The sequence below is a fragment of the Hymenobacter cheonanensis genome, assembly GCF_030581075.1.
GTDB lineage: Bacteria > Bacteroidota > Bacteroidia > Cytophagales > Hymenobacteraceae > Hymenobacter.
In genome coordinates this window covers 1-57,671 of record NZ_JAUQSW010000003.1, presented here as the reverse complement: position 1 = coordinate 57,671, position 57,671 = coordinate 1, and the positions used below count along the sequence as shown (strand labels likewise).

Genomic DNA, 57,671 nt, shown 5'->3' with positions numbered 1-57,671 from the left:
ACCAGCCTCGATGACAACATGGGGCTAGCTAATTCGTTACACCTTTCAGAGGAGTCGGCCGACGATGTGCTGGGTCGCGAAGAAAGCCACGCGCACCTACGCCAACTCATTCAGGAACTACCCGCTGCCCAGAAAGAAGTATTGCTGATGCGCCACTACGGCGACATGAGCTTTCAGGAAATAGCCGATGCCACGGGCGTGAGCATCAATACCGCGCTGGGCCGCATGCGTTATGCTCTCATCAACCTGCGGAAAAAAATGGCCGCCTATTCGCTCCTTTATGATTCAAACCTTACCCCACCCGACGTTGCTTCGCTACGTGTACAACGAATTGCCAGCTGATGAGCAGCACGAGGTCGAGGATGCCTTGCTGCACGACCCCGAGCTAGCAGCTACCTGCGCCGACCTGCTGCTGGCCCAGCGCACCCTCGACCACCTGGCCCGCGCCCCGCGCCCCGCTACCACGGCGGCCATTTTGCAGTACTCGCGCACGTTTATGCGCTAGGCTGCCTCGTCGGCTTTACAAATAAAAGCCGTCATGCTGAGCTTGTCGAAGCATCTTGCTCGTATCGTTGGGTTAGCAACCCTAGCGGCACTGGCAAGATGCTTCGACAAGCTCAGCATGACGGCTTTTTCGCTTAAATTTGTTTGACAGCCTCTTGGAGCTGGTTTCTATTTTGCCATGACTCGCCCCGAACGGTTTCGCCGCTTTCTCGACTACTTCACGTCTAATTTTCCGGAGCCGAAAACCGAGCTGGCCTACCGCAACCCCTACGAGCTGATAGTGGCCGTGGTGCTGAGCGCCCAGTGTACCGACAAGCGCGTGAACCAAGTGATGCCCGCGCTGCTGGCGCAGTTTCCGACGGCCGCCGAGCTGGGTGCGGCCACGGCCGACGATATTTTCCCGTTTATCCGCAGCGTATCGTACCCCAACAACAAGGCCAAGCACCTGGCCGGGCTAGGCCGCCTGCTGACGGAGGAGTTTGGCGGCGAGGTGCCCAGCACCATTGAGGAGCTGCAGCGCCTGCCCGGCGTGGGCCGCAAAACGGCCAATGTGGTGGTATCAGTGATTTATAACCAACCCGCAATGGCCGTGGACACGCACGTGTTCCGGGTGTCGCACCGGCTGGGGCTGGTGCCCAAAACGGCCACCACGCCCCTGGCCGTGGAGAAGGGGCTGGTGAAATACATTCCGCAGGAAGTCATTCCGAAGGCCCACCACTGGCTGATTTTGCACGGGCGCTACATCTGCGTGGCGCGCTCGCCCAAGTGCAGCGCCTGCCCGCTCACCGATTTTTGCGCCTACTACCCCAAAGTGGTGGCCGAGGGGCTAGCGGCGGTGGGTAAATCTGCAAAAAGCCAGCGGTAGGCAGCCGCAAACTCGCGCTGCCAAAACCACTCGGCGTGCTGGCCATCGGCCAGCACCTGGCAGCTTAGGTTGGTGCCAGGTACCCCGGCGGCCCCTAAGGCATCGTGCACGGCCGTCATCAGCGGGGCCATGGAGGGGCCTTCTTGGGCGCCGCACACAAAGTACCAGCGGGTATCGGGCCGGGGCTTTTGCTGCTTGAGGTAGCCTAGCAGCGCTGGCCCGGCAAACCAGTAGGCCGGTGAAAACACGCCCACCCGCCCAAACACCGCCGGGTAGCGCAGCGCCGCGTAGGTGGCCAGCAGCCCGCCCATGCTGGAGCCCAGAATGCCGGTAGTCTCCCGCCCGGGCCGGGTGCGGTAGTGGTGGTCGATGTAAGGCTTGAGCGTATCGACTAGGAAATCAACGTATTGGCCGCCCTCGCCGCCGCGGCCGGTGCGCGGGTTACGCCAGGGCGAGTACTCAGCGAGGCGGTGCTGGCTGCTGTTGTCTACGGCCACCACGAGGCAGCCGCCCAGGTCCTGGCCGCGGGCGGCCAGGGCGTCCAGCGTCTCATCTACGCCCCACTCGCCGGCGAACGACGTGTATTGGTCAAACACATTCTGACCATCTTGCAGATAGAGTACCGGGTAGCGGCTAGCCCCTTCGGCGTAGCCGGGCGGCAGGTACACCCACACCCGGCGCGTGCGCCGCAGCTGCGGCATGGCAAACTCGGGGCTGAGGATGTGCACATTAGGCGAAGCCGAATGCTGGCGGGGCGGAATGATGCCGCCCTGGTCCTCCCAATTCAGCACCTGCTGCGCCACCACGCGCGGGCCCTGGCCGTAGAGGTAGCGGCGGTTGGGCACGGCGCGGTTTTCGGCATCGGTTTCGATGGTGGCCCAGCTGCCCCGGCAAAATTTATAGTCGAGCGTGCCCCGGCCGGGCGGCAGCGTGAGGAAGTAGCTGCCCGTGCCAGGGTCGAAAGAGAACGCGCAGGCCGGGTCGTCGGTGGTCCAGCCATTAACTGAGCCCGTGAGGTAAATAGTGGCCCCGGCCGGCGTATTGGCTGGCACGCTGGTGAGCTGCAACGTGACCGGCGCGCGGGCAGCTCTTCGCCCCAACCGGGTAAGCAGGCGGGAGAAGAGTCTTTTCATAAGCGTGGGGGCGGGCTAGCCGCAAAGGTCGGGGCGGCGCCCCGTTTGCTGGCCCGGCAATACAACTACATACTCAGCGTAGTAGCTTTGGTTTTCTGAGTTCTTTATGAAAATCGCAGCTTTTCTTGGCCTGCTGCTCGTTTGGCTAGCCCTTCCCCAGCGCACCCAGGCCCAGACCCTGGCGGCCGATAGCAGCCAGCTACGGCTGGCCATGCAGATGGCCACCCAACGCTACGCCGCTGCCACCGCCACCGAGTCGCGCCTGCTCAGCGGCACCGACTATATCAACCGCACGAAGCCCTACGTGCAGGGCAACCCGTTTTTTCCTTCTCCGGAGGTTAAAATGGGCAGCCTGCACTACGATGGCTTTTACTTTGAGGCGGTGCCCATGCGCTACGACTGCCAGCACGACCAAGTGGTGGTGCAGCCCCCAAGCCGGGCCATTGCCCTGCAGCTGGTACCCGAAAAAGTGGCCGCCTTCACGCTAGACGGGCACCATTTTGTGCGGCTCGTTACCGACTCGCTCACCAACCCACAGGTGCGCACCGGCTTCTACGACCTGCTGGCCGACGGCCCGGCCCGGCTGCTGGCCCGCCACACCAAGCGCAGCTACGAGCAGCCCACCCAGCAGGGCATGGAAGGCAGCTTCGTCGAAACCGTCCGGTTTTTTGTGCAGCAGCACGATACCTACCAGGAAGTAGCTAAGCTCAAAGACGTTACCGCGCTCTTCCCGGCGCACAAAGCCGACTTGCAGCGGTTTGCGCGCAGCCAGCATCTTTCCTTCAAGGAAGGCTACCGGGAGCGCGCCCTTACCACCCTGCTCACGCACTACAATAGCCTGGCTTACTGACAAGTAGCCTAGCAGCAGTTTTCTATGTCCCTGGCATTCACGCACGCCTATGCGCTTTTATTACCGGCTGTTTTTCTTACTATTACTGGTGGCCCACAGCTTGCGCGGCTACGGGCAGCAGGCCGAGCCGCTCGTCAGCGGGCGCTTCGAGCACCTGCGCTTCGAGCAGTTTGTGCGGCAAATAGAAGCTACTACGCCCTATCGCTTTTACTTTGACCCGGCCAAGGTTGATAGCCTGACGGTGACGCTGGCCGTGACAGAGCAGCCCCTAGCACAAGTGCTGAAGCAGGCGCTGGCCGGCAGCCAGCTGGTAGCCAGCGTCGATGCCGCAAACCACGTATTTGTGACGGCCGCGCCCGGCCTCGAAACGCGCCTGAGCAGCATCTTTTTTGACGTGCCGCCGGCCGATGTTCCCGACCCCGACGTCGACCTACTGGCTAGCCCCGGTAGCGCGGCGCGGCCCGGCAGCACCTCGGCCACCAAGGTTTACGAGGTGGGGGCGGGCCAGCCGGCCCCGGCTAGCGGCAAGGCCACGCTGGTGGGCCGCGTGCGCGATGCCAAATCGGGCGAGCCGCTCGTGGGCGTGTCGGTGTATGTAGAGTCGCCCACAGTGGGCGCCTCCACCGACCAGTTTGGGGCGTTTGCCCTCACGCTGCCGGTGGGGCGCTACACGCTGCACATTCGGGGCCTGGGCATTAAGAATGCCCGGCGGCAGCTGGTGCTGCGGGCCAGCGGCAAGCTGGACATTGACGCCGAGGAAGAGGTAGCGCGCTTGAAGGAAGTAGTGATAGAAGCCGAAAAAGACAAGAACGTAACCAGTACCCAGATGGGGGTGGAAAAGCTGGACATCAAAACGATACGCCAGGTGCCCACCGCGTTTGGCGAGGCCGATATTTTGCGGGTAGTACTCACGCTGCCGGGTGTGAAATCGGTGGGCGAAGGCAGCACCGGCATGAGCGTGCGCGGCGGCAACACCGACCAGAACCTGATTCTGTTCAACGACGCCACCATTTACAACCCGTCGCACTTGTTCGGCTTCTTCTCGGCCTTTAACCCCGACGTGCTGAAGTCGGTAGAGCTGTACAAGAGCGCCATTCCGGCGCGCTACGGCGGGCGGCTAGCCTCGGTGCTCGACATCGTGACGCGCGAAGGCAACCGGAAAAAGTTTGGGGGTGCGGGCGGCATTGGTCCGCTCACGAGCCGCTTATCCTTTGAAGGGCCACTGGTGAAGGACAAGGGCTCGTTTTTGGTGAGTGGCCGCACCTCGTATTCCGACTGGCTGCTGCACCTCGTGCCCGACGCCAGCCTCAAGAACAGCGCCGCCTCATTTTATGACCTGAGCGCCCAGCTCAGCTACGACCTCGACGAGAAGAACTCGCTTTATGCCAGCGCCTACCTCAGCCACGACCGCTTTCGGCTAGCTAGCGACACGGTCTTTACCTACCGCAACGTGGCTGGCAGCCTCAAGTGGAAGCACAGCCTCAGCAACCGGCTCTACGGGGTGCTCACCGGCACGTTCAGCCAGTACCAGTTTAGTAATTCGAGCGAGCGCAACCCCGTGAATGCCTCGCTTTTCGCCTACGCGCTCAACCAGGGCGGCTTGCAGGCCGATTTCAGCTATTTCCACGATGCGCGGCACACGGTCACGTTTGGCGGCAGCTCCATTTTGTATCATATCTCGCCGGGCGGGCTCACGCCGGTGGGCACGGCCTCGCTGGTGGCCCCCGATGTGCTGCCCCGCGAGCAAGCGCTGGAAAGCGCCCTCTACGTGGCCGACCGCTTCGACGTGACGCCCCGCTTTTCGGTGGAGGCCGGCCTGCGCTACTCGCTCTACAACGCGCTGGGGCCGCGCGCCATAAACGACTACTTGCCCGGCGTGTCGCGGGCCGAAAGCACGGTGAGCGGCGTTACCAGCTACAGCGCGGGCAAGGTTATCCAAACGTACCAGGGGCCCGAGTGGCGGCTGTCGGCCCGCTACTCGCTTTCCGAAAACGCCTCGGTGAAGGCCAGCCTGAACCGCATGCGCCAGTACATTCACCAGTTGTCGAACACGGCCGCCATGTCGCCCACCGATACCTGGAAGCTGAGCGACCCCTACATCCGCCCGCAGGTGGGCGACCAGGTTTCGCTCGGCTACTACCACAATTTCAAGCACAACGTGGTGGAAACTTCGGTGGAAGTGTACTACAAATCGACCCGCGACTTTGTGGATTACAAAAGCGGCGCGGTGCTCATTCTCAACCACCACCTCGAAACCGACGTGGTGAATGCCACCGGCCGGGCCTACGGCGTGGAGGCCACCATCCGCAAGTCGGCGGGCAAGGTAAATGGCTGGCTGAGCTACACCTATTCGCGCACCCTGGTGCAGGTGAACACCGCTACCGACCAAGTAAACGGCGGCAACTGGTACCCTAGCAACTACGACAAGCCCCACGATGTGACGTTGGTAGGCAACTACCGCTTCAGCCGCCGCTTCAGCACCTCGCTCAACTTCAACTACAGCACCGGCCGGCCCATCACGCTGCCCATTGCGAAGTACTACCTGAACAACACGCTGCGCATCTTTTACTCGGACCGCAATGCCTACCGCGTGCCCGATTACTTCCGCCTCGACCTGGCCCTCAATATCGAGGGCAGCCACAAGGTGCACCGGCCCTTCCACAGCTCCTGGACGGTGGGCGTGTACAACCTGACCGGCCGCAAGAATCCCTATTCGGTGTATTACAAGTCGGAGAACGGCAACATAAACGGCTATCAGCTAGCCATTTTTGGCGCTCCCATCCCGACGGTTACCTACAATTTCCGCTTCTAAGCCATGCGCGTCCTTCGTACCCTTTTGCGGGCCCGCCTCTGGGGCGTAGCCCTGCTGCTGCTCGGCGGCTGCGTGCAGCCCTACGAGCCCAAAGTGGCCGAATCGGCTAAAACGTACCTGGTGGTCGATGGCTTCATCAATACCCAGGGCAGCACCTCTATTAAGCTGTCGCGCACGCTGGGGCTAGCCGCCGGCACCACGCCCAACCCCGAAACCAAGGCCAGCGCCTACCTCGGCGACGACGCCGGCAACCGCTACGCCCTCACCGAAAGCCCGGCCGGCACCTACAACTCGGCCAGCCTCACGCTTGATGCGAGCCGCAAGTACCAGCTCCACCTCACCACGGCCACGGGCAAAACCTACCTCTCCGATTTTGTAGCCGCCAAGACTACGCCACCCATCGATTCTGTCACCTGGAAGTACGGCCCGGGCGGCGTGCAGCTCTACGTATCGGCCCACGACGATAAAAACCAGACCACCTATTACCGCTGGAGCTACGGCGAAACCTGGCTTTTCACGTCCGCTTTCTACTCCCACGTTTCGTTCGACAAAGCCAGCGGTACCTACGCAAAGCGCACCGACGACATTTATAACTGCTGGACCACCGTCAACTCTACGCTTATTAACCTGGGCAATACGGCCAAGCTTACCCGCGATGTGCTAGACAAGCAGCCGTTGCTGTTCATCGCCGACAACTCGCCCAAGCTGCGCTACCGCTACAGCATCTTGGTGCAGCAGCACGCCCAAAGCGCTGAGGAATACCACTATTGGGAGGCGCTGAAGAAGAACACCGAGAGTATCGGCTCGCTCTACGACCCCTTGCCCACGCAGCTCACCGGCAACGTGCACGCCACCGACGATGCCACCGAGCCCGTGCTAGGCTTCGTTGGGGCGCATTCCGTCACCGAAACGCGCATCTTCATTGACCGCAGTCAGATTCCGCTGCCCCCCGGCTGGGTATATGACACTGGCTACCAAAGCTGCGGCGTAATACCCATGGACTTTGACTTATTTGATGCCAAGGCCAATTTCAGCACGCCCAACTACATGCCCATTGACCCCATCTATAATCCCCTTGGCGTGGTAATGGGCTACACGGGCGCCTCGCCGGCCTGCGTCGATTGCCGCCTGCGGGGCACCAACGTCAAGCCCAGCTTCTGGAAATAGCCTTGCTTATCGGTCCACTCTTGAGCAGCTTTTTGCGCTTTTTATGGTGAATATTTATCCTGTCGCCTTCCGGTGCCTAACGACTTGCCTGCTGGGCGCCGGCCTGGGGCTAGGGGCGCTGCCCGCTGGCCACGCCCAGTCCTTGGACCCCGGCGCACTCCTGGCGCAGTACAACCAGACAGTTTTACACGAGAAGCTGTTCGTGCACCTCGACCGGCCGGCCTACCTGGCCGGCGAAACGATGTGGCTGAAGGTGTACGCCACCGATGCCACCCAGCACAAGCCGCTAGCCCTGAGCAAGGTGGCGTATGTGGAAGTGCTCAACCAGGCCCGGCAGCCCGTGCTGCAAGCCAAGCTGGCGCTGCAAAATGCCACTGGGCAGGGCTCGTTCGTGCTGCCGGCGGGGCTACCCTCGGGCAGCTACGTGGTGCGGGCCTACACCAGCTGGATGAAGAACTTCGACCCGGCCTATTACTTCCACGGCCAGGTTTCCATCATCAATACGGCGCGCGCCTCGGGTGCCCGCGCCAGCCAGGGCCCGGCCTACGAGGTGCAGTTTTTTCCGGAAGGCGGCCAGCTTGTGCGCGGGCTGCGCAGCAAAGTAGGCCTGCGCGTGGTAGATGCCGCCGGCCACGGCGTGGCGGCCACCGGCCAGGTGCTGGATGCGCAAGGCACCCCCGTGAGCACCTTCGAAACCCTGAAATTTGGGCTCGGTAGCTTTGTATTCACGCCGGGCACGGCGGGCGCGGGCTACTCGGCTACCGTGCGGCTGGCTAATAACCAAGTGCTCACCGCCAGGCTGCCCGCTGTGCAGGCAGCCGGCTACGTGCTAACCCTGGCCGAAGCCGGGCCCGGGCAGCTGCAACTAACCGCCCAAACGCAGGGCGAGGGGCTAGCCAGCGGTGAGGTCTTTTTGCTGGGCCACGCTGGGCAGCGCGTAGCGGTGGCCCAGCGTGGCCAGCTGGTGGCGGGGCTAGCCACTTTCACCATTGATAAGCGGCAGCTGGCCGGGGGCATCACGCACTTCACCTTGTTTGATGCCGCGCAAAAGCCGCGCTGCGAGCGCCTGTATTTCCGGCGGCCCGGGCCTGGGCTGGCGCTCACGGCTAGCCCCGGCCGCCCGGCCTACGCCACCCGCCAGCGGGTGGCGGTGCAGCTGGCGGCCCCCGCGGCGGCTAGCCTGTCGGTGGCCGTGTACCAGCTCGATTCGCTGAGCGCGAGCCAGCCGGCCGACATCCGCACCTTTCTGGCCCTTACCTCCGACCTGAAAGGCGCCATCGAAAACCCGAATTACTACCTGCGCGACTCCAGCGCCGCTGGCCAGCAGGCGGCCGACAACCTCATGTTGACCCAGGGATGGAGCCGGTTTCGCTGGGAGGAGGTGCTGGCCGGCCAGCCGCCGCGCCTGCCCTACGCCCCCGAGCTGAACGGCCACTTTGTGTATGGGCGCGTGACGGACGCCAGCGGCAAGCCGGCCGCGGGCGTTACGACCTACCTGGCTAGCCCGAGCCGGGCCGTTCGCTTATATAATTCTGTCAGCCGGCCCGATGGCACGGTGCAGTTCGAAACGAGTCCTTTTTACGGGCCTAGCAAGCTGGTGCTGCAAACCAACTCGCAGCAGGACAGCACCCACCGGCTCGAAATGCTGAGCCCGTTCTCTACCCGCTACGCCCCGGGCCCGGCAACCACCCTGGCCCTGCCGCTAGCCCTCACGGCCGACCTGACCCAGCGCCACGTGCAGCTGCAGGCGCAGCAAGCCTTTCAGGCGCGGTTCGAGCACCCATATACCCAGCCGGCGCACGATACGGTGGCCTTTTACGGCCGGCCCCAGGAGCAGTACCTGCTTGATGACTACACGCGGTTTCCGACCCTGGAAGACGTGCTGCGCGAGTACGTGCCCGGCGTGCAGGTGCGCCTGCGCCGCGACGGCTTTCACTTTATGGTAATTGACCGGCCTAACCAGACCATCTTCCACGACAACCCCCTGACGATGCTCGACGGCGTGCCCATCTTCAACCTCAACCAGCTTATGCGCCTCGACCCCCTTAAGGTGCGCAAGCTGGATGTGGTGACGGGGCGCTACTACCACGGCCCGCTGACCTACGACGGCGTGGTGAGCTTCACCACCTACCAGGGCGATTTGGGCGGCTACCAGCTGCCGACCCAGGCCCTGCTCGAAGAGTACGAGGGCCTGCAAGGCCAGCGCGAGTTTTACGCGCCGCGCTACGAAACGGTGCCGCAGCAGCAAAGCCGCCTGCCCGATTTTCGCAACCTGCTCTACTGGAACCCTGGCGTGCAGCTGCGGGCCGGCCAGCCCCGCACCCTCGACTTCTACACCTCCGACCAAGCCGGCCGCTACCTGGTGGTGGTGCAGGGCCTCGCGCCAACCGGCCTGGCGGGCAGCGCCAGCTTCTCGCTTGAGGTGAAGCCGGCCTTGTAGCCAGGCGGGCGCCGGCCTACCACCGGGCTGCCGGGGCCTTTTCGTGCCGGGCCAGCGAGTCGAGCAGTTCCAGCAGGGCTGCATTGATGCGCGCGCTGTTTTGCGGCCATGTTTTGGCCAGGGTACCGTTGCTGCGGTAGTCGTCGCTATTGTTGGTAGTGCCCGGCCCCATTAGTAGTTGCTGCGGACTGCTGGCCAGGGTGGCCGTGCCGGTAGTTTGCAGCAGGTACTGGCCAAGGGCTAGCTGCGTGGCGTCGCGGATATTAGAGTCGTTACTGGTCCCATTAAGCAAGCCCACCCCGGTGCGGGTGCCGAGGTCGCGCAACTCGTAGCGGTAGCGGCCCTCGCGAAAATCGAAACGAAACGTGAAGCTGACCAGCCGCGCCTCGCCCCTCCCCAGGCTATTGACATTAACAAGCACCCGCTTGTACCCGCGCCCAATGAGCACGCCCCGCGCCGCGTCATCGAGCTGCGTCACCTGGTGCGCATCCTGAAAAGTGAGGGCTACCCACTCGCGGGCCCGGCCGTGTAGCTCGGCGGCCGACATGCCCGGCACTGCTACCGTGCCGTGGTAGTTAGGCTCGTGCGTAAGGCTGTCGAAGGGCAGGCCCGGCAGCGGCGGCGGCAAAGTTTGCGCCCGGGTAGTGTGGTATAGTAAGCTGAGTGCGAGCAGGCATAAGAAGATTTTCATGCGCTAAATATGCACCAGCCGGGTTCCTTCTATTGGCGGCTAAGCGGCGGCTAGCACCTCCGCATCATTGTGGGCCGGCGAGTTTACGCGGGTGGTGATGGCATATTCCTTCATCAGCCCCGTGTTGTAAGGCACCAGCAGCTGTTGGTGCGCGGCGGGCGCCAGGTCGTCGGCCAGCCAGGTGTGCTCGGCCTCGGGGCCGGGCAAGATGACGGGCATCCGATTGTGTAACCTGGCCATCAGCTCATTAGGCTCGGTGGTAATGATGGTGAAGGTGGGATGCAGCTCGCCGGTAGCGCGGTCGAGCCACTCATCCCAGAGGCCGGCGAAGGCAAACGGCTCCTCGCTTTTCAGCAGAATGCGGTGCGGAATCTTGCCCCGCTCGGTGGCCTGCCACTCGTAAAACGAATCGGCCAGCACCAGGCAGCGCTTACGCGCCAGCAGCTGCCGGAAGCTGGGCTTCTCGCCCAGCGTTTCGGCGCGGGCGTTTATGGGCTTGGGCCCGCTGGCCGGGTCGCGGCTCCAGGAGGGCACCAGGCCCCAGCTCACCAGTTGAATCTGGCCGGGCGCGGCATTAGTGATGATGGGCAGCGCCTGCGAGGGCGCGGCATTGAAGTTGGGCGCCGGGCTAGCAGCCTCCTTGGCACCAAAGCGCCTGGCTAGCCCCGGCGCTGGGGTAATAACAGTATAACGACCACACATAAAATCACGGATTACGCGGATTTAAACGGATTGCACGGATTTTGTGGACGATTATGCCCACCTTCTCCTCTTCCGCGCTCGCGCACTTCATACGAAAAAGGCCGCCCATAAGGCGGCCTTTTTTAAGTACGCAGCACCCTTTTTAACGTCCACAAAATCCGTGCAATCCGCTAAAATCCGCGTAATCCGTGATTATTGCTTGTAGAGCTGCTCGTAGTATTCCTTGGCCATGCGGCCGCTTTCGAACTCGGGCTCCACGTCCTTCATGGCGGCTTTCACCACTTTGAGGAACTGCTTGGGCTGGTCGTAGTACATAGGCACCACGGTGTTTTCGAGCACGGTGAGCAGGTTGTCGGCCTCGTGGTCATCTTTCTGATTGTCAGGCAAGGCCACGTCGGCGTGCTTGATAATGAAGCAGTTCTCGCCGTCCTTGGCAAACTCCGGAATCCAGCCGTCGGCGATGCTCAGGCTCACGCTGGCGTTCATGGCGGCGGTCATGCCGCTGGTGCCGCTGGCCTCGCGCGGGTAGCGCGGCGTGTTCAGCCAGATGTCGGAGCCCTTCTTCATCTCGGCGCTCAGCGCCAGCTCGTAGCCCGTGAGTACGGCGCAGCGCTTGAGATTCTTGGTTTTGCGAATGATGTTGTTGAAGATGTCGATGGCGCCGTAGTCCTTGGGGTAGGGCTTACCGGCCCAAATTACCTGCACGGGGCGCGTGTCGTCGCTCACTAGCTTCACAAAGCGCTCAAAATCACGCAAAATGAGGTCAGCGCGCTTGTAGGCGGCAAAGCGGCGGGCCCACACAATGGTCAGCACCTCAGGGTCGAGGAGCGTGCCCGTCTGGTCGGCCACAATTTTGAAGAATTCCTTCTTCATCTCCTTCTTACGGGCTAGCAAGGCGTTATCATCCTTGGCCTTGAGAGCAGCAGCTAGCTCCTTATCGCGCCAGTAGGTGCCGTTCTGGGCGTTGGTGATGGAGATGATGGGGCAGATGCCCTCGTAATGGCCCCACATTTCGTTGGCTACTTCGCCGTGCACCTTGCTCACGCCGTTGGCCTTGCGGGCAAAGCGCAACGCGGTGAGCGTGTAGTTGAGCGCGTCGCCGTCGAGGCGGGCCACGCGGCGAATCTCATCGAGCGGCACCCCGGCAAAGAAGCTCATATCCTGCAGCAGCTTGATGGGGCGCTCCTCGTTGCCAGCCAGCTCGGGCGTGTGGGTGGTGAACACCAGGCGCTTCTGCACCTCGGCCAGGTCGTGGTTGTGCTTGGCGTAGAGGAAGAAGGCTAGCGGCAGGCCGTGGCCCTCGTTGAGGTGGTAGATGTCGGTCTGGCGACCGAGGATGTCGAGCAGCTGGCCACCGCCCGCGCCCAGCACAATGCTCTGGGCCACGCGGGTAGCCGCGTCCGGGTCGTAGAGGTGGTGCGAGATGGTGCGCGACAGGTAGTCGTTCTCCTCAATATCGGTGGTGAGGAAGAACATGGGCGCGGTGCCAAACGTCTCGGGCGCCAGGTAAAGCGCCTTCACGTGCACCTGCGCATCGTGGATGGTGACGGGGAACACGATGCCCGTGTCTTCCAAGAACGAATACTGCTTGTGCAAAAACTCAGCCTTCATGGTCTGGTCGGGGTTGCGCACCTGGTCGTAGTAGCCGTAGGTCCACAGCATGCCGATGCCGATGAGGTTTTGCTTCAGCTCGTAGGCCGAGCGCATGTGCGAGCCGGCGAGGAAGCCCAGGCCGCCCGAATAAATTTTCAAGCTCTGGTCGAGGGCAAACTCCATGGAGAAGTAGGCCGCGGCGGTCTTGTATTTCGCGGCCGGAGCCGGTGCTTTGAAGGTAAAAGCCATGAAAAAAAAGTCAGTAGGTAGTTGTGTCTAAGGGGTTTTGGCAAGGCAAAGGAAGCGCCCACACGCCAAAGCTAGCGGAGCGGAGCGGCATGTCGGCGTATTTTGTCGCGGGCTTCAGCGGGGCCGCTCCGCAATGGTTTGCGGGCCAAAACAGGGCTTTCTGTGCCTGGCTAGCCCGTTTTGGTTACTCGTAGCTTTTTCTAATTTTCCCCACCCTTCCAGCTCATTATCTGCCTTATGCGTTTTTTTCGCTCGTTCCTGCCCGCCGCGGCGGCCACGCTGCTGCTCGCCGCTAGCCCCGCGCTAGCCGCTCCCCCCGCTAAAACGGCCGCCCGCATCGACCCCACCTACTGGTTTGTGGGCATGAAAAACCCCAAGCTGCAGCTGCTGGTGAATGCGCCCGGCATTGCCGCCGACCAGGTGACCCTAGCCCCCTACCCCGGCGTAGCGCTCGACGGCTTCCAGAAGCTGGAAAGCAGCAACTACCTCATTGTCAACCTCACGGTGAGCCCGCAGGCCCAGCCCGGCAAGCTCCAGCTGAAGTTTGCCGGCGCCAAGCCCCTCACCTACAGCTACGAGCTGCGCCCGCGCAACACCGACCCGGCCCGCACGCAGGGCCTCACGCAGGCCGACTTCATCTACATGCTGATGCCGGACCGCTTCTCGAACGGCGACCCGAAAAATGACGTGGTGAAGGGCACCCGCGTGAGCCACATTGCCCGCGACTCGATGTATGCCCGCCACGGCGGTGACCTCAAGGGCATTCAGAACCACTTCGATTACCTCAAAAAGCTGGGTGCCACGGCCGTGTGGCCCACGCCGATTGTCGAAAACGACATGCCCAAGGCGAGCTACCACGGCTACGCCGTGACCGACTGCTACAAGATAGACCCGCGCTACGGCACCAACGCCGAGTACGTGCAGTTTGTGAAAGCCGCTCATGGCCAAGGCCTTAAAGTAGTGCAGGACATTGTGCTCAACCACTGGGGCAGCTACCACCACTTGTTCCTCGACAAGCCGGCGGCCGACTGGTTCCACGCCTTCCCCAAGTTTACGCGCTCGAACTACAACGCCTTCGTGCTAAACGACCCCTACGCCTCGCAGCGCGACCGGATGCTGGAAAACGACGGCTGGTTTGACACCACCATGCCCGACGTAAACCAAAGCAACCCGCTGGTTTCGACGTATCTGATTCAGAATTTCCTGTGGTGGGTGGAGAGCACCGGCCTGGATGGCTACCGCATTGATACCTACCCGTATTCGGAGCCTAAGTTCCTCATGGACTGGGGCAAGGCCATCGGCGAGGAATACCCCAAGCTAGCCCTGTTTGGCGAGGCCTGGGAGGGTACCGAGGCCGAGCAGGCGTTCTTTGCCCAGAACATTTTTCCGCCCGTCAACGGCTTTAAGTCGAACCTGCCGGGCGTGCTCGATTTCCAGATTTGCTTCGGCATCAGCGACGTGCTGAAGGGCGATGGCGGCGACCTCAACAAGCTCTACCGTGCCTTGCAGGGCGACTGGATGTATACCGACGCCACGCGCAACGTGCCCTTCCTCGATAACCACGACATGAGCCGCTTCTACTCGGTTATTGGGGAGGACTTTGCCAAGTACAAGATGGGCATTGCCTGGCTGCTGACGCTGCGCGGCACACCGCAGCTTTACTACGGCACCGAGGTGCTGATGAAGAATTTCTCGGACCCCGACGGCAAGGTGCGCGAGGACTTCCCCGGCGGCTGGGCCGGCGACAAAACCAACTATTTCACTGCTCGCCCGGGCCAGGCCGGCGAGGCTTTCGACTACGTGAGCAAGCTAGCCAACTACCGCAAGGCGCACCCCGTGCTTTCGTCGGGCAAGCTTATGCAGTTTATCCCGCAGGACGGCGTATACACCTATTTCCGGTATAATGAAAATGGTGAGTGCGTGATGGTTATTGCCAACAACACCAAGGAAACCAAGCAGGTCGACGGCACCCGCTTTGCCGAGCGCACCACCGGCTTCGCGTCGGGCGTGGAGGTGGTGAGCGGGGCTAGCATCGCCGACCTCAAGACCCTGACGGTGCCCGCGCACACGGCCTGGGTGGTAGAATTGCGGAAATAATTTTGGTTTCCCGCAGGGTTGCGGGGAGTTAGGCGCAGGGTTTCGCAGGGTTTTTATGCATGAAAATGATATTTCCAGGGCGGTAATGCTGGCCGCCTTCCGCGTGCATACTGCCCTGGGCCCGGGCCTGTTGGAATCGGTATACGAGGCAGCGCTGGCGCACGAGCTGCGCAAAGACGGGCTGTTGGTAGCCACGCAGGTGCCCCTGCCGGTGACGTATGATGGCGTGCGGCTGGAGCTGGGCTTCCGGCTAGACCTGCTGGTAGAGCACAAGATGGTAATCGAAATAAAATCGGTGGAGACTTTGCTCGACGTTCATCACAAGCAATTGCTCTCTTATCTCAAGCTCTCGGGCTTTAAACTGGGCCAGCTCATTAACTTCAACGTCCCTTCCCTGCGCGACCATATCATTCGTAAAGTCAACGGCCTTTAGCAAACCCTGCGAAACCCTGCGCTTAACCCCGCGAAACCCTGCGGGAAACCTCTCCCCATGAAAGCCCTCCTGCTGGCCCTAGCTCTTCCCTTCGTGACCCTAGCCCAAGACCCCAACACCACATCTGAAACTCCGCAGGATAACAAGCTCGTTATCTACCAGTTGCTGCCGCGCTTATTCGGCAACAAGGTGGCCCTGAACAAGCCCTACGGCACGGTGCTGGAAAACGGCTGCGGTAAGTTCAACGACATCAACGACCTGGCCCTGACCAAAATAAAGGAGATGGGCGTGTCGCACATGTGGTACACCGGCGTGCTCGAACACGCCACCATGACCAGCTACGTGGGCCTGCCCGCCGACGATGCCGACGTGGTAAAAGGCCGCGCCGGCTCGCCCTACGCCGTGAAGGACTACTACGACGTGGCCCCCGACCTGGCCGTGGACAAAAAAGCCCGCATGGCCGAGTTCGAGGCCCTCGTAAAGCGCACGCACGCCCACGGGCTGAAGGTGCTGATGGACTTCATTCCCAACCACGTAGCCCGCTCGTATCATTCTGATGCCAAGCCGGCCGGCGTGGTAGACCTGGGCGCGCAGGACGATAAAACCAAGGCTTTCGCGCCCAATAACAATTTCTACTACCTGCCCGGCGAGCACTTCGTGGTGCCCGCCGGCTACAACCCGCTCGGGCCGCTGAAGGGGCCTGGCGAGGATGGCAAGTACAACGAGTTTCCGGCCAAGGCCACCGGCAACGACGTGTTTTCGGCGACCCCTAGCGTAAACGACTGGTTTGAAACCATCAAGCTCAACTACGGCGTCGATTATAATCATTTGCGCCAGACGCACTTCGAACCTATTCCTGATACCTGGAAGAAGATGCGCGACATCCTCGTTTTCTGGACCAGGAAGGATGTGGACGGCTTCCGTTGCGACATGGCCGAAATGGTGCCCGTCGAATTCTGGGCCTGGGTCATTCCGGAACTGAAAAAAGTGAAGCCCAGCCTCATCTTCATTGGCGAAGCCTACAATCCGAAGGAGTACGCCACGTATTTCAACAAGGGCCACTTCGACTTTCTGTACGATAAAGTGGGCCTCTACGACGGCCTGCGCCGCCTCATGCGCCAGGAGGGCAACATGGACGACATCACCCACGTGTGGAAGGTGGAAAGCAACGGCTTCAGCTCGCGTATGCTGCGCTTTCTGGAAAACCACGACGAGCAGCGCATTGCCTCCAAGGAGTTTGCCGGCAACCCGCGCCGCGCCATTCCGGCCATGACGGTGAGCGCCACCCTGGGCAGCGGCCCCGTGATGCTGTACATGGGCCAGGAGGTGGGCGAGCCCGCGCTGGGCAGCGAAGGCTTTTCGGGCGAGGACGGCCGCACCACTATTTTCGACTACTGGGGCGTGCCCGAGCACCAGAAGTGGCTGAACCAGGGTAAGATGGACGGTGCCAAGCTCAGTGCCGAGCAGAAGCAGCTGCGCGACTTTTACAAGCGCCTGCTAACCCTGGCCGGCAGCAGCGAGGCTATCCGCAAGGGCCAGTTCTATGAGCTGCAGGATGCCAACAACCTCAGCAAGGAGTACGACCAGCGCCAGCTTTACAGCTTTTTGCGCTACACCAAGGGCCAGCAAGTACTTGTGGTCGTTAACTTTAGCGACACCAAAACCTACCACCCTAACCTGCTGCTGCCCGCCGAGGTAGTGCAGCGGCTAGGCCTGCCCGCTAACCGCACCCTCTCCTACCGCGACCTGCTAAATGGCGGCGAGGCCCGCTCCTCGCTCAACCTGACGCTGGAGCCTCTTAGTGCGCTGGTGCTCGAAATAAAGCCGCAATAGCCTAGGTCTAAACCACTGGCCTAGCGTAACTTTCCACTACTTCTCCCACCCTATTTTCGCTTCGTTGCTATGGCCGCTGGTGCTATCATCGACAATCCTTCCGCGCTGCGCGTCAAGCCCCGCCTAACTTTCTGGCAAATCTGGAACATGAGCTTCGGCTTCTTGGGTATCCAGTTTGGCTTTGCCCTCCAGAACGGCAACATGAGCCGCATTTTTGAAACCATGGGGGCCAAGGAAGACGAGCTAGCCTTTTTGTGGCTAGCCGCGCCGGCTACTGGCTTGCTGGTGCAGCCCATCATCGGCTACCTCTCCGACCGTACCTGGAGCCCGCGTTGGGGGCGGCGGCGGCCGTTTTTTCTGGTAGGCGCCATCTGCGCTTCGCTAGCCCTGCTGGTAATGCCCCACGTGTCGGCCCTCTGGATGGCGGCCGGTATGCTCTGGATTATGGATTCGAGCATCAACATCTCGATGGAGCCGTTTCGGGCCTTGGTGGGCGATATGCTGCCTAGCAACCAGCGCACCACAGGGTTCGGCGCCCAAACGTTTTTCATTGGCATTGGGGCAGTGGTGGGGTCGCTGCTACCCTATATTTTTACCAAGTGGCTGCATTTCAATAACGTAGCTCCGGCCGGTCAAATTTCTCCTTCGCTGAAATATGCCTTTTACACCGGCGGTATTATCTACTTTCTGGCCGTGTTCTGGACGGTTATTCGCACCCGCGAGTATCCGCCCGAAAACCTAGCCGAGTTTGAGGCCGAGAAAGCGCGCACGGCGGGTTTTTGGCACGGCGTGCAAGAGTCATTCGCGGGTATTTCCCACATGCCGCGCACCATGCGGCAGCTGGCCGTGGTGCAGTTTTTCAGCTGGCTAGCCCTGTTTTCGCTCTGGATTTATGCTACTCCGGCCATCACGAGCCACGTTTACCACACCAGCGACACGACCTCTAAAATCTACAATGAGGGCGCCGACTGGGTAAACGTCTGCTTCTCGGTCTACAATGGCGTGTCGGCGCTGGCTGCCTTGGCGCTGCCGATTATTGCGCGCGCCACAAGCCGCCGCGTTACGCATTTGCTGTGCCTCACGGCGGGCGGGCTAGGGCTGATTTCCATCTACTTCATCCAAAACCCGCAGCTGCTGCTGGTGTCGATGATAGGTGTGGGTGTGGCCTGGGCCAGCATCCTGAGCATTCCCTACGCCATGCTGGCCGGGGCGCTGCCAGCCAATAAAATGGGCTATTACATGGGCGTGTTCAACTTCTTTATCGTGCTGCCGCAAATGGTGGCCGGCGTCACGCTGGGCTTCCTCACCAAGCACGTGTTTGGGGGCGAGCCGGTGCTCACGCTCGTATTCGGCGGTTGCTCCATGATACTCTCGGGCCTGCTTACGCTGCGCGTGCACGACGCCGATGATATTCGCCTGCCCAACAACATGACCCCGGCCGAAAACCTGGCCTACGACGTGCTGGCCAGCTCCAACCCACAGGTCTAGTTCCTCGCGTTCAGCTATAAAAAAAGCGTTTGCCCAGCTAGGCAAACGCTTTTTTTATAGCTCTCCTCAGCTACTCGTCGTGGCCGGGCAGGGCCCTGGCCGGCGCGGCGCTGGCAGCCTTGCTTTCCTGCGCCGCCGCAAGCTGCGCGGCCGCCGAGGGCTGTTGGTCCAACCCGGTCAAATCGGGCTGGCCGGCATCGACCCAGGCCGTATACCAAAATGCGCCGATGAGCCGCGCCGCGTAGCGCAGCTGACGCTCGACCTGGCCCCCTAGCCGCCGGTGATACGCCAGGCTGAACTCGCGCGAGTAGGTGCGAATGGTTTGATTACCACGCTGCTCGTAGCTGAATTTTCGGTCCTCGGCCAGCTCGCCCGACACGGCTTTTTCCATCGTGAAAACCGAATCGACGGCCGCGTGGGCGCGGGCCACGGCGGCCCAGGCCGCCTCGGTGGGCTGCTCCAGGTACGGCGCCTGGCCGGTGAGCAGGTCGTAGTCGGCGGCTTGCAGCTCGGGCAGGCGCGACTCCCACAGCGCGTGGATGCCGCGCTGGCCCGTGAGCTGGCCGTTGTAGTTGCGGGTGGTGTGCAAGGGCACGCAGGCATCGGCCACGTAGTGCCCCAGGTCGGCGGCCAGGTACAGGATGCGGTCGGTATCGCCGGCTTGGAAGGCGGCCGTGAGCTGGCCCTTCATTTTGGCTACCTGCCAGGGCACAATGCCGTGGCGCAGCAGCGAGTCTTCGCCGCCTACCAGCGCCACGGCGTCGGCGTAGGCGCGGGGCAAGCCGTGGCGCGTGAGGGCGCTGTCGCCGTACACATCCACGTCCATAAAGTGGCGCGGCGCCTCGGTGGGCACCACCGTGCGCCGCGAATCGGGCCTGGTCGCGTTGTTAGTCAGGTACTCGATATTGGCCTTGAAAAACGGCAGCATCTCGGGCGGCAGCGTGTACACAGCCAGCCGGTTCAGCAATCGATGGCCGAAAAAGCCCCAGGCGTGCGCCGGGCCGGCGGGCAGGGCTAGCCACCCCAGCACCAACACTAGCCTCCCTACCCTAGCTGCATGAGCGCGTAGCCATTCTTTCATAAAAGAATACTTTTGAAAACGAAGGAGCAAGTAACAAAAAAGCCGGCATATCTGGCGATATACCGGCTCTTTGGCTTATCAGCTAAAGCAGGGCCTAGCGCTTGCCCGCGCCCGCAAACTTCATGCGGTAGTCGTGCTTCACGTCGCCCTTGCTGATGCGGGCCAGCCGGCCTTTCAGCAGCTGCTTTTTAAAAGCCGAGAGCTTGTCGGTGAACAGGATGCCTTCGAGGTGGTCGTACTCGTGCTGGATGATGCGGGCGGCCATGCCGCTGAAACCTTCCTCGTGCACCTGGCGGTTTTCGTCTTCGTAGCGCAGTACAATGTTGGGGCAGCGCTGCACCAGCTCGCGCACGCCCGGAATGCTGAGGCAGCCCTCCTCAAAGCCCCAGGGCTCGCCGGTTTCGCTCAACATCTGGGGGTTGAGGAAGGCGCGCTTGATGGGCGCTTCCTGGATTTCATCGGCGGCGGCTACCTCTACCGGCTCGTCATCCTCGTCCTCATCATCGGGGGCTAGCATGGGGCCCGAGTCCATCACGAAGAGGCGCACGGCCCGCCCGATTTGCGGGGCGGCCAGGCCCACGCCGTGGGCCGAGTACATGGTTTCGAACATATCCTGCACCAGCTTTTGCAGGTCGGCGGCGGGCAGGTCGGCGGGCAGGTCTTTGGCGAGCGTTTTAAGCACGGGGTCGCCGATGGCAACAATCGGGAGAATCATTAGCGTAAAGGGGATTCTAAAAAAGACTGGAGAATAAGCGCCGCGCTCACCTTGTCCACGGTAGCCTTATCCTGGCGGGCTTTGCGGCCCAGGCCGCCGGCCAGCATGGCCTGCTTGGCCAGGCGCGAGGTAAAGCGCTCGTCGATTTCGTGGATGCCCAGCTCGGGCAGCTCGCGGCGCAGGCGGCGCAGCAGCCCCACCACGGCGCTGGTCGAGTCGGTGGGCTCGTTGAGCAGCGTGCGCGGCATACCCACCACCACGGCCGCCAGCGGCTCGCGCCGGTGGTAGTCGAGCACGAATTTCACCAAATCCTGGCTGTGAATGGTGTCGAGGGGCGAGGCAATGAGCTGGAGCGGGTCGGTAATGGCCAGCCCCACGCGCTTATTGCCGTAGTCGATGGCCAGGATGCGGCCGGTAGTGGGGGTAGGCATAAGTAGGCGTGCTAAACCACAAAGATACGGCCGCCAGCCAGGGCCCGCCAGCTAGCCCCCTAGCCAGCCTGGGCGAAAGCCGGGCACTGCAACAGTGAGCTAGCAGCCTTATTTTTTGGCTTTTACCTAGAAAATGTTTGGGCTTAACCAGAAAGCAGCCTACTTGGCGAATTTCGGCAATCAGGTGTGTGCCTACCGCCCTAAATTTGACTGAGCAATCGTTTTTCCGGCTGTTTGATTTAACGCTATACGCCCTGCGGCCTCACTTATGCCCGCCCCTCTTCCATCGCCCAGCGATGCCCCTGCCGCTGCCCGCGCGCCGGCCCGCCGGGGCTGGGGCTACCGCCTGGCGCTGCTGCCAGCGCTCACGCTGGGTATTGGTATCATACTGGGCACCAACCCATTTAGGCCGCGCACCGAGAACCCCGATGCCACGGCGAGGGGCTACCTACGCTATAAGGAAATTCTGAGCTACATCGACCGCGACTACGTGGATTCGGTCGATGCCGATGGGCTCACCAACTACGCCGTGGCGCAGCTGCTGGGCAAGCTCGACCCGCACTCGGTTTACATCCCGGCCAAGGACCGCGAGCAGGTCGATGCCTTCCTGCAAAGCAGCTTTGATGGGGTGGGGCTCGATTTTAACTTTTTCCGGGATACGGCCACCGTGGTGGCTACCCTGCCGGGCGGCCCGGCTGAGGCCGCGGGCCTGCTGCCCGGCGACCAGCTGCTGCGCGTGGGCACGCAGCCGGTGGCGGGTACCGGCCTCAGCATTACCCAGCTTACGCAGCTGCTGCGCGGCCCCCGGGGCAGCAGCCTGAGCCTGACCGTGGCCCGCCCGCAGCAGCCCCAGCCGCTGGCCGTGCGCCTCAACCGGGGCCGCCTGCCCAATACCTCGGTAGAGCCGGGCGTGCTGCTGGAAGATGGCCAGACGGGCTACATCAAGGTCAACCGCTTCGCAGCCAATACTTATGAAGAATTTAAAGCGCAGCTAGCCGACTTGCAGCGCCAGGGCCTCAAGCGCCTGGTGCTGGACCTGCGCGGCAACCCTGGCGGCTACCTCGACCGCGCCACCCGGCTGGCCGACGAGTTTATTGCAGGCTCGCGCAAAATCGTGTACACCGCCGGCAAAGATGAGCAGTACGCCACCCAAACCTACGCCCACGTGGCCGGCGACTGGGAGCAGAACCCGCTGGTGGTGCTGGTAGATGAGAACAGTGCCTCGGCCGCCGAGGTGCTGGCCGGCGCCCTGCAAGACCACGACCGCGCCCTGCTGGTGGGCCGCCGCACCTTTGGCAAGGGGCTAGTGCAGCAGCCCATTGCCTTGCAGGAAGGTGGCGAGCTGCGCCTCACGGTGGCGCGCTACTACACGCCCGTGGGCCGCTGCATTCAAAAGCCTTACGGGCCCGACCGCGCCACTTATCAGCGCGAGGTGGCCGAGCGCCAGCAGCACGGCGAGCTGGCCTCGGCCGATAGCGTGCACTTTGCGGCCGGGCAGCAGTTTCGCACCGACCACGGCCGGGTGGTGTACGGCGGCGGCGGCATCATGCCCGACGTGTTTGTAGCCCGCGATACGCTGCTGCACTCGGCCTACTACCTGCGCCTGCAAAACCTGGGCGTGGTGCGCGCCTACGCGCTAGCCTTCTACCAGCAGCACAAGGCCGAGCTGGCGGGCCTGCGCTTTGCCCAGTACCAGGCCGTGTTTCGCGTGACTGACACCGAGCTGGACGGCCTTACGCGCCTGGCGGCCCAGGCCGGCGTGCGCCCCAACCCCGGGGCACTGCGGCGCAGCGCACCCGCCCTGCGCAATTGCCTCAAGGCCTACATTGCCCGCAGCGCCTACGGCCCCGAAGCCAGCCGCGCCGTGCTGCGCGACAATGACCTGGAGCTGCAGCAAGCCCTGCATGTGGTGCAGGACAGCACCGCGCAGCTAGCCCTGCTGGGCGGGAAATAAGCAACTAAAGAACCATTAGGCTGAGCTTGCCGAAGCATCTCTACCAAACGACAACCTAGCGGCGCGGTACAGCTGCTTCGGCAAGCTCAGCCTGACGCCTGCATTCTAGTTACTACTCACATCAATAGCTACTTGGCTACTGCTACGCGGTTGTAGTAATCAAGCATTTTGGCCACCTCCGCCGGCTGGTCGTAGCGCAGGTGGCGCGTGCTGGCGAAGGTGCGCACCTCGGCGCTGCGGCTGCCGCAGAGGCGCAGCACGGCCGCTTCGGTGAGGTCTAGCGGGCGCAGCGGCTCGGTGCTGGCGGTGCCGGAGCCCGCCACCAGCACCTGGCTCAGGCCCGCTGGCTCAGTGGCCACGGGCAGCCACGCCAGCAGCAGCGGGCCCGAGTCGATGGAAGTAAGCACCTCCACGGCCTCGCGGCGGGCGCCCTGCTTGCCTTCCTGCACCAGGCGGGCGCGGTAGCGGCGCACGCCGGGCGTGGCAGCGGCGCCCGGGCCAGCCGCCAGGGGCACATCGTCCTCGGTACCCAGGTCGAAGCCGCGCACGGCGGCCAGCGGCCAATAGCGGGTGCTGTCAACCTGCATCGAATCCTGCACCTGCAGCACGCGCTGGCCCACGTGGTAGCGCAGGCCCAGCACCAGAATGCGGCGGCCATCGAGGGGGCGCAGGTAGCCGGTTTGGTAGGTGCCTTTATCCAGAAACTCGTTTTCGTGCTGGCTCATGGCCGCCCGCGTGCGCAGGGCGGCGGCGGGCGTATTAGCCTCGCGGTAGAGTGCCCGGCCAGGGTCGGCGCCGGGGTGGCCGGCCTGGGCCCGGGCCGTGGCCGAAACCGCCACGGCCAGCAGCAGGGGTACTAGTATTTTCACGTAAATGCAGAAAGAAGGTGGCAAACGGGGGCCAAATATAACCAACCCCGCGGCCTGCCAACCCCCTGGCCCCTAGCGGTTGCGGCCGTACTGCTCGTGGCTGCTCACCCAGTCGCTGCTGCTGATGGCGGCGCCCAGGCTCAGTTCGCCGGCCAGCACCACGCCGGCCACTATTTCGGCAAATTTGTGCACCGTGCCTTGGCCCACGCAGCCCAGCATACGCAGGCACTCGTTTTGGGTAGCTAGCCCGGTGCCACCGCCGTAGGTGGCCACGATGAGCGACGGAATGGTGATGTTGATGTACAAATCGCCCTCCTTCGTCACCTCCGAGTACAGAACGCCGGCGCTCGACTCGCTCACGTTGGCCACGTCCTGGCCGGTGGCAATGAAGAGCGCCGTGATGCCGTTGGCCGAGTGCGCACCGTTGTTGTTAGCGCCGCTCAGAAAGGCGCCCACGTTGCTAATCTGGCCATGGTAGGCCAGCTGCTCGGGCGTCACGCGCATGCGCTGCTGCAGCACGTCGCGCTTTATCACGGCCTCGGCCACCACGCGCTTGCCGCGGGTGCGCATCACGTTTATCTGGCTGGCCTTCTTATCGGTAGCGAAGTTCGATTCGAGGTAAAAGTGCCGGATGGGCGCGCCCTGGTAGTGCTCCAGTATCCAGGAGCAGGCCGCGAAGGTGGCCCGGCCCACCATGTTCTGGCCGGCCGCGTCGCCGGTCGAGAAGTTGAAGCGCAGAAAGGCAAACTTGTTACTCAGGTAAGTATCAATGTATTGCAGCTTAGCCACCCGCGAGGTGCTCTCGGCCTGGGGCCGAATCTGCTCCAGGCTTTCGGTTACCCAGCGGCCAAAGTCACGGGCCCCGCGCGCGTCGTCAAACACGAACACCGGCGCCCGCTGCATGGCATCGCCGATAACGGTGCACTTCACGCCGCCGCACAGGTTCAGCACCTGCATGCCGCGGTTGTAGCTGGCCACCAGCGTACCCTCGGTGGTAGCCATCGGGATGAGAAACTCGCCCTGCGCGTGCTCGCCGTTCACGTGCAGCGGGCCGGCTAGCCCCACCGGCACCTGCGCCACGCCCACAAAGTGCTCGCAGTTGCCCTTCAGCGCGTGTGGGTCGAAGGAATAGTTTTTTAAGTGCTTGTATTCCTGCTGGGTAAACTGCTCGGCAAACTGCTGCCGGGCCCGGATGGCGGCCTCGGCGTAGTCGTCTTCCTCCGAGCGCGGAATGCGCACCCGGCCGTCCTGGCTCACAATGGCGTCTTCCACCTCCACGCTCAGCTCGCCAAAGGCATCGGTGCTGAACTGCGCCTGCAACTGGTGCATACCCTCGGCCAGGGCGGGCGTGTCGAGCAAAAACGTAATGGTGCGCCCCACGGGCAGCTCAATGGCCTGGCCCTCGGCATCGAGGCTGGTGCCGGCGCGCAGCTCGCCGCCACCCAGGTCGAGCTGCACGTGCGTGGCGGGCACTACTACGGCTCCTAGCTTCACCTGCCGCAGGCCGGTGAGGCGCACGGTATCGAGGCGGTTCTTAATACTGAAGGCCACGCCCTTGCCATCGGGCAGGTTATGGAGGCTGCCTCGGTTGTAGAGCAGCTTGAGCAGCATGGGGCTAGGGGTGAATACCATCGGGCGGTGGGTGGAGGAGGTTAGAAGTGCCCAGCAAGGGCTAGGCGGGTAGTAACGTAAGTTGGGTCAGCGCGGCTGCCGCAGCTAGTTTCCGAGGCTGGCCACGCTTTATCAACTAGGACTATCAGCGCCGAAAAACTACTATAAATATGCTCGACAAGGGTCGAAACCTGCGCTGTATGCCAAACTTAGGGGTGGCTAAGGCGGTTAATGGCCGCGCAGCAAGGTCATGAATGGGTAACATTCATCTTTTCGCACCCCTCGCAAGCGTATCTTTGCCCTTTCATTTGAACCCCAGGGCGGCCGGAAATTACTTCCGCCAGCTTTTCCCTCTATGGCATCTTTATCCGATTATCCGCGCTTCTCTCTCGGCCAGGAACTGACGGCCGAGCAGCGCGCTTTTTTTGCCAAATATGGTTTTTTGCACTTCCGGCCCTTTGCCTCGCCCGAGCAGGTGCAGGCGTACTTGAAAGCGACTCAGGATGTGCAGGCCGACTGGCTGGCCCACCAGGTAGATAAAGTGAACGGCGTGCCCATCAAATACGGCAAGGATGTGGATGGCTCGCCCATCGTGCAGCGCTTTGCGTTTGCTTCGCAGCATAGCTCCGTGCTGCACGAGCTGCTGCAGGACAAGCGCTTCGAGGCCCTGTTTCCACTGCTTGAAACGCCGGGCGGCCGCGTGGGCGAAAACGAGCGCGATGGCCTCGTAGTCAACCACTACGTGAACGTGGAAGGCTCCGAGTTCAGCCAGATGGGCTGGCACACCGACTCGCTGCGCGACGTGTTTTACGGCAAGCGCATCCGGCCCATGCTCAACGTGGGCCTGCACCTCGATGGTACCAAGGCCACCAATGGCGGCCTGCGCGTGATACCCGGCACCCACCGCCAGGGCCTTGGTAAGATGCTGTTTCGCAAGAAGTACTACAAAGACGTGTACTACGACCCCAACGAGATAGCTATCGAAACCGAGCCCGGCGACCTCACCGTGCACGATGGCCGCATGTGGCACCGCGTGGCCCAGTCGCCACTCATCGGGCCCGAATCGCGCCGCCGCGTCATGTACGTGCCCATTATCGGGGGCAAGTACCAGCCCAAGAGCGAGGAAAGCCCCACGCCATTTTACCTGCGCTTCCTGCATTTGGTCAAATAAGTACGCGCTTCTACTACTATTTGCTTAGGGGAGCCGGGCTGTTCACTTCGGTTGAATAGTCCGGCTCTTTTTCTTTCTTCACAACCCGTTTATGCTTTTCGGGTGGCTGCTGCCGGCCCTTTTCTTATGCCTATTGCCCTTATTACCGGCGCCTCGCGCGGCATTGGCCGCGCGCTGGCCCTAGGCCTGGCCCAGCGGGGCTACGACCTCTTGTTGGTAGCCCGCTCGGCCGACCAGCTGGCGGCCGTGGCCCAGGAAGCCCAAACCTGCCACCAGCGCCCGGCCCAGGTATTGGCCCTCGACCTCACCCAGCCCGAGGCCGCCGCCACGGTAGCCACCTGGGCCGCCCACCACGCCCCCGAGGGCCTGGCCGTGCTCGTCAACAATGCGGGCTACGGCCTGTGGGGCCGCTTCGAGCAGCTCAACCTCGAAGAGCAGCTTAATATGCTGCAACTCAACCTCAACCTGCCCGTGCAGCTCACTTATGCTTTGCTGCCGCTGCTGCGGCGCGCCGCGCGCGGCTACGTGCTCAACGTGGCCAGCACCGCTGCCTACCAGGCCGTGCCTTCGCTCACGCTGTATGCCGCCAGCAAGGCGTTTTTGCTCAGCTTCAGCCGGGGCCTGCGGTATGAGCTAAAGGGCAGCACGGTATCCGTTACCTGCCTCAGCCCGGGCGCTACCACTACCGATTTTGGCAACCGCGCCGGCATGGGCACCGAGCTGCAAGCTGTGGCCAATAAGGTGTCCATGACGGCCGGCCAGGTAGCCGAGGCGGGCCTGAAAGCGCTGTTTGCGGGCAAAGCCGAATTCATTCCTGGCGTGCTCAACAAAGTATCGGCAGGCCTCACCAGCGTAGTGCCCAAGCCGATTGTGGAGAAAATAGCTGCCGGCATCTACGAGAAGTATCTGTAGCCTACGCCAGGCAGGTGTGTTGATGGCGCGCTGCTTTACAAAAAACGCGTTTTAAGCTGCCAGGCCACCGCTTTGCGACTAAGGGCCTTATTGGGTATCTGGCTGGATTTCGTACTACTTGCCAACTACTGGGCAAGTATTTCGTATCAAATTCTCCACAAACGTTTCCAGCGCATTTACCTCAAAAAGAGCCGAAAGATTGCCGAATTCCAGCAACCTGAAAAAAATTCCTGAAAAGCCTGAATTTTACACGAATATTTTTTCTTCTGATAATCAGTATCTTATAATCTACTTTACTTGGTGAGTGCACACTCACCACTTTTTAGTGAGCTAACACTTACCATGTTTTAATTTTTTGTCGTAATATTGTTCCACCAACAGCTAGCGACTCCCACCCCGGTAGCTGTCCACTCTTAAGTTACCCGGCCGTCGTCCCACCCCAGCCGGAGAAATACATACTCTCTTCGACCAGTCGTCGTCCCACCCCGCCTGGTTCCGCCCCACACTCTGTTTGCCCAGCCGTCGTCCCACCCCAGCTGGTTGAGAATATCTGCCCCGCCCCGGCCTGGCAGAATCTGAAAGTTTTTCAACCGGCCGATTTGGTATCCCCAAATTGGCCGGTTTCTTTTTGGTAGCTAGGCAGCTAACGGCGGCCCGCCACAATAAAGCCCTTCCCCGAGGCCGCATTGCCGGGATTATGCCCGAACTTTGTACCTCATCTGTGGTTGTTCGCTGCTGGCTTCTGCCCTACCCACCCCGCTTCTTTTATGATTACCCGCCGCCAACACATTGCCAATGTGGCGCTGCAACTGTTTGGGGACAAAGGGTTTGAGAACACCTCTACCCAACAGATTGCCAAGGCCGCCGGTGTTTCGGAGGCCCTTATTTTCAAGCACTTCGGCTCGAAAGACCAGCTGCTCGACTTTATTATCAAGAGCGGCTATCAGCGCATTATCGAGCACAACCGGGGCGGCCTGACCGAGACGGACCCGCTTATTTTCATCCACAGCGTCATCGACCTGCCGTATAAGCTGGTGCTGGAAGAGCCGCACTTCTGGAAGCTGCAATACCGGCTGGCCGACCACGAGATGGCGCAGCAGCAGCACGAGCGCTTTATGCGCCCGGTGCCGGCGCGCCTGCAAGTGGCCTTCGAGCAGCTAGGCTACCCCGAGCCCGATAAAGAGACGCGCCTACTGCTGCTGCTCATTGAGGCGCTCTGGAAAATTGAGGCCAATAAGACCGACGAGCACGTGCGCGAAATGCTCGATTTTATCAAGCGTAAGTACGAGGTGCAGCGCTAGGCCCACCGCCCGCAGCACCGGGTAAGCAAGGCTTGGTAGTAGTTTGCGGGCGGCGGCAGGCGTTGGGCTGGCCGCCAGAAAAACGAACTGCTACCGCAATGGCGCATCTGCTGCTGATAAAGTGCCCCGATGAGCGCGGGCTGGTGTTTAAGATTACGGGCGTGCTTTTTGGGCTGGGCCTCAACATTGTGCGCAACGGGGAGTTTGTGGAGCGCGACGGCGACGTGTTTTTCATGCGCACCGAGTTTGCCGGCGAGTTTGACGCCGACGCGCTGCTAGCCCAGCTGCGAACGGTGCTGCCTGCGGCGGCCGAGGTGCGCCTTACCGACAACCGCCGCAAAAACCTGGTGCTGCTGGCCACCAAGGAGCACCACTGCCTGAGCGAGCTGCTGGTGCGCCACGCCTTTGGCGAGCTGAATGCCAATATCCTGGCCGTTATCAGCAACCACGAGGTGCTGGGCGAGCTTACGCGCAAGTTCGACCTGCCCTTTCACTACCTGCCGCACGAGGGCCGCAGCCGCGCCCAGCACGAGGCCGAGATACTGGCGCAGCTAGCCGCCTACGCGCCCGACTTTGTGGTGCTGGCCAAGTACATGCGCATCTTATCGCCCGAGTTTGTGGCGCCCTATGCCAACCGGCTCATCAATATTCACCACTCGTTTTTGCCGGCGTTTGTGGGGGCTAGCCCCTACGCTCAGGCCTATGCCCGGGGCGTAAAAATTATTGGGGCCACGGCGCACTTCGTGAACGAGCAGCTCGACCAGGGGCCGATTATCGCGCAGAGCGTCATCCCGATTGACCACACCCAGAGTGCCCGCGAGATGGCGCAGGCCGGCCGCGACGGCGAAAAAATAGTGCTGGCCCGCGCCCTCAAGCTGGTGCTCGATGAACAGGTATTCGTGCACGGCAACAAGACGATTATTTTCGACTAACGGCCCGGCTTTGATGGGTTGCTGACGGCCGAAAGGTGACTTTTTAGTGAAATTCTGCGTATTCTTAGGGTTCACCATCCGGTTTGGCCTATGCCCCGCACCCTAATCGTCTCCAACCGCCTCCCCACCAAAGTCCTGCGCCAGGAGGAGGGCCTCACGTTTCAGCCCAGCGAAGGCGGGTTAGCTACCGGCCTCGGCTCCATCTACCGCCAGGGCGATAACCTGTGGATAGGCTGGCCGGGGCTTTTTGTGCAGGATGAAGCCGAGGAAGACTATATCCGCGAAGAGCTGCGGGCGGATAACATGGCCCCGGTATTTCTGACGGAAGCCGAAATTCGTGACTTCTACGAAGGGTTCAGCAACTCTACGCTATGGCCTACCTTCCACTATTTCAGCGAGTTTGCGGTGTACGAGCAAGCCCACTGGGAGGCGTATGTGACGGTAAACGAGAAATTTTGCGAAGCCGTGCTAGCCCACGCCGGGCCCGAGGACACCATCTGGGTGCACGACTACCAGCTGCTGCTGCTGCCCGAAATGCTGCGCAAGGCGCGGCCCGAAGCCAGCATTGGCTTCTTCCTGCACATCCCGTTTCCCTCGCAGGAGCTGATACGGGTGCTGCCCTGGCGCACCGAGTTGCTGCGCGGCATGCTGGGCGCCGACCTCATTGGCTTTCACACCTTCGGCTACATGCGGCACTTCCTCAGCGCCGTAACGCACCTGCTGGGCTACCCGGCTCAGAACGGGCAGATTGAGACGCCTAGCCGCTCGGTGCGCGTCGATGCCTTCCCGATGGGCATCGACTACGAGCGCTATGCCGAGGCTGCCGCCTCGGAGGCGGCACAACAGCACGCCGAGGAATACCGCGAGGCGCTACGCGACACGCGCGTCATTCTGAGCATCGACCGGCTCGACTATACCAAAGGCATTGCTCAGCGGCTGCGGGCCTTCGACCTGCTGTTGCAGCGCTACCCCGAATGGCGCGGGCAGGTAAGCCTGATTATGCTGGTAGTGCCCTCGCGCGACCAAGTGGCGCAGTACGCTGACTTAAAAGTGGAAATAGACGAATTGGTGGGCCGCATCAACGCGCAGTACCGAACCATCAGCTGGAACCCGATTCTGTATTTCTACCGCTCGCTGCCGCTGGAAGAGCTGGCCGCCCTGTACAAGCTGGCCGAGGTGGCCCTCGTGACGCCCATGCGCGACGGTATGAACCTCGTGGCCAAAGAGTACGTGGCTAGCCGCCTCGACCAGCGCGGGGTGCTCATCCTGAGCGAGCGCGCCGGTGCGGCCCGCGAGCTGTCCGATGCGCTCATCATCAACCCCACCGATGTGGGGCAGCTGGTGGAAGCCATGCACGAAGCCCTGGTGATGCCCGAGGAAGACCAAATACTTCGCATGACAGCCATGCAGGCCTTGGTAAAGCGTTACAACGTCTTTTCCTGGACCAAGCTGTTTATGAACCAGCTGGCCTACACCAAGATGAAGCAGCACACGCTAGCCACCGAAATGCTGGATGGACCGGCTACCCAGCAGCTGCTGCATGATTTTCAAGCGGCTAGCGAGCGGCTTATTCTGCTCGACTACGATGGCACGCTGGTGGGCTTCCACCCCAACCCGCAGCGCGCCGCCCCCGACCAGGAGCTGCGCCTGCTATTGCGGGCCCTCACCGACCTGCCCCACACGCGGGTGGTGCTCATCAGCGGGCGCGACCGGGCCACGCTGGAGAAGTGGCTGGGCGATTTGCCCGTCGATTTCATCACCGAGCACGGGGTGTGGCTGCGGGCGGCGGGTGAGGAATGGGAGCTTTTCCAGGCTATGCGCAACGACTGGATGCGCGAGCTGCGCCCGGTGCTGGAGCTATACGTGGCCCGCACGGCCGGCTCATTTATCGAGGAGAAAGACTACTCGCTTGTGTGGCACTACCGCCGCGCCGATGCCGACCTGGGCGAGGTGCGCGCGCGCGAGCTGCTCACGCACCTGGCCTTTATGACGGCCAACACCGAGCTGCAAGTAATGGAGGGCAATAAGGTGCTCGAAATCAAGCACTCGGGCATCAATAAGGGTTCGGCGACCTCGCGCTGGCTAGCCCGTTTTCTGGCCGATTTTATCCTGGCCCTCGGCGACGACCGTACCGATGAAGACACCTTTCGGGCCCTGCCGCCCGAGGCCTACACCGTGAAAGTGGGTACTGGCAGCCGCTCGCTGGCCCGCTTCAACCTGGCCTCGCCTACCGAGGTGCGGCAGCTGCTGCGCCGGCTATTAAACTAAAAAGCACAGCGAACCTCAGCGCAGAGGAGGCGCTGAGGTTCGCTGTGCTTTTTATTAGCTCACGAACTGCGGCTTATCCAGCTTTTTGGCGATGCGGTAGGCGGCGTTCACTAGCCCCACGTGGCTGTAGGCCTGCGGGAAGTTGCCCCACTGCGAGCCGGTTTTGGCATCTACGTCTTCGCTCAGCAGGCCCAGGTGGTTGGTGTAGGTGGTGAGCTGCTCGAACTCGGCAATGGCCTCGTCGAGGCGGCCCACGCAGGCCAGGGCCTCCACGTACCAGAAGGAGCAGATGAGGAACGTGGTTTCGGGCGTGCCGAAATCGTCGGGGTGGCGGTAGCGGTAAAAGAGGCCCTCGGGCGTTTTCAGCTCTTTTTCCAGCTCGACTAAATGGTGCCTGGTGCGCTCCGAGCTGGGGTCGAGGTAGCCCATGGTGATGAGCTGAATGGTGCTCGCGTCAAGATTATCCGAGCCGATGGCATTGGTGTACACCCCGCGCTCGGCATTAAAGCAGGCTTCAATATGCTCTTGCGATACTTGGAGCAGGCGGCTTGCCTTGGCTTCCAGCTCCTTATTGCCCAGCGAGCGCGCCACCTGCACGGCGGCGTGGCTGCCGGCCCAGTGAAAGAGGTAGGTGTAGCAGTGCTTTTGGGCAATGTGCCGAAACTCCCAAAGGCCGGCATCGGGCTGGTCCATGGTGGTTTCGATGAGGCGCAGGGCCTCCTCTACTAGGGCAATGGGCGTGGGCCGGCCGGGGTCCTGAAAGCGGCAATCGACGTAGAGCGGCAGCAGGGCCACGAGCACCTGGCCGTATACGTCGTTCTGGATGTGGGTGTAGGCGTCGTTGCCAATGCGCACCGGCTGGTTGCCGAGGTAGCCGGCCAGGGGCAGCTCCTGCTCCACGAGCCTGCTCTGGCCGCCAATGCCGTAGAGCGGCTGGTACTTGTCCTGCACCTTGCCCGTAATGTTGGCGATGAAGTGGAAATAGCGCTCCAGCTCCTCGGAGTGGCCGATGTTGTTGAAGGCCGTGAGGATGTAAAACGTGTCGCGCATCCAGCAGAAGCGGTAGTCCCAGTTGCGGGTGCTGCCGGGCGCCTCGGGCAGGCTGGTAGTGCTGGCCGCGATAATGGCGCCCGTGTCCTCGTACTGGTGAATTTTGAGGGCTAGCGCCGAGCGAATGACCATCGACTGGTGGAAATTGCTGATGCTGGTGCTCTTCACCCAGCCGCGCCAGTAGGCCAGCGTGTTGGTGAGAAAGCGCTCGGCAGTGCTTTCGAGGGCGGCCTCCAGCGGCGCGCCGTAGGTGAGCACGAGGTACTTGGTTTCGTTCAGCACGAAGTCTTCCTCATCGAGCACGTAGGTGAGCGGGATGTTGGTGGTGAGGCGAATCTCCTCCTCCATGCCCAGAAACGCGATGTGGTTGGAGCTGCGGCGGCGCGTCAGCTCGCGCTCGCCGTACTCGGCTACCGGGCGGCAGGCCACCCGCACGCGGGGCGTGCCGGCCAGGGGCTCAATCTTGCGAATGAACATGAGCGGCTTGTAGTAGCGCTCATATTGCAGAAAGCGCGGGGCAAAGTCGGTGACGCGGTAGCTGCCATCGGCAGCCGTAATCTCGGTGCACAATACGTTGGTATTCTGCACGTAGTACTGGTGCGAGCTGAAGTCGGGCCCGGCAGGGCGCACGCTGTACTCGCCGCCTTTCTGCTCATCGAGCAGGGGGCCAAATACGAAGCTGCTGTCGAAGCGCGGCCAGCAAAGCCAGCGCACGGCCGTATCGGTGCCAATGAGGGCCAGGAAGGCGCAGTTGCCGACCACGCCCATATCATAGGTGTGCTTAGTCATGAAGGGGAACCCCGGCGCGGGCCGGACTGGTGTGGCTAGGGTGTACCCCGTTTGGGCAGTCGGGGTTATAACCCGGCCGGGCACCCGGTAGCCCCCGACGCATCGCCGGCGCTGTGCCAGCTACATAACTGGTCGAGAATGGGCAACAGCAGCGCCCCGCGCGCCGTGAGCGAGTACTCGACGCGCGGCGGCAGCTCGGCAAAGGCCTCGCGCTGCACAATGCCATCTTCTTCCAGCTCCTTGAGCTGCTCGGTGAGCACCTTGCGCGAGATGAGCGGCAGGCGCTGGGCGAGCTGCCCAAAGCGCCGCCGTTGCGCCAGGTGGGTGATAATAATGGGCTTCCACTTGCCACCAAGCACGCCCATGGTGCGGGTCATCGAGCAGGTCGAGGTTTCGAAGGCGGCGTCTCTCATGGCAATAGCGGATGGTAAAAAGGCCGTTAGTTACGGCAAGGTAACCAGTTTGTCGAGCAAAATGATTGGCTTTAGTAACCAGGAGTAACCAATGATAGTTCCTTGCCGAAACCAACCCATAACAACCCGTTTTGAACATGGAAACCTCGCAAAAACTCGCCGGTAAAGTAGCCCTCATCACAGGCGGCACAGCCGGCATTGGCCTAGCCACGGCCCAGCGCTTCGTGGCCGAAGGCGCATTTGTATTTATTACCGGGCGGCGGCAAGCCGAATTAGATGTGGCAGTGCAAACGCTGGGCAGCCAGGCGTTCGGTATTCAGGGCGATGTGAGCAGCCTAGCCGACCTTGACCGGGCCGTGGCCACTATCAAGGAGCAAAAGGGCCGCCTCGATGTGCTGTTCGCCAACGCGGGCATTGCCGAGTTTTTGCCCATCGACGCCGTGACGGAAGACCACTACGACCGGCAGTTCGACATCAACGTGAAGGGCATCGTGTTCACGGTGCAGAAGGCGCTGCCGCTGCTACCCGATGGCGCGGCCATCGTCGTGATGTCGTCGGTGGTGGGCTCGAAAGGCTTCGGCGGCGACAGTATTTACAGTGCTACCAAGGCAGCTATTCGCTCGCTGGCCCGCACCTGGACCACCGACCTCAAAGCCCGCAAAATTCGGGTGAACGCCATCAGCCCCGGCCCTATCGAGACGCCCGGCCTCAACGGTGTAGTGGGCACGCTTGAGCAAGGCGCGCAATTCAAAGCGCAGATGGTGAGCACCGTACCGCTGGGCCGCATCGGCGACGCCGACGAAATCGCTAAGGCCGTAGTTTTCCTGGCTTCGGATGACAGCAGCTACGTAACCGGCACCGAGCTGTTTGTAGACGGCGGTATGGCGCAGGTGTAATGCCGCCAGGGTCGGCCAAACATAAAAAAGCCGCCGCTCCAACTCTGGAGCGGCGGCTTTTTTAGGGAGCTACCTACTGCGGCACATCTACTTGCACTTTAGCTTGCTCGTCGGGGGTGGGGTGGTGCTTTTCGCCGGTTGTGCGGGCTTTGAGGTAGGCAAAGGCCCGAACCAGTACGTTGCCGGGCGTGTCCCAGTATTCGCCGCTTTCAATATCTACCCGAATGAGCGCCAGGTTGGGCTCGTCGGGGCCTTTGGGAAAGAAGCCCCGGAAATCTTCGCGCCACAGCTCCTTTATTTTGGCTCGGTCATCGACCACGGTGCCGGTACCGGCAATGGTCACGTACACCGCGTTGTCGATGTCGGAGTAGCCGAGGCCGACCTGCTCATTAGCCTGGATTTCCGTGATTTTCTGAGCGTCTTTTTCCGAGAAAAACCACAGCGCGCCCTCGTTGCCGGGCGCGCAGGTGTACATGGGGCGGCCGTGCAGGCGGCCGTGCGCGTCGAGGGTAGTGAGGGTGGTGTACTTCACGTCCTTGATTTTCTCAAGGAGCTTGATAATGTCTTGGGTAACTGCAACTTGCTCAGCCATGGAAAAAAACAAAATAGAGTGGAGTAACTCTCGGCTATACGCGAGGCCCGCCCCCTGGCGTTACCATTGCGAGGCTGAATGCCAGTATTTTATACTAATTTATTCTAAGCTCAGCCGTGCTAGCCGGCCGCTCTGTTCAGGGCCTGCCAGTTAGCCATCAAACCCCGCAGGCCTCCTTAGGCAGTGCCCGTCAGCCCCGCCGCCGCCGGGTGCGTATGTAGCTCTCTATGTCGCCTACTACTGCCGCCCGCCCCAGCCTCACCGAGGGCTCCATTCTGAAAGCCTTGCTCACGCTGGCGCTGCCCATCGTGTTTGGCAATTTGCTGCAGACGGGCTATCAGCTCGTCGATGCGTACTGGGTGGGCCGGCTGGGGGCCAATGCCGTGGCCGCCGTGGCGGTGTGCTTTCCCATCAACTTTTTGCTGGTGGCGTTGGGCTCGGGCTTTTCGGTGGCCGGCTCGGTGCTGGTGGCCCAAAACTTCGGGGCCCGCAACCTGAATATGGTCAACCACATTGCCGCGCAGTCGCTGGTGCTCGAAACCGGGCTGGCCCTGGTGCTCACGGTGGTAGCCTACGCGGCCTCGCCGTTTATTCTACACCTGTTTGGGGTGGGCAACGACATCTTCGACCTGGCCAATTCCTTTCAGCGCGTGCTGATGCTGGGGCTGGTATTCAACTTCGGCTTCCTCATGTTTCAGGCCCTGATGCGGGGCGTGGGCGAGGTGCGCATTCCGCTCTACATCAACATTGGCACCCTAGCGCTCAACTTCGGGCTCGACCCGCTCTTTATCGACGGCTGGGGGCCGATACCGGCCTACGGCGTGGCCGGCGCGGCCATTGCCACGCTCATCACGCAGGTTATCAGCGTGGTTATCGGCATTGTTGTTTTGCTGCGCGGCAAGTCGGGCATTCAGCTCAGCTTCAAAGGCTTCCGGCCCGATTTTCCGCTCATGGGCCGCTCGGTAAAGCTGGGCCTGCCCTCGTCGGTCGACCTCTCGGCCCGTGCCCTGGGCCTGTCGATGATGACGGGGCTAGCCACGGCCTTCGGCACCACCATTCTGGCTACCTACGGCATTGGGTCGCGCATTCTGGCGCTGGGCATTATTCCGGCGCTGGGCATTTCGCTGGCCTGCTCCACACTGGTGGCCCAGAACATTGGGGCCCGCAACCTGCCCCGCGCTAGGCGCACCGCCAACTACGCCATCGCCATCAGCTTTATTGGGCTGCTGCTGGTGGGGCTGGCCGGCTGGCTGGCCGCCGAGCCGCTGGTGCGCTTCTTTTTGAAGGGCGACGAGGCCGTGACGCGCGACGCGGTAGAGTTTGTGCGCATTGCCGTGTTCAGCCTGTGCTTCACGGGGGTGCAGCAGTGCATTTCGGGGGCGCTGCGCGGGGCCGGCAACACGCTGGGCGCCATGATACTCACTATTATCGGCGTGTGGGGCTTCCAGTTTCCGGTGGCCTGGTACCTGTCGCGGCATACGGCGCTGGGCTTCCACGGGCTGTGGTGGTCGTTTGTGATTGCCAACGTGCTCTCGGCCCTGCTGGCCGGCGCCTGGTACCTGCGCGGCCAGTGGCTGCAAAAGGCCCTGGCCGCTGCTCCCGCCAAAACCACCGTAGCGCCCGAAGAGGCTTTGCCCGCCCCGGCCTAGCATTAGCCCTCCTTTTGAGATGACAGCTTATTATAGCAACAGGCTGCTTTCACCAGGTGAAAGCAGCCTGTTGCGTAAGGGTAGGATTGACAGCGCTAATGGAGCTGAGCCGTACTGCGGGTAAAAGCGGCGGCCGTGCCTTCAATAGCCGGCCGCGTAATGAGGCCCGCCACCCAGTAGGCAAACCAGGCAAATAGCGGCGCCGCCAGCACATCGTAGCTGTAGTGCACGCGCTGCACCAGCACCAGCACCCCAATGAGCACCGCCACCAGGGCTAGCGCGGGCCGCAGTATCCGGCCCCGCACGGCCAGCGCCAGGATAGCCACCGTGGCCGTGTGCCCCGAAAAAAACAAGTCCTTGGTAATGGCGTCGCTAGCGGCGGTATGAAAGAAAAACGCCGTAAACGGGTCGGGCATGGCTATCAGGTCGAGCGGCGGATTGAGGGGCCAGAGCCAGATGGTGCCCAGGCGCAGCACCAGCAGCAGAAAATAGGCCCACAGCCCGCGCAAAAACAGGTACGGGTGCCGCGTGAGCCAGCCCACCGCCGCCAGCACGCCCCCATACATGAGCACAAACACGGGCGTGGCCACATCGTGGCGCGGCAGCAGGTGCAGCAGCGGGTCGGCCAGCACGGCGCCCTCGCGGGCCTGCACCCACACAAAAAAGCCCGGCACCAGCGGCACCAGCCCCCCAAACAGCAGCACGACCAGCAGCGCCCAGCTCAGCCGAAACGCGGGCCGGGCCAGCGCCGGCGCCCAGGCGTCGGAGGCGCCGGCCGCCTCTTCGGTGGTGGGCAAGGGGGATGTCAGGGAAGAAGGCAGCACACGCATGGAGTCCGTCAGAAAAAAACCGAGCTTCGCTAATCCTGCAAAATTAAGCCCAACTACTCGATACTCGATAACCTGGCCTTAACACACACAGGCGCCGGGCCCGTTCCCGGCTGCAGCCCGGCGCGGGCACTTACTGGGCTAGCGGGATAGTACCTTGGCAGCCATGAAACATGCTACTCCGCTTTTACTAGCCGCGCTGGGCCTGGGCCTGACTACCTCCGCCGCCCACGCCCAAAACGCGGCTCTCACGGCCCGCATCACCACCCTGGCCGCCGCCGAGCAGGCCAAAGTGGTGGCCTGGCGCCGCGACCTGCACGAGCACCCCGAGCTTGGCAACGAAGAAACCCGCACTGCCCAACTCATTGCCGCGCAGCTCAAAAGCCTGGGCCTGGAGGTGCACACCGGCGTGGGTCGCACCGGCGTGGTGGGCATTTTGCGCGGCGGCAAGCCCGGCCGCGTGGTGGCCCTGCGCGCCGACATGGACGGCCTGCCCATCACCGAAACTACCGGGCTAGCCTTCGCCAGCACCGTGAAAACCACTTACCTGGGCCAGCCCGTGGGCGTGATGCACGCCTGTGGCCACGACACCCACGTGGCCATGCTGCTAGGGGCCGCCGAAGTGCTGAGCCAGGTGAAGAAGGACCTGCCCGGCACCGTCAAGTTCATCTTTCAGCCGGCCGAAGAGGGCTCGCTGCCCGGCACCGTGGGCGGCGCCAAGCTGATGGTGCAGGAAGGCGTGCTCGAAAACCCTAAGGTGGATGCCATTTTCGGGCTGCACATTTGGGCCACGGCCCCGGTGGGGCAGCTGCAATACCGCCCCCGGGGCGAAATGGCCAGCTCCGACCGCTTCACGGTGAAGGTGATTGGCAAGGGCAGCCACGGGGCCAAGCCCTGGAGCAGCGTAGACCCGGTGGTGACGGCCGCCGAGATTATCACGGCGCTGCAAACCATCGTGAGCCGCCAGGTTGACCTGACCCAGGACGCCGCCGTGGTGACGGTGGGCACCGTGCAGGCCGGCGTGCGCTACAACATTATTCCGCCCGATGCTACCATTAGCGGCACCATTCGGGCGTTCAGCCCCAAAACGCAGGAGCAGATTTGGGCGGCCATCAAGCGCACGGCCAACGGCATTGCGGCCGCCAACGGCGCCACCGCCGAGGTGGGCATCGAGCCCTACGTGCCCGTGACTTATAATGACCCCGCCCTCACGGCCCGCATGCTGCCCACTATGCAGCGCACCGCGGGGGCTAGCAACGTAGTCGAAATCAAGGCCGTAACTGGCGCCGAAGACTTTGCCTGCTACCAGGAGAAGGTACCCGGCCTGTTCATCTTTTTGGGCGGCATGACGCCTGGCACCGACCCTGGCACCGTGGCCGACCACCACACCGCCGGCTTCAAAGTGGATGAAAGCGCCTTTCCGCTAGGGGTGAAAACGCTCGCCACCCTGGCCGCCGACTACCTCAGCCAGAAGTAGGCTTTGGGCCAGTAAAAAGCAGCAGGGCGAATAAAATCTGGCTATCAGATTTTATTCGCCCTGCTGCTTTTTATTGGTCTACGGCCCTAGTCGTTGTGCACCAGGGGCTTTTTGTGGGCCCTGTAGAGCGAGAACTCAGCCTTGAGGGTGAGCGTGGCAAAGTCGTCGAGCTGGTCGGGGTTGCCCCGCTGGCTGATGTCGTCGAGCATGTCGGTGCTGGTGAAGTAGTAGAGCGCCTCCAGGCTGAAAGCCAGGCGCTTGCTGGCCCGCAGCGTAACGCCGCCGCCCACGGGCAGCACGGCGGCCAGGCCGGGGTACTTGTTGCGCCCTTCGGGCACCAGCGGCACGTTTTGCTGGGCCGCAGCGGGGTCGTAAACCATCGCGCCCACGCCGGCCTCCACGTATATGAGCACGGGCACCTCGCGGTGCGCGGGGCCCACGTAGAGGCTTTTATCGGCCAGAATATTGTATTGCAGGCGGCCCGTGAGCAAGCCATTGTCGCTGCTGAAGCTGTAGCCCCGGGCCGGGTAGTCGTCGGTAGCCTTCAGGTGCAGGTAGCTCAGGTCGGTGGCGAAGGTGAGGTGCGGGCTCAGGGTTTTGGTGAGGCCCGCGTTGACCCCCACGCGCAGGGTATTGTTTTTGAGCTTGCCGGTGAGGTCGCCGTTGTAGTAAGCCAGGTTCAGGCCCAGGCTCAGGCGCAGCGGCTGGCGGTGGTAGGGCTGCCCGCTGGGCGTAAGAAAACGGCGCGGGGCGTGGTAGCCCGGAGGGGCGGCAATGGCCGAAAGACTGCTGCCCAGCAGGGCTAGTAGAAGAGAAAAGCGCATTAGCAAAAAAAAGAAGGTGCGGTGGTTGGTGCGGGTAGATAAGCGAGTGGGCAGGAAGCCCCATACGGCAGAGATGGGCCTGCCGTTGGCTTGGGGCAATGAGGCCAGGCGGCGGGGCAGTATCTTGCAGCCTTTACTTGGCTTGCCTGCATGATACTGACTTTTTCCCTGCCCTACCGCACCACCTACGGCCAGCGCCTGGTGGTTTGCGGCTCCTTGCCCGCCCTAGGCCATTGGAACCTGGCCCAGGCACTGCCTTTGGCCTATGACGAAGCTACTACGCGCTGGAGCGCCACAGTAGATGTGCCCGCCGCTACGGCCGAGGTAACTTATAAGTACGTGCTGCTATTTGAGGGTGGCGGTGTGGTGTGGGAATGGGGCGACAACCGCACCCTGGCCCTGCCTGGCCTGGCCCCGGCCAGCCTGGCCGTGCGCGACTTTTGGCGCGCCCCCGCCCAGCCCGAAAACGAGCTGTTTACGGCCGCTTTTACCAAGGCGCTGTTTCGCCGGCCCGGCCACCAGCCGGGCACGGGCACCGCTAGCCCCGCCCCGGCCAAGAAGGGTGCCACCAAGGGCAAGAAGGCCGCCCCCGCCCCGGCCAGCGTGCGCTTTCAGCTCGAAGCGCCCCGGGTAGACCCGCATCACCAGGTGTGCGTGCTGGGCTCCGACCCCGCCCTTGGCAACTGGGACAATACCAACCCGCTCATCCTCAGCGATACCCATTACCCCGCCTGGCAGGCCGAGCTAGCCCTGCAAAGCCCCGGGCAGGAGCTGCGCTACAAGTACGGCTTCTGGGATGCCCGGCGCCACGCCGTGGTGCAGCTCGAAACCGGCGACGACCGCGTGCTGCCCGCCGGCACGGCTCAGCCCGGCACCCTTACGGTGCTCGCCGATGAGGGCTTCCGCTACGCGGCCCAGCCCTGGCGCGGGGCCGGCGTGGCCATGCCCGTATTCTCGCTGCGCAGCGAAAAAGGCCTGGGCGTGGGCGAATTCTCCGACCTGAAGCTGCTCATCGACTGGGCCGAGAAAACGAGCCTTAATATGGTGCAGATTCTGCCCATCAACGATACCACGGCCACCCACACCTGGGTCGATTCGTACCCCTACGCGGCCATTTCGGTGTTTGCGCTGCACCCGCAGTACCTGCACCTCGAAGGCATTGCCGAGCTTAAGGACAAAGCCGCCCGCGCCGAGCTGGCCAGCCTCAAGGCCGAGCTGAATGCCAAGGACTTCGTGGACTACGAGGCCGTAATGAACGCCAAGTGGAAGTTTCTCAAGCTCTTGTACCAGCAGGAGAAGAAGAAATTTCTGGCCGACCCCGAGTTCCACACCTTCAAGGCCGAGCAGGCTAGCTGGCTCGTGCCCTACGCCGCCTTCTCGGCGCTGCGCGAGCGCTTCGGCACCGCCGATTTCAACCAGTGGCCCCGCGAGTTTCACGCGCCTACGGGGCTAGCCCAGCTCACCGACGAGCACGGCCCCGACTTCGACGAGTTTGGCCTGCACTTCTTCACGCAGTTTCACCTCGACAAGCAGCTGCGCGCCGCCGTGGACTACGGCCGCCGCCGGGGCGTGGTGCTCAAGGGCGACCTGCCCATCGGCATCTACCGCCACTCGGTGGATGCCTGGACCCAGCCCGAGCTGTACCACATGGACCAGCAGGCCGGGGCCCCGCCGGATGATTTCTCGACCAGCGGCCAGAACTGGCGCTTCCCGACCTACAACTGGGAGCGCATGGCCCAGGACAACTACAAGTGGTGGCGCGAGCGCCTGGGGCACCTGGCCCGCTACTTCGACGCGTTGCGCATCGACCATATTCTGGGCTTTTTCCGCATCTGGGAAATGCCCGAGAACTCGGTCGAGGGCCTGCTGGGGCACTTCGCCCCCGCCCTGCCCCTGCACCGCGACGAGATTCAGCGCCGGCTAGGGTGGTTCGACTACGGCCGCCTGTGCGAGCCCTACATTCGCTGGCACCTGCTGGAGCGCACCTTCGGCGGCGAGGCCCAGGCCGTATTCGATGAGTTTATGACCGCCGACCAGTACGGCGCCATTCAGCTCAAGCCGCAGGTAAGCAGCCAGCGCCTCATCGAAACCTATGTGGATGAGCAGATTGCGGCCAACCCCGAGCGCGCCGAATTCCTGCTGCGCGTGCGGCCGGGCCTGTACCACTTTGTGAACGAGGTGCTGTTTTTACCTGCCGGCAACGACTTCTACCACCCGCGCATCACGCTCAACAAGACTGCCAGCTTCGCCGAGCTGGCCGACGACGAGAGCCGCCGCCGCCTCTACGACGACATCTACGTTGACTTCTTCTTCCGCCGCCACGAGGAGTTCTGGCGCGAGCAAGGGCTCATCAAGCTGCCGGCCGTGCGCTACGCCACCGACATGCTCATCTGCGGCGAAGACCTGGGCATGGTGCCCGCCTCGGTGCCCGGCGTAATGCATCAACTCGGCATTCTGGGCCTCAACATCCAGCGGATGCCTAGCAACCCCGCTACCGAGTTTGGCCACCCCAACGACGCGCCCTACCTCTCGGTCGTTACTACCGGCAGCCACGATATGAGTACCCTGCGCGGCTGGTGGGAAGAGGACCGCGTGCGCACCCAGCGCTACTTCGAAACCACGCTCGGCCACTGGCGCCAGCTGGCCCCCTATTACTGCGAGCCCTGGGTAGTGCGCGAGGTGCTGAACCAGCACCTCTACTCGCCGGCCATGTGGGCCGTATTCCCGCTCCAGGATTTCCTGGGCATGGACACCAACCTGCGCCGCGCCAACCCGCACGACGAGCAAATCAACGTGCCCAGCAACCCGCAGCACTTCTGGAAGTACCGCCTGCACCTCACCCTCGAAGAACTCAACGACGCCGTGGGCTTCAATGAGCCCGTGCGGGCGCTGGTGGAGGCTAGCGGGCGCGGCCCAGCTTATTGAGCCGCTCACTATTAGCCCATTCCCACAAAAAAGGCCGCCCGATGAGGGCGGCCTTTTTTGATTGCTGACGGTTGCTGCCCAGGCTAGTCGCCCAGCGCCATCTGCTTGAGGTAGGCTTTCATCTGGGGCGTAGCCTCCAGCTCGCGGAACTGGCGCAGCTGGCCCGGCGACATCAGGCGCCCGGCTACCTGCTGGAGCTGCGCCCGCTCGGCGGGTATAAGCTCGGCTACTTCGGCAGCCGAATGATTGGCTGCCTGCACATTCATAAATTCAATTTCCTGTTCGAGGTAGACCCGTAACCCCACGCGCTGCGCTTCGGTGAGGTCAAGCCGGTTGGAACAGGCCTGCACAAATTCTTCGGCCAGGGCCGGCGGGGCCGCAGGCAGCTTGCCCAGGCCATGCGCCAGGCTTGCAAAGCCACTAGCAACGACCATTAGAACAATAGCGGCCGCGAGCCGCAGGGGAAGGGAGATTCTCATAGCATTGAATGGAGAAAAAGTTGGACGCAATTACGGCAACTCCGGCCTCTTTGTGCTAAGCCAAAAGCGCTTTACCCCTGATTTTTTTCACAAGCGCCTCAATAATAGCGAATCTTATCCAGCAAAAGTATAATTTACAGCACCCGGCTAATGTGCTACTTACCGAGGAAGCTGAGGGGAATTATGAATAGCTGAAAAGTCGCTTGCCCCAATAGGTTACTATCAAATTAAAATAATAATAAATTTAATATTTTAACCATTATGTAACAACAATTATTATCAGAGTACAATAATAAAAAAAGGTGGATTAATCCTGTTTTTTTAATCAAATCCAGCCAATGGTGCCTGAACACAGTCTGGTACCAATCGCCATTGGCACACGCATAGAAGCTCAAATAGAGGCTGCTAGCCTTGCTAATTGAGTTGAGAATAGCATTCAGCGGGTTTTTAGATTGGCCCCCATAGGTGTTGCGAGCCATTGCTCCCAGGTAGCCACGTCTTGTAAAATCCCTATTAAGCAGGTGAGCACCTGTTTGTAAAACGAAGTATTATTCTTGGAAAACTACAGTCATTCAGCAAGTTAAAAAATTTCTGCAAAAATGAACTTTTTTAACCTTACCCTAAATCCGCTCCTACTGGCAGCTTCGTATGGCGCGAAGCATCGCCACTATCATTCAGCGAGAAAATCAGGAGCTTCACCGAAATTTTCCATTCGCCCCTTAAGTAATTTTTAATTTTGTACGGTGTCAAATCAGGGTGTTTTACAGCACAATACGCATTTGCTAGCGCAGCTCCCCAACGCTTCTTCTCCGCCTTCTTTTTCTTATTTTTTAACTAAGCCAACTGGCTACATGAAACCACACTTACGATTCCTCCTTCTGCTGCTGGCGTGGACTGCGCTGGGCAGAACAGTGGCCTGGGCTGCTCCTATTGTAGCTTATGCTACCAGCGTCACGCCAACTGGCAATAGCTCAAATGCTTTTCGCATTACCAGCCTGGTAGCTGCTCCTGATAATGGACAGACTATCAGCAATTTCACGCTCAATAACGTTCCAGCCGACGCGCAGGGCGGGCGCCTGGCCTACCCGGTTAATGCCGATGGCACGGGTGGTTTGGTAGTTGCCACCAATGGGGCAACCATTACGCAGGCCCAAGCTAACAACTTGTATTTCGCTCCAGCCACTGGCTTTTCGGGGGCAGTAGCCAATGGTGGCACCTTTAATACGCGCTCCTTTACGTTCACGGCCAACCAGTCGAACGGTGCGACCACATCTGCTGACTATCTGGTATTTGTCGCGTCATACAACACGACCAACAATAACTACAACCTAACCGGCGCCGACCAGACGGCCGTCAATATTCCGAACGTGACAACGACGAGCAACGCCACGGCGCTGCCCGCCCTGACGGCCACGACCAACAACGGCACCGCCATTGCGGGCTACCGCCTGCTAACGCTGCCCGCCAACGCTGCTGGCACCCTCTACGTGAATGGCACGGCGGCTACTGTCAACCAGAACCTGACGGCTGCGCAGGCCGCCCAGCTCACCTTCGTTCCATCGGGCAACACCTACCAGGGGGCGCCTTTTTTTGCGTATTCGGCCTACACCACTGGCGGGGTAGCCGGCTATCCCGGCTTTTATACGCTGCCCGTTTCCAAGTCGGGCAATGTGCTGATTGACCCCATTGACCTCAGCCGCCGCACGGCGGGCGAAGACTGGAAAGCCAACGGCAGCGTAACGGCCAACGCCACGACCCTGACGCGTAGCGGCTACACTACATCCGTGCTCACCGGCAACACGAACACTTTTGCGATTGGCGACAACGCCATCCTGCCGGGGCCCGCCCTGGTGTGGCAGCTTAATCCGCAGGGGGTTAACCCGGCTACTACGGTAAATCAGGCGCAAACTACTTTCACGTTTGACCGTGCGGTAACCAGCCTCTCGCTGACGCTAACGGACATTGACCGCGACATCGTGAATGCTAATTTCATCGATGAATTTGACCTCAATGCCTACGCTACGGACAACGCCACCACGCCGCTGGCGCTGAGCACCAACGCCAGCGTATCGCTGGCCAACGCGGGCGTGAATACGCTGGTGGCCAACACTAACACCATCCGCGGCACTGGTACCAGCAACGCCGACGCCAACAGCACGGTTGTGGTTACTTTTTCCTCGCCGGTGAAGAAGCTGGTGCTTACCTTCCGCAACACGGCGCCCTATGTGGATGCCAACACCGACCGCACCCATACGATGGGCATCACGTCGTTGACGTGGCTAGCCCAGGCTGACCTTACCACCACGCTGACCGGGCCGGGCTCGCTGTCGGCTAGCCTGCAATCGGGCAACTACACCGTTACCTACACCAACAACGGCCCCGAAGTAGCCGCCAGCACCACGCGCACAGTTACGATTCCGAATACGGGCAACGTGGCCAGCGTATCGGCGCCCGGCGCCACGTCGGTAGCGGGCAGCGCTACCACCAACTGGGTTATCACTTACCCGGTGGGTACCAACGTGGCTGCTGGCTCGGGCGGCACGGTCAGCTATACGTTTACGCTAACGCCTTCGCTGACTTCGACCGGCAACACCATTACGGCTACCAGCAACACGCTCCCCGGCGCGGGCGGCACCGACCAGGGCGTCAATACGGCCACCGATGCGGCTAGCTCGAGCTACGTAGTGGGCGCCGTGGCCGACGTGGGCGTGAGCTTCAGCAGCGGCCAGGCCAACAACTCGACCGTGACGGCAGGCACTACCGTTACCTACGGCGTAACCTTTACCAACGCCGGCCCTTCAACGGCCAGCAACGTAACTCGCACGGTAAGCATTCCGGCGGGCGTCCCCAGCGTGACGGCAGCTACCGGCACGGTGTCGGGCAGCGCGGCGGCGGGCTGGACTATTACCTACCCCGGCGGCAGCGTACCACTCGATGCTACCGGCACTACCTACAGCTTCAGCTACGTGGCCCCGGCCACCGGCCCGGTCACCATCACGGCCAACACCACGACCTCGACCAACCAGGGCGCTAACACCAGCGCCGACGCGGCCACCCGCACCCTGAACGTGACGCCGGTGCCCGTGAGCGGCACCGTTTATGACGATATCAACTACGGCGGCGGCTCGGGCCGCACCTACGCCACGGCCAATAGCTCGGCGATAGCCTCGGGCCTGGCCAGCGGCGCCATTGGCCGGCCCAATGCCACGGTCGAGTTTTATAACAGCGCCGGCACTTTCGTAGGCTCGACTACGACCACCAGCACCGGCACTTACGCTTACAACCTGCCGGCCGCCGGCACCTACACGGTACGCGTAGTAAACTCGACTGTGACCTCGGCCCGCACGCCTTCGGCCACTGGCCTGGTGCCAGTGCAGACCTACGTGTTTGGCAATACGGAGCGCGTGGGCGGTGAGAACCCCGCCTACACCGACGCGGCGGCCAACACCGGCAGCCAGACCCTGGCCAGCCTGACGCCCAGCGGCGGCACCGTAACGCCGGAGTCGATTTATACCGCCACGTTTGGCACCACGGCTACGACCGGCGTTGACTTTGGCTTCAACTTCGACGCCATTGTGAATACCAGCAGCAGCGGCCAGGGCTCGCTAGCCCAGTTTATCTTGAACAGCAATGCCATTGGCAACGAAACCAACCTGGCGCCGGTGTACACGGGCGCTACCACTACGGCCCTCACGCCCAAGGTAGAGACGAGCATCTTCATGATTCCGAATGGCGCGCAGGTGCCCGGCCAGCGTGCCGGCCTCACCAGCGGCTTCACCACGTCGGGCACCGGCGGGGGCTCGGGCTCGGGGGCTACTATTACCCTCTCGGCTACGCTACCCAATATCACGGGCCCGGCTACGGTAATTGATGGCAGCACCCAAACCCGCTCGACGGGCGACAGCAACCTGCCCGTAACCACGGCTGGCACCGAATCGCTAGGGCCGGAAGTAACCGTGAATTTCAACGGCAACAACGGCTTCTCTACTTCCGCTGCCAACACCAGCGTGCTCAACATGGGCTTCACCGGCTCGGCGCCCGGCGGCGGCTCTACTACGGCAGCCTTCAGCATTCTGGCGGGGGCTACCGGCGCTAGCGTGCAAGGCAACACGTTCTATTTCAATGGTTCCAATCTGCGCATCAACGGCGTGGGCGGCGCTACCATCTCGGGTAATATCTCGCGTGATGCGCAGGCTAGCAACTCGGACGGTATTGAGGTTACCGGCTCTTCGAACAATACCATCTCCAGCAACCTGTTTTCTAATAACGCCGGCTTTGGTATTGACTTCATCTCGGGCACCAGCACGGGCAATAACATCTCGGGCAATACCTTCAAAACCAACGGCCAGAATACGAGCAATGGTCAAACGGCCGGCATCGGTATCCGCAGCAGCGGCGTAACCGATAACACGATTAGCACCAACACCTTCGTAAACAACCTAGGAGCCGGCATCATCGCTAGCACGGGCAACAACAACGTGTTTACGCAGAACAGCTTCGCCAATAACGGCCGGCTGGCCATCGACCTGTCCGTATCGACCATCACCGACTTCAACGGCGACGGGGTGACGGTAAACGACCTGAACGACGCGGACACGGGGGCCAATGGCTTGATTAACTTCCCGATACTGACTACTGCCACCCTCAATGGTACTAACCTGGTGGTGAACGGCTACGCCCGCCCCGGCGCGCTGGTTGAGCTTTACCTAGCCACGGCCGACCCCACCGGCTTTGGGGAGGGCACAACCTATCTGACCAACTTCACCCAAGGCACGGCCGCAGGTACGACCGGCAACGTGACGACTGGCACCGCTAGCACCTACGGTCCGGCCGCCATCAATGGCTTAAACCAGGGCACCGATAATACCAACACGTTCGCAGTGACCATTCCGCTGAGCAGCCTCACCTCGGCCCAGCGCACCGCCCTGCTGAGCGGCGCGGCTGTGCTGACCAGTACGGCCACCAGCACCAACGTAGGCACCTCAGAGTTTTCGGGCAACCTGACGCTGCCCGTGGCTGACGTGACCACGGCCCTGACCGGACCTCAGACGGTGAGCCCCGGCCAGCCTACGGGCACCTACACGGCTACGTTTACCAACGAAGGGCCTAGCACGGCTTCGAGCGTGACGCGCACCGTGACGCTGCCCGCCGGCGCCACCAGCATCATCGTGAACGGCTCGCCTTACACGCCCGCCTCCACGGCGCTCAATACGATTGACTTCGGCACAGCCACGACCCTGAACAGCGGCGTGAGCAACGCCTTCACGTTCAGCTTCATCCCGGCTGCGACGGCCACGGCCACGACGGGTACGCCGAGTACGCCGGGCACGGTAGCCATCACGAGCAACGTAACGACTTCGACCTCGCAGGGCAGCAATGCCGCCCCCGATGCCTCAACCCTCAATGCTGCGGTAGCGCCGGTGACCGATGTGGCTACTACTCTGGTGGCTACCACCAGCGCAGTAGCGGCTGGCACGCTCGGCACGGCTACTACGCCACCCACTTTCACCGTTACCTTCAGCAACACCAACGGGCCTAGCGTGGCCAGCGGAGTGGTAGCGGCAGTGCAGTTGCCCACGGGCCTGACCAATGTGAAGTCGACCAACAACACCAACGGCGTGTATAACGCTGCCACGGGCGTGCTGACCTTCCCGGACATCACGACTATCGCGGTTGGCGGCAGCACCAGCTCGGTCATCACTTTTGATGCCCCGGCGGCCGGCCCCCTGGTAGCTAACTCCACTATCTCGACCACGACCAACGAGGCGGGCCTGACGGCCAACAACAAGGCTTCGGCCACGATGACCGTGACCCCGGCCTTCGACCTGACCACGACCATCACGGGCCCCACTTCGGCCGTAATCGGCGACCTGGTGACCCTGGCTGTGACCACGACCAATAATGGCCCCAGCGCGGCGCCTAACGCGGTGCAAACCGTGCAGCTCGCCAGCGGCCTGACCAATGTGTACGTGAGCAACGGCGGTGTGTATAACGCCGCTACCTCGACCCAGACCATCACGGTGAACGGGGTGAGCTACTCGGTACCGGCGGGTGCAGTTATCTTCCCCACCATTGCCAGCCTGCCCAGCGGCCAGACCGTAGCCAACTCGATTAGCTTCTCGCAGCCCGGCACGGCGCTTTCCCCCGTGGCTACGGTGACGCCGAACACGGCCTCGAACGCGACAACCGCGGGCGATACCAACACGGCCAACAACACGGCTTACCTCAATGCGAACCCGAACAGCACGCCCGTAGCTATTCTGAACCCGCAGCAGGGCACGGCCAATGCGTACACGACCATCACGACCTCGGCGGCCTCGACCACAGTAGGCAGCCCCGTGACGCTGACTGTAACGACCGGCAATCGCGGCTTCAACCAGGCCACGGGCGTAACCCAGACGGTGCAGCTCGCGCCGGGCTTTACCACCACTACAATTAAGGTGAACGGCATCACGGGTACGCTGGCGAACAACGTTATCACGTTTGGCACCAACGGCCCGACCTATAATACCCTCAACGGTATCGTAACCTTCCCGACGCTGACCGATGGCTCGAACGGCAGTGCCAGCGCCACAAGCGTGACCAATACCATTGCCATCACGCCTTCGGCTGCCACTGCTACCACCGTGGCTACCACCGGCACCAATGGCCAGCTGCTGGCGATGGCCGCCGTAAGCACTACCAATACGGACCCGGTGCCGGCCGACAACGTTTCGTCGGTGGCTATAACCCTGGTGCAGTCAACGGACCTGGCCACGAGCATCACCGGCCCGACCTCGGCCGTGCCCGGCCAGAGCGTGACTTACACGGCTAGCTTCACCAACAACGGCCCGATGACTGCCACCGGCGTTACCGAATCGGCACAGCTTCCGGCTGGCCTCGGCACCAACGGCGTCACTATCACCGATGGCGCGGGCAACGCCGTGAGCGGCGCTTCTTATAGCTCGACCACTGGCCTCGTTACCTTCCCCACCCTGGCTACCGATATCAGCGGCGCTACCCAAGTGTTCAAGCTGACCTTCGCGGCCCCGGCACAGAACTTTGCCCCTAGCAGCAGCGTGAACTCGAGCAGCGCTGATGCAGTAGGTGCCAACAACACGGCTAGCGTAGCTACCACCGTGCCGGCTACGGCCGACCTGGCCACTACGGTAGCCGGCCCGGCCACCGCCGTAGTAGGCAATGCCGTGACTTACACCGTGAACACGACCAACAACGGCCCGGCCGTAGCTAGCTCGGCCGTGACTACTCTGCAGCTGGTTAGCGGCTTCTCGCCCTCAACCCTGCAAGTGAACGGCGTGACCGGCACGGCCGGCACTGGCAACCTCATCAACTACAACCTCGGCACGGCCGGTACGGCAACCTACAACACCGCGAGCGGCCTGGTAACATTCCCAACGCTGGCTTACCTGCCGGTGGGCGCTACTTCGTCGAACTACGTATCGTTTGTGATGCCGAATGCGGCGGGTGGCCAAACCACTGGTGTAGCCTCGGCTTCGGCTACTGGCACCGACCCGGTACCGAACAACAACTCGGCTAGCGTAGCCACGAGCATTGCTCCGACCACCACCACGTCGGCCGACCTCACGGCCACCGTTACGGCCGCTACAGTGCCCGCAAACGCCACTGCCGTTGCCCCCGGCTCCACGGTTACCTACACGGCTACTTATGGCAACATTGGTACCGATGCGGGCATTAACGTGCTGCCGACTCTGCAATTGATTCCGGGCCTGACCACGACCACCCTACCGTCCATTTCGGGCGCCACGGGCACGGCCGTTGCCAACAGCAACCTCATCAACTACAACCTCGGCGCGGCCGGAACGGCGACCTATAACACGACCACCGGCCTCGTAACCTTCCCGACGATTGCCAGCCAGGCTACTGGTGCCGCCAACAACGTGAGCTACACCGTGCAGGTAATAGCCCCGAGCAATGGCCCGCTGCTGGCCACGGCCGTTACGACGTCGAACACGAGCGAGCCTAGCAACGCCTTGACCAACAACTTCAACAGCGTAAGCGTGGGCATCACGCCTTCGTTCAACGAAGTGACGAGCATCAGCGGCCCGGCCTCGGCCCTGGCTGGCACCAGCCAGACCTACACCGTGACCGCGACCAACAATGGCCCCTCGGCTACGAGCAACCCCACGACCCAGAGCGTGACGGTGCCCTCCGGCCAGACGCCCACCAACATCACGAACGGTGGCGTATACTCGAGCACGGCCAACACCATTACCTGGACCATCGCGGCCGGCCAGGCCTCGGGGGCCAATGGCGCCGTAGCCAACAGCTTCACCATCGTGCAGCCCACTGCCGGTGTAAGCATGACGGCTAGCGTGCAGGTAACCGGCGAAAGCAACACGGGCGATAACACGGCGCCCATCTCTACCACGGTTCCCAACCGGGCGCCGCTGGCCTACGCCGTGGTAAACGCCCTGCAAAACCCACAGTCGAACGAAGCTGGTGGCCTGGCTACCGGCCTGCTCATCTCGCCGCTGAATGCCTCGGACCCCGAGAACAGCTTCGCCACGGCCAAGTACACGGTAGTGACCATCCCGACCAACGTAACGGGCGGGGCCAACAACCAGGGGGTGCTGTACTTCAGCAACGATGGCACTACTACCGGCACCTACTCGGCCGTAGTGGCTGGCCAGACCCTGACGGACGCCCAGGCCCAAACCCTGCGTTTTAAGGCCGCCACTGGCTTCGTGGGTAATGCCTCGTTCACTTACCTGACCACCGACGCCGCCGGCAACGCTTCGCCCACGGTGAGCTACACCATCCCGGTAGAGTCGGACGTAGATGCCCGCTCATATACCCTGACGCCCGCCAAGGGCGGCACCAGCGGGGCCTACACCACCGGCGACGTTATTGCCTTCACCACCGATGCCAACGGGGCCGTTTACAACGCCACTACCGCCTCGGTGTACCAGCCCAATGGCACGCTGCAAACCGGCGCCAGTGCGGGCATCGCCAGCGCCAGCCCCGTAGCCGGCTCGTTCACCAGCTCCCGCGCCGGCGTTACCTCGCTGGCCGATATCGGCCTCTCGGTCGATGCTACCGGCCGCATCGTTGTCTCGAACCCCGGCACGGTGGCTAGCCCCAACCTGCGCTCGGGCAGCTATTCGGTAGCCATCACGACTATTGATGGCAACGGAGGTGTAACCACCCAGACTGTTTCCTTCGTCATCCCCGGCAGCCCGCTGCCGGTAGTGCTGACGGCCTTCACGGCCACGGCTGTGCAGAACCGCGACACCCAGCTGAGCTGGACCACGGCTTCGGAAGAGAACAGCGCCTACTTCGACCTCGAGCGCAGCTTCGACGGCACGAGCTTCGTGAAAGTAGGCCAGGTGGCCGCCCAGGGCACCAGCACCTCGGCTACCACCTACGCCTTCACCGATAAAGGCGTGGCTAGCCTCGCTACGGGTGCGGTGTACTACCGCCTCAAGCAGGTCGACCGCGATGCCACGGCTACCTATTCGCCCGTGCGCACCGTGAGCTTCACCAAGGCGGCGGTAGCTACCCTGAGCCTCTACCCCAACCCGGCCCAGAACGCAACGACCCTCGACCTGAGCCAGCTGCCCACTACCGGCACCTACCAGGTGCTCGTGCTCGATGCTACCGGCCGCCAGGTGCGCGCTGCTAGCCTCGGTGGTGGCCTGGCCCAGTCGCTGGACCTGCACGAGCTGGCTACCGGCACCTACCACGTGCTTGTGACCGGCACGCTGGCCGATGGCTCGGCTCTGCGCCAGACCCTGCGCCTCACCAAGGAATAAGCCCCTCGGTAATTCGCTAAAAAACCTCCCGGCCGCTGGCCGGGAGGTTTTTTTATGCGCGGGCCCTAGCACAGCCTGGTGCCGGCCGGAGCCCGTTCTTTGTGCTTTATACCCTCTCGCTTATGTCCGATTCAGTTTCCTCCCAGCTCACGCATATCGGGCCTAGCGGCCAGCCGGCCATGGTCAACGTAGGCGGCAAGGCCGTGACGGCCCGCCTGGCCCGCGCCCGCGCCCGGGTGGTGCTTGGCACCGAAATTCTTAGGTTGGTGCAGGCCGGCGACCTGCCTACCCGCAAAGGCCCCGTATTTCAAACGGCCATCATCGCCGGCGTGATGGCGGCAAAAAAAACCTCCGACCTCATCCCCCTCTGCCACCCGCTAGGCCTCGACGACTGCCAGCTCACGATTGAAGTGGTATCGGCCGAAGCCATTGTTATTGAGTGCACGGCCCGCGTTACGGGCAAAACCGGCGTCGAGATGGAAGCTCTCACCGGCGCCTCGGTGGCGGCCCTCACCGTGTACGATATGTGCAAAGCCATGTCGCACGACATTGTGATTGAGCAGGTGCGGCTAGTGGAGAAGACGGGGGGCAAATCTGACTTTCGCCACGAAGGCTAGCCCTGTATGTCGGCTATAAGCCCGTAAAAGCAAACGGCGCGAACTCCGAGAGTTCGCGCCGTTTGCTTTTACGGATGGGCGGCCACCCATACGGTACCGTCTTCGTATTCTTCTTTTTTCCAGATGGGCACAACTTCCTTCAGCGTGTCAATAATGTATTGGCAGGCGGCGAATGAGTCGGCGCGGTGCGGCGTAGACACGGCCACTACCACGGCCACATCGCCGATTTCGAGGGTGCCGTGGCGGTGCACCACGGCCACCTGGCGCAGCATGGGCCAGCGCTCCTGAGCCATTTCGGCCACGCGGCGCAGCTGGTGCACGGCCATGGGCGGGTAGGCTTCGTAGTGCAGGCGCACCACCCGGCGGCCGTCGCTGCGGTTGCGCACGGTGCCGATGAAGGCGTTTACGGCGCCGGCCTCGTCCGATTCGGCGGCCTGCAGCACGGCGGCCACGTCGATGGCGTGGTCAACTAAGTCGATAAGCATTGGTCGGTTTCTAAAGCTTAAGCAAGGGCTAGCCCCCGCTCACGGGCGGAATCAGCGCAATCTCGTCGCGCTCGTGCAGGGGCACATCCTCAGCGGCGTACTCATTATTAACAGCTACGGCCAGGCTGCGCAGGCCGGCCAGCGCCGGGTACTGGGTGCGGAGGTCGGCCAGCAGGCCGGCGGCCGACTGCCCGGCCGGGGCATCCACTTCCAGCGACGACTTGCCCACAATCTCGCGGGCAATGCCAAACAGGGCAACGGTGAGGTTCATCTTGCTAATTACTGATTTATAAAAGGCTAGCCGCCAATCGTGGCCATGCTCTCAAAGTTGAGCTGGTGCACGGGGCGCTGGCTTTCGGCCTCAAAGCCATTGGCCGCGCGGTGGTAGAAGGCGCTGGCCAGGGCCTCGGCAATGGCCGCGTTGGTGGCGCCGCCGCGCAGCAGGGCCCGCACGTCGAGCACGCCCTGGTCGTAGAGGCAGGTTTTGATGCCGCCCTCGGCCGTGAGGCGTAGGCGGTTGCAGGTGCCGCAGAACGTGCGCGAATAAGCTGCGATGATGCCCACCCGGCCCTGGTGACCGGCAATGGTGTACTCGCTGGCCGTGGCGCCGGTAGGCGTGTAGGCCGGCACAAGGTCGCCGAGGTGCGCCTCCAAGTGCTGCCGGATGCGGCGGTGGTTCCAGGGCAGCGACTCGGGCGTGGCCACATGGCTGCCGCCATTGAAAGGCATTTCCTCGATAAAGCGCACTTCTACCGGCAGGTCGCGGCTAAGCTCGGCCAGGGGCACGAGGTCCTGGATGTTGCGGCCATCCATCACCACGGCGTTGATTTTCACTTGAATACCGGCCTCCAGCAGCGCATAAAAGGTACGCATGACCTGCGGTAGCTCGTCGCGGCGGGTTATCTCAAAAAACCGCTGGCGGTCGAGGGTATCGAGGCTGAGGTTGACGGCCTTCACACCCATGCGGGCCAGGGCCGGCACGTGGGGCGCGGTGAGCACGCCGTTGGTCGTCAGGCTGAGGTCGTCGATGCCGGGCAGGGCGGCCAGGCGCTCCATAAAAGGCACCAGGTCGCGCCGCACAAAAGGCTCGCCGCCGGTGAGGCGCACCTTGCGCACCCCCAGCCCGGCCAGAATCTCTACCAGGCGCAGCATTTCCTCGTAGCTAAGCAGCTCGTGCTTAGGCATGTACTTGATGCCTTCCTCGGGCATGCAGTAGAAGCAGCGCAGGTTGCAGCGGTCGGTGATGGCCAGGCGCACGTATTCGAGCGGCCGGCCGTGGGCGTCGTATAGCACGGAGGAGGGAGGAGAAGACATCTAGCCAAATATACTGCGGGAGCTAGCCGACCCGAAAGCGGCCGGCTGCGCTAGCCCTGCCTACGCGGCCACGGCCGGGCAGGTTGGTACGCCGCTGGGCAGTAGAAGTCATTTGGGCCGAAAATTGTTGCACCCGCTCCTACTAACCGGCCGTAAGCGCCACCGCACGGTGGGCGGGGCTAGCCGGGGTAGTCTTCCAGGCCACCGCTCAGGGTCAGCACGTTGTCGTAGCCCAGCTCGCGGCGCAGCAGGTCCACGGCTTTGGCGCTGCGCACGCCGCTTTGGCAGTATACCACCACCGGGCCGGTGCGGGGCACTTCGGCGGCGCGGGCAGCCAGTTCGGGCAGGGGCAGCAACATGGCGCCGGGCAGGTGGCGCCGCTGAAACTCCAGCGGCCCGCGCACATCGAGCAGCAGCGGCGGCGTGGCCGAGGCCAGCTGCCGGCGCAGGTCATCGGCCGAGAGGCTGGTGGCTTCGGCCTCGGGGGCGCAACTCACATCAAAGTAGTCAGCGGGGCTAGCGGTATCGAGGTTAATCTGGCTTTGCACAGCATCGCGCTTGAAGCGCAGCGTGCGGCTCTGAAAGCTGAGCGTATCCAAAATCCAGAGCCGGCCGCTGAGCACGTCGCCCAGGCCCAACACTACTTTTAGCGCCTCGGTGGCCTGCACCGTGCCGATGAGGCCGGGCAGCACATTGAGCACGCCGGTGGTGTTGCAGTCGGGCGCCTCGGCCGCGCCAGGCGGCTCGGGGAAGAGGCAGCGATACGTGGGCCCGCCCTCGTAGTTGAAGACCGAAACCTGCCCTTCAAACTTGTAGATGGCGCCCGACACCAGCGGCCGGCCCAGGCTCACGCAGGCATCGTTGAGCAGGTAACGGGTCGGGAAATTATCGGAGCCATCGACTACTACGTCGTAGCCAGCCACCAGCTCGCGCACGTTCGCGGGGCTCACGCGCACCGGATGCAACTCATACGTATTCAATGCATTGAGCCGCTTCAGGGCGCTAGCAGCGGCTTCTACCTTGAGCTGCCCCACGTCTTCGGCGCCGTAGAGAATCTGGCGCGGCAGGTTGGTCAGCTCCACCTTGTCGGCATCGGCGAGGCCTAGCGTGCCCACGCCGGCGGCAGCCAGGTATTGCAGAATGGGGCAGCCCAGGCCGCCTGCGCCCACCACCAGCACGCGGGCCGCGCGCAGGCGCTGCTGGCCGGCCTCGCCAATTTCGGCTAGCTGGAGGTGGCGGCGGTAGCGCTGGCGCTCGGCGGCGGAAAAGCTAGCGGGCGTAGAAGTAGCTGAAGAAGTAACGTCTGTCATTGCGAGAAGGCACGACGAAGCAATCTTTCCTTGTCGTTGACTTTATGCAGAAAGTCCGAACGGCAGGAAAGCTTGCTTCGTCGTGCCCCTTCGCAATGACAGACGCTCCGTAACTTTCTTACAATCTATACCTTACAGCCCATAGCTCA

The 57,671-nt window shown here is 62.3% G+C and carries 42 protein-coding genes (1 of these 42 running past the window's edge); 23 read left to right on the top strand and 19 right to left on the bottom strand.

Translation table 11 applies throughout. The features are described from left to right. The 3 genes from Q5H89_RS06500 to nth form a co-directional block, all read left to right on the top strand. A protein-coding gene (locus Q5H89_RS06500) for an RNA polymerase sigma factor (RefSeq protein ID WP_305018501.1) crosses the window boundary here: on the top strand, positions 1–342 show its 3' portion. The gene continues 294 nt to the left of window position 1, outside the view; only the last 342 of its 636 coding nucleotides appear in the window; the start codon falls outside the window, past its left edge; it ends in the stop codon at positions 340–342. Next, the gene (locus Q5H89_RS06495; protein ID WP_305018500.1) at positions 308–505 is read left to right on the top strand and encodes a hypothetical protein; all 198 of its coding nucleotides are present in this window, start codon (positions 308–310) and stop codon (positions 503–505) included. The genes Q5H89_RS06500 and Q5H89_RS06495 overlap by 35 nt, the downstream gene beginning before the upstream one ends. A gap of 177 nt (positions 506–682) precedes the next feature. Next, a complete protein-coding gene (nth, locus tag Q5H89_RS06490; RefSeq protein ID WP_305018499.1) occupies positions 683–1,369 on the top strand; it encodes an endonuclease III in 687 nt (228 codons plus the stop codon). On the opposite strand, the gene Q5H89_RS06485 is transcribed toward nth, so the two are convergent. After that, positions 1,306–2,502, bottom strand: coding sequence for an alpha/beta hydrolase (locus tag Q5H89_RS06485; RefSeq protein WP_305018498.1), 1,197 nt, complete (start codon positions 2,500–2,502; stop codon positions 1,306–1,308). The genes nth and Q5H89_RS06485 overlap by 64 nt on opposite strands. Positions 2,503–2,608: 106 nt before the next feature. Between Q5H89_RS06485 and Q5H89_RS06480 the strand changes: the two genes are divergently transcribed. From Q5H89_RS06480 to Q5H89_RS06465, 4 genes are read left to right on the top strand one after another with little or no spacing between them, the layout of a single operon-like run. Continuing rightward, positions 2,609–3,352, top strand: coding sequence for a hypothetical protein (locus Q5H89_RS06480; RefSeq protein ID WP_305018497.1), 744 nt, complete (start codon positions 2,609–2,611; stop codon positions 3,350–3,352). Between the two features lie 49 nt (positions 3,353–3,401). Continuing rightward, complete coding sequence (locus tag Q5H89_RS06475; protein WP_305018496.1) at positions 3,402–6,164, top strand: TonB-dependent receptor; 2,763 nt, start codon at positions 3,402–3,404, stop codon at positions 6,162–6,164. Between the two features lie 3 nt (positions 6,165–6,167). Beyond that, positions 6,168–7,331 carry a DUF4249 domain-containing protein gene (locus tag Q5H89_RS06470; RefSeq protein ID WP_305018495.1) on the top strand — a complete coding sequence of 388 codons (1,164 nt, stop codon included), beginning with the start codon at positions 6,168–6,170 and terminating at the stop codon, positions 7,329–7,331. A gap of 46 nt (positions 7,332–7,377) precedes the next feature. Then, positions 7,378–9,771, top strand: coding sequence for a hypothetical protein (locus Q5H89_RS06465; RefSeq protein WP_305018494.1), 2,394 nt, complete (start codon positions 7,378–7,380; stop codon positions 9,769–9,771). 16 nt (positions 9,772–9,787) lie between these two features. Here Q5H89_RS06465 and Q5H89_RS06460 read toward each other — a convergent pair whose 3' ends face one another. The 3 genes from Q5H89_RS06460 to glgP form a co-directional block, all read right to left on the bottom strand. Further along, positions 9,788–10,462 carry a DUF4468 domain-containing protein gene (locus Q5H89_RS06460; protein ID WP_305018493.1) on the bottom strand — a complete coding sequence of 225 codons (675 nt, stop codon included), beginning with the start codon at positions 10,460–10,462 and terminating at the stop codon, positions 9,788–9,790. A 39-nt stretch (positions 10,463–10,501) separates the two neighbouring features. Continuing rightward, positions 10,502–11,164, bottom strand: a complete 663-nt coding sequence (locus Q5H89_RS06455; protein ID WP_305018492.1) for an SOS response-associated peptidase — start codon at positions 11,162–11,164, stop codon at positions 10,502–10,504. Positions 11,165–11,356: 192 nt separating this feature from the next. Beyond that, positions 11,357–13,006: an alpha-glucan family phosphorylase gene (gene glgP, locus Q5H89_RS06450; protein WP_305018491.1), complete on the bottom strand. Its 1,650-nt coding sequence runs from the start codon at positions 13,004–13,006 to the stop codon at positions 11,357–11,359. A gap of 237 nt (positions 13,007–13,243) precedes the next feature. Here glgP and Q5H89_RS06445 point away from each other — a divergent pair, with 237 nt between their 5' ends. From Q5H89_RS06445 to Q5H89_RS06430, 4 genes are all read left to right on the top strand, one after another. Continuing rightward, a complete protein-coding gene (locus Q5H89_RS06445; protein WP_305018490.1) occupies positions 13,244–15,103 on the top strand; it encodes an alpha-amylase family glycosyl hydrolase in 1,860 nt (619 codons plus the stop codon). Between the two features lie 55 nt (positions 15,104–15,158). Continuing rightward, positions 15,159–15,536 (top strand): GxxExxY protein, encoded by a 378-nt coding sequence (locus Q5H89_RS06440; protein WP_305018489.1) that lies wholly within the window; start codon positions 15,159–15,161, stop codon positions 15,534–15,536. A 57-nt stretch (positions 15,537–15,593) separates the two neighbouring features. Then, entirely contained in the window at positions 15,594–17,369 is a 1,776-nt protein-coding gene (locus Q5H89_RS06435; protein WP_305018488.1) for an alpha-amylase family glycosyl hydrolase, read from the top strand. 69 nt (positions 17,370–17,438) lie between these two features. After that, on the top strand, positions 17,439–18,857 hold the full coding sequence (locus Q5H89_RS06430; protein ID WP_305018487.1) for an MFS transporter: 1,419 nt from the start codon (positions 17,439–17,441) through the stop codon (positions 18,855–18,857). Positions 18,858–18,927: 70 nt separating this feature from the next. Here Q5H89_RS06430 and Q5H89_RS06425 read toward each other — a convergent pair whose 3' ends face one another. From Q5H89_RS06425 to ruvX, 3 genes are all read right to left on the bottom strand, one after another. Further along, the gene (locus Q5H89_RS06425) at positions 18,928–19,938 is read right to left on the bottom strand and encodes a zinc dependent phospholipase C family protein (protein WP_305018486.1); all 1,011 of its coding nucleotides are present in this window, start codon (positions 19,936–19,938) and stop codon (positions 18,928–18,930) included. Positions 19,939–20,032: 94 nt separating this feature from the next. Next, on the bottom strand, positions 20,033–20,653 hold the full coding sequence (locus Q5H89_RS06420) for a peptide deformylase (protein WP_305018485.1): 621 nt from the start codon (positions 20,651–20,653) through the stop codon (positions 20,033–20,035). Continuing rightward, positions 20,653–21,084, bottom strand: coding sequence for a Holliday junction resolvase RuvX (ruvX, locus tag Q5H89_RS06415; RefSeq protein WP_305018484.1), 432 nt, complete (start codon positions 21,082–21,084; stop codon positions 20,653–20,655). The genes Q5H89_RS06420 and ruvX overlap by 1 nt, the downstream gene beginning before the upstream one ends. Before the next feature lie 268 nt (positions 21,085–21,352). Between ruvX and Q5H89_RS06410 the strand changes: the two genes are divergently transcribed. Continuing rightward, positions 21,353–23,038 (top strand): S41 family peptidase, encoded by a 1,686-nt coding sequence (locus tag Q5H89_RS06410; RefSeq protein ID WP_305018483.1) that lies wholly within the window; start codon positions 21,353–21,355, stop codon positions 23,036–23,038. Positions 23,039–23,166: 128 nt separating this feature from the next. Here the strand turns inward: Q5H89_RS06410 and Q5H89_RS06405 are convergent, their stop codons facing one another. Next, the gene (locus Q5H89_RS06405; protein WP_305018482.1) at positions 23,167–23,907 is read right to left on the bottom strand and encodes a hypothetical protein; all 741 of its coding nucleotides are present in this window, start codon (positions 23,905–23,907) and stop codon (positions 23,167–23,169) included. 72 nt (positions 23,908–23,979) lie between these two features. Next, on the bottom strand, positions 23,980–25,539 hold the full coding sequence (locus Q5H89_RS06400) for a hydroxymethylglutaryl-CoA reductase (protein ID WP_305018481.1): 1,560 nt from the start codon (positions 25,537–25,539) through the stop codon (positions 23,980–23,982). Between the two features lie 334 nt (positions 25,540–25,873). Here Q5H89_RS06400 and Q5H89_RS06395 point away from each other — a divergent pair, with 334 nt between their 5' ends. The 5 genes from Q5H89_RS06395 (at position 25,874) to Q5H89_RS06375 (ending at position 32,102) form a co-directional block, all read left to right on the top strand. Beyond that, positions 25,874–26,689 carry a phytanoyl-CoA dioxygenase family protein gene (locus Q5H89_RS06395; RefSeq protein ID WP_305018480.1) on the top strand — a complete coding sequence of 272 codons (816 nt, stop codon included), beginning with the start codon at positions 25,874–25,876 and terminating at the stop codon, positions 26,687–26,689. A gap of 126 nt (positions 26,690–26,815) precedes the next feature. Beyond that, positions 26,816–27,601 (top strand): SDR family NAD(P)-dependent oxidoreductase, encoded by a 786-nt coding sequence (locus tag Q5H89_RS06390; protein ID WP_305018479.1) that lies wholly within the window; start codon positions 26,816–26,818, stop codon positions 27,599–27,601. A gap of 767 nt (positions 27,602–28,368) precedes the next feature. Beyond that, a complete protein-coding gene (locus Q5H89_RS06385) occupies positions 28,369–28,902 on the top strand; it encodes a TetR/AcrR family transcriptional regulator (protein ID WP_305018478.1) in 534 nt (177 codons plus the stop codon). Between the two features lie 98 nt (positions 28,903–29,000). Then, entirely contained in the window at positions 29,001–29,834 is an 834-nt protein-coding gene (gene purU / locus Q5H89_RS06380; RefSeq protein ID WP_305018477.1) for a formyltetrahydrofolate deformylase, read from the top strand. 90 nt (positions 29,835–29,924) lie between these two features. Next, positions 29,925–32,102 carry a bifunctional alpha,alpha-trehalose-phosphate synthase (UDP-forming)/trehalose-phosphatase gene (locus Q5H89_RS06375; protein ID WP_305018476.1) on the top strand — a complete coding sequence of 726 codons (2,178 nt, stop codon included), beginning with the start codon at positions 29,925–29,927 and terminating at the stop codon, positions 32,100–32,102. Positions 32,103–32,156: 54 nt separating this feature from the next. On the opposite strand, the gene Q5H89_RS06370 is transcribed toward Q5H89_RS06375, so the two are convergent. Together Q5H89_RS06370 and Q5H89_RS06365 are read right to left on the bottom strand one after the other, a co-directional pair. Continuing rightward, positions 32,157–33,941 (bottom strand): glycoside hydrolase family 15 protein, encoded by a 1,785-nt coding sequence (locus Q5H89_RS06370; protein WP_305018475.1) that lies wholly within the window; start codon positions 33,939–33,941, stop codon positions 32,157–32,159. Between the two features lie 65 nt (positions 33,942–34,006). Next, entirely contained in the window at positions 34,007–34,354 is a 348-nt protein-coding gene (locus tag Q5H89_RS06365) for a winged helix-turn-helix transcriptional regulator (RefSeq protein WP_305018474.1), read from the bottom strand. 137 nt (positions 34,355–34,491) lie between these two features. Between Q5H89_RS06365 and Q5H89_RS06360 the strand changes: the two genes are divergently transcribed. After that, a complete protein-coding gene (locus Q5H89_RS06360; RefSeq protein ID WP_305018473.1) occupies positions 34,492–35,250 on the top strand; it encodes a glucose 1-dehydrogenase in 759 nt (252 codons plus the stop codon). 73 nt (positions 35,251–35,323) lie between these two features. Here Q5H89_RS06360 and Q5H89_RS06355 read toward each other — a convergent pair whose 3' ends face one another. Then, positions 35,324–35,842 (bottom strand): pyridoxamine 5'-phosphate oxidase family protein, encoded by a 519-nt coding sequence (locus tag Q5H89_RS06355; protein WP_305018472.1) that lies wholly within the window; start codon positions 35,840–35,842, stop codon positions 35,324–35,326. A 227-nt stretch (positions 35,843–36,069) separates the two neighbouring features. Between Q5H89_RS06355 and Q5H89_RS06350 the strand changes: the two genes are divergently transcribed. Continuing rightward, on the top strand, positions 36,070–37,491 hold the full coding sequence (locus Q5H89_RS06350; RefSeq protein ID WP_305018471.1) for an MATE family efflux transporter: 1,422 nt from the start codon (positions 36,070–36,072) through the stop codon (positions 37,489–37,491). Between the two features lie 95 nt (positions 37,492–37,586). Here the strand turns inward: Q5H89_RS06350 and Q5H89_RS06345 are convergent, their stop codons facing one another. Then, on the bottom strand, positions 37,587–38,288 hold the full coding sequence (locus Q5H89_RS06345) for a phosphatase PAP2-related protein (protein WP_305018470.1): 702 nt from the start codon (positions 38,286–38,288) through the stop codon (positions 37,587–37,589). Positions 38,289–38,484: 196 nt separating this feature from the next. Here Q5H89_RS06345 and Q5H89_RS06340 point away from each other — a divergent pair, with 196 nt between their 5' ends. Further along, complete coding sequence (locus Q5H89_RS06340) at positions 38,485–39,795, top strand: amidohydrolase (protein WP_305018469.1); 1,311 nt, start codon at positions 38,485–38,487, stop codon at positions 39,793–39,795. Positions 39,796–39,881: 86 nt separating this feature from the next. Here the strand turns inward: Q5H89_RS06340 and Q5H89_RS06335 are convergent, their stop codons facing one another. Then, positions 39,882–40,619, bottom strand: coding sequence for a hypothetical protein (locus Q5H89_RS06335; protein ID WP_305018468.1), 738 nt, complete (start codon positions 40,617–40,619; stop codon positions 39,882–39,884). 150 nt (positions 40,620–40,769) lie between these two features. Here Q5H89_RS06335 and Q5H89_RS06330 point away from each other — a divergent pair, with 150 nt between their 5' ends. Next, positions 40,770–43,544 (top strand): 4-alpha-glucanotransferase, encoded by a 2,775-nt coding sequence (locus Q5H89_RS06330; protein WP_305018467.1) that lies wholly within the window; start codon positions 40,770–40,772, stop codon positions 43,542–43,544. 83 nt (positions 43,545–43,627) lie between these two features. On the opposite strand, the gene Q5H89_RS06325 is transcribed toward Q5H89_RS06330, so the two are convergent. After that, the gene (locus tag Q5H89_RS06325) at positions 43,628–44,023 is read right to left on the bottom strand and encodes a hypothetical protein (RefSeq protein ID WP_305018466.1); all 396 of its coding nucleotides are present in this window, start codon (positions 44,021–44,023) and stop codon (positions 43,628–43,630) included. A gap of 851 nt (positions 44,024–44,874) precedes the next feature. Between Q5H89_RS06325 and Q5H89_RS06320 the strand changes: the two genes are divergently transcribed. Together Q5H89_RS06320 and moaC are read left to right on the top strand one after the other, a co-directional pair. Next, on the top strand, positions 44,875–53,796 hold the full coding sequence (locus tag Q5H89_RS06320; protein WP_305018465.1) for a right-handed parallel beta-helix repeat-containing protein: 8,922 nt from the start codon (positions 44,875–44,877) through the stop codon (positions 53,794–53,796). Positions 53,797–53,918: 122 nt separating this feature from the next. Beyond that, positions 53,919–54,413: a cyclic pyranopterin monophosphate synthase MoaC gene (gene moaC, locus Q5H89_RS06315; RefSeq protein ID WP_305018464.1), complete on the top strand. Its 495-nt coding sequence runs from the start codon at positions 53,919–53,921 to the stop codon at positions 54,411–54,413. Positions 54,414–54,481: 68 nt separating this feature from the next. Here moaC and Q5H89_RS06310 read toward each other — a convergent pair whose 3' ends face one another. The 4 genes from Q5H89_RS06310 to moeB form a co-directional block, all read right to left on the bottom strand. Then, positions 54,482–54,898, bottom strand: a complete 417-nt coding sequence (locus Q5H89_RS06310; protein WP_305018463.1) for a molybdenum cofactor biosynthesis protein MoaE — start codon at positions 54,896–54,898, stop codon at positions 54,482–54,484. A gap of 28 nt (positions 54,899–54,926) precedes the next feature. Then, complete coding sequence (locus Q5H89_RS06305; protein WP_305018462.1) at positions 54,927–55,169, bottom strand: MoaD/ThiS family protein; 243 nt, start codon at positions 55,167–55,169, stop codon at positions 54,927–54,929. A gap of 26 nt (positions 55,170–55,195) precedes the next feature. Then, positions 55,196–56,191 carry a GTP 3',8-cyclase MoaA gene (gene moaA / locus Q5H89_RS06300; protein ID WP_305018926.1) on the bottom strand — a complete coding sequence of 332 codons (996 nt, stop codon included), beginning with the start codon at positions 56,189–56,191 and terminating at the stop codon, positions 55,196–55,198. Between the two features lie 200 nt (positions 56,192–56,391). Next, positions 56,392–57,522 (bottom strand): HesA/MoeB/ThiF family protein, encoded by a 1,131-nt coding sequence (moeB, locus tag Q5H89_RS06295; protein WP_305018461.1) that lies wholly within the window; start codon positions 57,520–57,522, stop codon positions 56,392–56,394. Positions 57,523–57,671 lie beyond the last annotated feature (149 nt).

Coding starts and splice junctions, on each gene's coding strand:
- nth (WP_305018499.1), top strand. CDS start 683: ATGACTCGCCCCGAACGGTTTCGCCGCTTTCTCGACTACTTCACGTCT.
- Q5H89_RS06485 (WP_305018498.1), bottom strand. CDS start 2,502: ATGAAAAGACTCTTCTCCCGCCTGCTTACCCGGTTGGGGCGAAGAGCT.
- Q5H89_RS06480 (WP_305018497.1), top strand. CDS start 2,609: ATGAAAATCGCAGCTTTTCTTGGCCTGCTGCTCGTTTGGCTAGCCCTT.
- Q5H89_RS06475 (WP_305018496.1), top strand. CDS start 3,402: ATGCGCTTTTATTACCGGCTGTTTTTCTTACTATTACTGGTGGCCCAC.
- Q5H89_RS06470 (WP_305018495.1), top strand. CDS start 6,168: ATGCGCGTCCTTCGTACCCTTTTGCGGGCCCGCCTCTGGGGCGTAGCC.
- Q5H89_RS06460 (WP_305018493.1), bottom strand. CDS start 10,462: ATGAAAATCTTCTTATGCCTGCTCGCACTCAGCTTACTATACCACACT.
- Q5H89_RS06455 (WP_305018492.1), bottom strand. CDS start 11,164: ATGTGTGGTCGTTATACTGTTATTACCCCAGCGCCGGGGCTAGCCAGG.
- glgP (WP_305018491.1), bottom strand. CDS start 13,006: ATGGCTTTTACCTTCAAAGCACCGGCTCCGGCCGCGAAATACAAGACC.
- Q5H89_RS06445 (WP_305018490.1), top strand. CDS start 13,244: ATGCGTTTTTTTCGCTCGTTCCTGCCCGCCGCGGCGGCCACGCTGCTG.
- Q5H89_RS06440 (WP_305018489.1), top strand. CDS start 15,159: ATGCATGAAAATGATATTTCCAGGGCGGTAATGCTGGCCGCCTTCCGC.
- Q5H89_RS06435 (WP_305018488.1), top strand. CDS start 15,594: ATGAAAGCCCTCCTGCTGGCCCTAGCTCTTCCCTTCGTGACCCTAGCC.
- Q5H89_RS06430 (WP_305018487.1), top strand. CDS start 17,439: ATGGCCGCTGGTGCTATCATCGACAATCCTTCCGCGCTGCGCGTCAAG.
- Q5H89_RS06425 (WP_305018486.1), bottom strand. CDS start 19,938: ATGAAAGAATGGCTACGCGCTCATGCAGCTAGGGTAGGGAGGCTAGTG.
- Q5H89_RS06420 (WP_305018485.1), bottom strand. CDS start 20,653: ATGATTCTCCCGATTGTTGCCATCGGCGACCCCGTGCTTAAAACGCTC.
- ruvX (WP_305018484.1), bottom strand. CDS start 21,084: ATGCCTACCCCCACTACCGGCCGCATCCTGGCCATCGACTACGGCAAT.
- Q5H89_RS06410 (WP_305018483.1), top strand. CDS start 21,353: ATGCCCGCCCCTCTTCCATCGCCCAGCGATGCCCCTGCCGCTGCCCGC.
- Q5H89_RS06400 (WP_305018481.1), bottom strand. CDS start 25,539: ATGGTATTCACCCCTAGCCCCATGCTGCTCAAGCTGCTCTACAACCGA.
- Q5H89_RS06395 (WP_305018480.1), top strand. CDS start 25,874: ATGGCATCTTTATCCGATTATCCGCGCTTCTCTCTCGGCCAGGAACTG.
- Q5H89_RS06390 (WP_305018479.1), top strand. CDS start 26,816: ATGCCTATTGCCCTTATTACCGGCGCCTCGCGCGGCATTGGCCGCGCG.
- Q5H89_RS06385 (WP_305018478.1), top strand. CDS start 28,369: ATGATTACCCGCCGCCAACACATTGCCAATGTGGCGCTGCAACTGTTT.
- purU (WP_305018477.1), top strand. CDS start 29,001: ATGGCGCATCTGCTGCTGATAAAGTGCCCCGATGAGCGCGGGCTGGTG.
- Q5H89_RS06375 (WP_305018476.1), top strand. CDS start 29,925: ATGCCCCGCACCCTAATCGTCTCCAACCGCCTCCCCACCAAAGTCCTG.
- Q5H89_RS06370 (WP_305018475.1), bottom strand. CDS start 33,941: ATGACTAAGCACACCTATGATATGGGCGTGGTCGGCAACTGCGCCTTC.
- Q5H89_RS06365 (WP_305018474.1), bottom strand. CDS start 34,354: ATGAGAGACGCCGCCTTCGAAACCTCGACCTGCTCGATGACCCGCACC.
- Q5H89_RS06360 (WP_305018473.1), top strand. CDS start 34,492: ATGGAAACCTCGCAAAAACTCGCCGGTAAAGTAGCCCTCATCACAGGC.
- Q5H89_RS06355 (WP_305018472.1), bottom strand. CDS start 35,842: ATGGCTGAGCAAGTTGCAGTTACCCAAGACATTATCAAGCTCCTTGAG.
- Q5H89_RS06350 (WP_305018471.1), top strand. CDS start 36,070: ATGTCGCCTACTACTGCCGCCCGCCCCAGCCTCACCGAGGGCTCCATT.
- Q5H89_RS06340 (WP_305018469.1), top strand. CDS start 38,485: ATGAAACATGCTACTCCGCTTTTACTAGCCGCGCTGGGCCTGGGCCTG.
- Q5H89_RS06335 (WP_305018468.1), bottom strand. CDS start 40,619: ATGCGCTTTTCTCTTCTACTAGCCCTGCTGGGCAGCAGTCTTTCGGCC.
- Q5H89_RS06330 (WP_305018467.1), top strand. CDS start 40,770: ATGATACTGACTTTTTCCCTGCCCTACCGCACCACCTACGGCCAGCGC.
- Q5H89_RS06325 (WP_305018466.1), bottom strand. CDS start 44,023: ATGAGAATCTCCCTTCCCCTGCGGCTCGCGGCCGCTATTGTTCTAATG.
- Q5H89_RS06320 (WP_305018465.1), top strand. CDS start 44,875: ATGAAACCACACTTACGATTCCTCCTTCTGCTGCTGGCGTGGACTGCG.
- moaC (WP_305018464.1), top strand. CDS start 53,919: ATGTCCGATTCAGTTTCCTCCCAGCTCACGCATATCGGGCCTAGCGGC.
- Q5H89_RS06310 (WP_305018463.1), bottom strand. CDS start 54,898: ATGCTTATCGACTTAGTTGACCACGCCATCGACGTGGCCGCCGTGCTG.
- Q5H89_RS06305 (WP_305018462.1), bottom strand. CDS start 55,169: ATGAACCTCACCGTTGCCCTGTTTGGCATTGCCCGCGAGATTGTGGGC.
- moeB (WP_305018461.1), bottom strand. CDS start 57,522: ATGACAGACGTTACTTCTTCAGCTACTTCTACGCCCGCTAGCTTTTCC.